46 protein-coding genes are annotated in these 53,204 nt (G+C 51.0%); 13 read left to right on the top strand and 33 right to left on the bottom strand.

Going from position 1 to position 53,204, the window contains the following annotated elements; genetic code table 11:
• The 7 genes from BM185_RS14000 to BM185_RS13970 form a co-directional block, all read right to left on the bottom strand.
• A partial coding sequence (locus BM185_RS14000) for an acetoacetate--CoA ligase (protein ID WP_091965039.1) occupies positions 1-1,415 on the bottom strand: 1,415 nt, incomplete at its 3' end.
• Positions 1,416-1,451: 36 nt separating this feature from the next.
• The gene (locus tag BM185_RS13995) at positions 1,452-3,302 is read right to left on the bottom strand and encodes a methyl-accepting chemotaxis protein (protein ID WP_091965037.1); all 1,851 of its coding nucleotides are present in this window, start codon (positions 3,300-3,302) and stop codon (positions 1,452-1,454) included.
• 108 nt (positions 3,303-3,410) lie between these two features.
• A complete protein-coding gene (locus BM185_RS13990) occupies positions 3,411-4,184 on the bottom strand; it encodes a 3-hydroxybutyrate dehydrogenase (RefSeq protein ID WP_091965035.1) in 774 nt (257 codons plus the stop codon).
• A gap of 27 nt (positions 4,185-4,211) precedes the next feature.
• A complete protein-coding gene (locus tag BM185_RS13985; RefSeq protein ID WP_091965033.1) occupies positions 4,212-5,552 on the bottom strand; it encodes a TRAP transporter large permease in 1,341 nt (446 codons plus the stop codon).
• On the bottom strand, positions 5,542-6,153 hold the full coding sequence (locus BM185_RS13980; protein WP_091965031.1) for a TRAP transporter small permease subunit: 612 nt from the start codon (positions 6,151-6,153) through the stop codon (positions 5,542-5,544). The genes BM185_RS13985 and BM185_RS13980 overlap by 11 nt, the downstream gene beginning before the upstream one ends.
• Positions 6,153-7,205: a TRAP transporter substrate-binding protein gene (locus tag BM185_RS13975; protein WP_091965029.1), complete on the bottom strand. Its 1,053-nt coding sequence runs from the start codon at positions 7,203-7,205 to the stop codon at positions 6,153-6,155. The genes BM185_RS13980 and BM185_RS13975 overlap by 1 nt, the downstream gene beginning before the upstream one ends.
• A gap of 263 nt (positions 7,206-7,468) precedes the next feature.
• Positions 7,469-8,857, bottom strand: a complete 1,389-nt coding sequence (locus tag BM185_RS13970; RefSeq protein WP_091965027.1) for a sigma-54 interaction domain-containing protein — start codon at positions 8,855-8,857, stop codon at positions 7,469-7,471.
• A gap of 149 nt (positions 8,858-9,006) precedes the next feature.
• On the opposite strand from BM185_RS13970, the gene BM185_RS13965 reads away from it, so the two are divergent.
• Together BM185_RS13965 and BM185_RS13960 are read left to right on the top strand one after the other, a co-directional pair.
• Positions 9,007-10,173, top strand: coding sequence for an efflux RND transporter periplasmic adaptor subunit (locus tag BM185_RS13965; RefSeq protein WP_091965025.1), 1,167 nt, complete (start codon positions 9,007-9,009; stop codon positions 10,171-10,173).
• 3 nt (positions 10,174-10,176) lie between these two features.
• Positions 10,177-13,317, top strand: coding sequence for an efflux RND transporter permease subunit (locus BM185_RS13960; protein WP_091965023.1), 3,141 nt, complete (start codon positions 10,177-10,179; stop codon positions 13,315-13,317).
• Between the two features lie 59 nt (positions 13,318-13,376).
• On the opposite strand, the gene lpxL is transcribed toward BM185_RS13960, so the two are convergent.
• The 3 genes from lpxL to BM185_RS13945 form a co-directional block, all read right to left on the bottom strand.
• Positions 13,377-14,294, bottom strand: coding sequence for an LpxL/LpxP family Kdo(2)-lipid IV(A) lauroyl/palmitoleoyl acyltransferase (gene lpxL / locus BM185_RS13955; RefSeq protein ID WP_091965021.1), 918 nt, complete (start codon positions 14,292-14,294; stop codon positions 13,377-13,379).
• A complete protein-coding gene (locus tag BM185_RS13950) occupies positions 14,294-15,556 on the bottom strand; it encodes a TolC family outer membrane protein (RefSeq protein ID WP_177203578.1) in 1,263 nt (420 codons plus the stop codon). The genes lpxL and BM185_RS13950 overlap by 1 nt, the downstream gene beginning before the upstream one ends.
• 121 nt (positions 15,557-15,677) lie before the next feature.
• Positions 15,678-16,466, bottom strand: coding sequence for a FadR/GntR family transcriptional regulator (locus BM185_RS13945; protein ID WP_091965016.1), 789 nt, complete (start codon positions 16,464-16,466; stop codon positions 15,678-15,680).
• Between the two features lie 141 nt (positions 16,467-16,607).
• On the opposite strand from BM185_RS13945, the gene BM185_RS13940 reads away from it, so the two are divergent.
• Complete coding sequence (locus BM185_RS13940) at positions 16,608-17,162, top strand: hypothetical protein (RefSeq protein WP_143089525.1); 555 nt, start codon at positions 16,608-16,610, stop codon at positions 17,160-17,162.
• A gap of 11 nt (positions 17,163-17,173) precedes the next feature.
• Here the strand turns inward: BM185_RS13940 and BM185_RS13935 are convergent, their stop codons facing one another.
• The 5 genes from BM185_RS13935 to BM185_RS13915 all read right to left on the bottom strand — a co-directional run bounded on the left by BM185_RS13935 (position 17,174) and on the right by BM185_RS13915 (position 24,020).
• Entirely contained in the window at positions 17,174-19,186 is a 2,013-nt protein-coding gene (locus BM185_RS13935) for a TRAP transporter permease (RefSeq protein ID WP_091965012.1), read from the bottom strand.
• Between the two features lies 1 nt (position 19,187).
• Positions 19,188-19,655, bottom strand: a complete 468-nt coding sequence (locus BM185_RS13930) for a DUF1850 domain-containing protein (RefSeq protein ID WP_091965010.1) — start codon at positions 19,653-19,655, stop codon at positions 19,188-19,190.
• Between the two features lie 3 nt (positions 19,656-19,658).
• A complete protein-coding gene (locus tag BM185_RS13925) occupies positions 19,659-20,615 on the bottom strand; it encodes a TAXI family TRAP transporter solute-binding subunit (RefSeq protein WP_091965008.1) in 957 nt (318 codons plus the stop codon).
• A 280-nt stretch (positions 20,616-20,895) separates the two neighbouring features.
• Positions 20,896-22,251 (bottom strand): sigma-54-dependent transcriptional regulator, encoded by a 1,356-nt coding sequence (locus BM185_RS13920; RefSeq protein ID WP_091965006.1) that lies wholly within the window; start codon positions 22,249-22,251, stop codon positions 20,896-20,898.
• A complete protein-coding gene (locus BM185_RS13915; RefSeq protein WP_091965004.1) occupies positions 22,248-24,020 on the bottom strand; it encodes a sensor histidine kinase in 1,773 nt (590 codons plus the stop codon). The genes BM185_RS13920 and BM185_RS13915 overlap by 4 nt, the downstream gene beginning before the upstream one ends.
• Before the next feature lie 232 nt (positions 24,021-24,252).
• Between BM185_RS13915 and BM185_RS13910 the strand changes: the two genes are divergently transcribed.
• Positions 24,253-25,431 (top strand): acyl-CoA dehydrogenase, encoded by a 1,179-nt coding sequence (locus tag BM185_RS13910; protein ID WP_091965002.1) that lies wholly within the window; start codon positions 24,253-24,255, stop codon positions 25,429-25,431.
• 11 nt (positions 25,432-25,442) lie between these two features.
• Complete coding sequence (locus BM185_RS13905; RefSeq protein WP_091965000.1) at positions 25,443-26,615, top strand: CaiB/BaiF CoA transferase family protein; 1,173 nt, start codon at positions 25,443-25,445, stop codon at positions 26,613-26,615.
• A 96-nt stretch (positions 26,616-26,711) separates the two neighbouring features.
• Here BM185_RS13905 and BM185_RS13900 read toward each other — a convergent pair whose 3' ends face one another.
• From BM185_RS13900 to gabT, 7 genes are all read right to left on the bottom strand, one after another.
• Entirely contained in the window at positions 26,712-26,945 is a 234-nt protein-coding gene (locus tag BM185_RS13900; RefSeq protein WP_091964998.1) for a type II toxin-antitoxin system Phd/YefM family antitoxin, read from the bottom strand.
• Between the two features lie 152 nt (positions 26,946-27,097).
• Complete coding sequence (locus BM185_RS13895; RefSeq protein ID WP_091964996.1) at positions 27,098-27,412, bottom strand: HigA family addiction module antitoxin; 315 nt, start codon at positions 27,410-27,412, stop codon at positions 27,098-27,100.
• Positions 27,413-27,422: 10 nt separating this feature from the next.
• Complete coding sequence (locus BM185_RS13890; RefSeq protein ID WP_091964994.1) at positions 27,423-27,701, bottom strand: type II toxin-antitoxin system RelE/ParE family toxin; 279 nt, start codon at positions 27,699-27,701, stop codon at positions 27,423-27,425.
• Positions 27,702-27,877: 176 nt separating this feature from the next.
• Positions 27,878-28,165, bottom strand: coding sequence for a HigA family addiction module antitoxin (locus tag BM185_RS13885; protein ID WP_036148342.1), 288 nt, complete (start codon positions 28,163-28,165; stop codon positions 27,878-27,880).
• Between the two features lie 10 nt (positions 28,166-28,175).
• The gene (locus BM185_RS13880) at positions 28,176-28,454 is read right to left on the bottom strand and encodes a type II toxin-antitoxin system RelE/ParE family toxin (protein ID WP_091964992.1); all 279 of its coding nucleotides are present in this window, start codon (positions 28,452-28,454) and stop codon (positions 28,176-28,178) included.
• A gap of 243 nt (positions 28,455-28,697) precedes the next feature.
• Entirely contained in the window at positions 28,698-29,450 is a 753-nt protein-coding gene (locus BM185_RS13875) for a trypsin-like peptidase domain-containing protein (RefSeq protein WP_091964990.1), read from the bottom strand.
• A gap of 271 nt (positions 29,451-29,721) precedes the next feature.
• A complete protein-coding gene (gabT, locus tag BM185_RS13870; RefSeq protein WP_091964988.1) occupies positions 29,722-30,996 on the bottom strand; it encodes a 4-aminobutyrate--2-oxoglutarate transaminase in 1,275 nt (424 codons plus the stop codon).
• A 133-nt stretch (positions 30,997-31,129) separates the two neighbouring features.
• Here gabT and BM185_RS13865 point away from each other — a divergent pair, with 133 nt between their 5' ends.
• Positions 31,130-32,146 (top strand): AbrB family transcriptional regulator, encoded by a 1,017-nt coding sequence (locus BM185_RS13865; protein WP_177203577.1) that lies wholly within the window; start codon positions 31,130-31,132, stop codon positions 32,144-32,146.
• Here BM185_RS13865 and BM185_RS13860 read toward each other — a convergent pair.
• Positions 32,084-32,677: a cyclic nucleotide-binding domain-containing protein gene (locus BM185_RS13860; protein ID WP_177203576.1), complete on the bottom strand. Its 594-nt coding sequence runs from the start codon at positions 32,675-32,677 to the stop codon at positions 32,084-32,086. The genes BM185_RS13865 and BM185_RS13860 overlap by 63 nt on opposite strands.
• A 164-nt stretch (positions 32,678-32,841) precedes the next feature.
• Here BM185_RS13860 and BM185_RS13855 point away from each other — a divergent pair, with 164 nt between their 5' ends.
• On the top strand, positions 32,842-33,306 hold the full coding sequence (locus BM185_RS13855; RefSeq protein WP_091964981.1) for a gamma-glutamylcyclotransferase family protein: 465 nt from the start codon (positions 32,842-32,844) through the stop codon (positions 33,304-33,306).
• Here the strand turns inward: BM185_RS13855 and BM185_RS13850 are convergent.
• A complete protein-coding gene (locus tag BM185_RS13850) occupies positions 33,300-34,571 on the bottom strand; it encodes a sensor domain-containing diguanylate cyclase (RefSeq protein ID WP_091964979.1) in 1,272 nt (423 codons plus the stop codon). The genes BM185_RS13855 and BM185_RS13850 overlap by 7 nt on opposite strands.
• On the bottom strand, positions 34,562-36,277 hold the full coding sequence (locus BM185_RS13845) for a putative bifunctional diguanylate cyclase/phosphodiesterase (protein WP_177203575.1): 1,716 nt from the start codon (positions 36,275-36,277) through the stop codon (positions 34,562-34,564). Before BM185_RS13845 ends, BM185_RS13850 begins: the two co-directional genes overlap by 10 nt.
• Positions 36,278-36,505: 228 nt before the next feature.
• On the opposite strand from BM185_RS13845, the gene BM185_RS13840 reads away from it, so the two are divergent.
• A complete protein-coding gene (locus BM185_RS13840; protein WP_091964975.1) occupies positions 36,506-36,769 on the top strand; it encodes a hypothetical protein in 264 nt (87 codons plus the stop codon).
• 52 nt (positions 36,770-36,821) lie between these two features.
• Here the strand turns inward: BM185_RS13840 and BM185_RS13835 are convergent, their stop codons facing one another.
• The gene (locus tag BM185_RS13835) at positions 36,822-37,862 is read right to left on the bottom strand and encodes an AI-2E family transporter (RefSeq protein WP_091964973.1); all 1,041 of its coding nucleotides are present in this window, start codon (positions 37,860-37,862) and stop codon (positions 36,822-36,824) included.
• Positions 37,863-37,959: 97 nt separating this feature from the next.
• Between BM185_RS13835 and BM185_RS13830 the strand changes: the two genes are divergently transcribed.
• The 4 genes from BM185_RS13830 (at position 37,960) to BM185_RS13815 (ending at position 42,239) form a co-directional block, all read left to right on the top strand.
• A complete protein-coding gene (locus BM185_RS13830) occupies positions 37,960-38,841 on the top strand; it encodes a ZIP family metal transporter (protein ID WP_245751774.1) in 882 nt (293 codons plus the stop codon).
• 32 nt (positions 38,842-38,873) lie between these two features.
• Complete coding sequence (locus BM185_RS13825; RefSeq protein WP_091964969.1) at positions 38,874-39,872, top strand: amidoligase family protein; 999 nt, start codon at positions 38,874-38,876, stop codon at positions 39,870-39,872.
• Positions 39,857-40,531, top strand: a complete 675-nt coding sequence (locus BM185_RS13820; protein WP_091964967.1) for a gamma-glutamyl-gamma-aminobutyrate hydrolase family protein — start codon at positions 39,857-39,859, stop codon at positions 40,529-40,531. Before BM185_RS13825 ends, BM185_RS13820 begins: the two co-directional genes overlap by 16 nt.
• 73 nt (positions 40,532-40,604) lie before the next feature.
• The gene (locus tag BM185_RS13815; protein WP_091964965.1) at positions 40,605-42,239 is read left to right on the top strand and encodes a sensor domain-containing protein; all 1,635 of its coding nucleotides are present in this window, start codon (positions 40,605-40,607) and stop codon (positions 42,237-42,239) included.
• A 10-nt stretch (positions 42,240-42,249) separates the two neighbouring features.
• On the opposite strand, the gene BM185_RS13810 is transcribed toward BM185_RS13815, so the two are convergent.
• The gene (locus BM185_RS13810; RefSeq protein ID WP_091964963.1) at positions 42,250-42,840 is read right to left on the bottom strand and encodes a heme oxygenase-like domain-containing protein; all 591 of its coding nucleotides are present in this window, start codon (positions 42,838-42,840) and stop codon (positions 42,250-42,252) included.
• Between the two features lie 174 nt (positions 42,841-43,014).
• Between BM185_RS13810 and BM185_RS13805 the strand changes: the two genes are divergently transcribed.
• On the top strand, positions 43,015-43,872 hold the full coding sequence (locus tag BM185_RS13805; RefSeq protein WP_143089524.1) for a hypothetical protein: 858 nt from the start codon (positions 43,015-43,017) through the stop codon (positions 43,870-43,872).
• Here the strand turns inward: BM185_RS13805 and BM185_RS13800 are convergent.
• The 6 genes from BM185_RS13800 to BM185_RS13775 all read right to left on the bottom strand — a co-directional run bounded on the left by BM185_RS13800 (position 43,864) and on the right by BM185_RS13775 (position 53,088).
• Positions 43,864-45,597, bottom strand: a complete 1,734-nt coding sequence (locus BM185_RS13800) for a PilZ domain-containing protein (protein WP_091964959.1) — start codon at positions 45,595-45,597, stop codon at positions 43,864-43,866. The genes BM185_RS13805 and BM185_RS13800 overlap by 9 nt on opposite strands.
• 76 nt (positions 45,598-45,673) lie before the next feature.
• Positions 45,674-47,560 (bottom strand): MFS transporter, encoded by a 1,887-nt coding sequence (locus BM185_RS13795; protein WP_091964957.1) that lies wholly within the window; start codon positions 47,558-47,560, stop codon positions 45,674-45,676.
• A 43-nt stretch (positions 47,561-47,603) separates the two neighbouring features.
• Positions 47,604-48,416 carry a DUF481 domain-containing protein gene (locus BM185_RS13790; RefSeq protein WP_091964954.1) on the bottom strand — a complete coding sequence of 271 codons (813 nt, stop codon included), beginning with the start codon at positions 48,414-48,416 and terminating at the stop codon, positions 47,604-47,606.
• 114 nt (positions 48,417-48,530) lie between these two features.
• Positions 48,531-49,928 carry an HDOD domain-containing protein gene (locus tag BM185_RS13785; RefSeq protein ID WP_091964952.1) on the bottom strand — a complete coding sequence of 466 codons (1,398 nt, stop codon included), beginning with the start codon at positions 49,926-49,928 and terminating at the stop codon, positions 48,531-48,533.
• A gap of 147 nt (positions 49,929-50,075) precedes the next feature.
• The gene (gene recG, locus BM185_RS13780; RefSeq protein WP_091965044.1) at positions 50,076-52,175 is read right to left on the bottom strand and encodes an ATP-dependent DNA helicase RecG; all 2,100 of its coding nucleotides are present in this window, start codon (positions 52,173-52,175) and stop codon (positions 50,076-50,078) included.
• Positions 52,176-52,182: 7 nt separating this feature from the next.
• On the bottom strand, positions 52,183-53,088 hold the full coding sequence (locus BM185_RS13775) for a hydrogen peroxide-inducible genes activator (RefSeq protein ID WP_091964950.1): 906 nt from the start codon (positions 53,086-53,088) through the stop codon (positions 52,183-52,185).
• Positions 53,089-53,204 lie beyond the last annotated feature (116 nt).

The raw sequence follows: 53,204 nt of genomic DNA, 5'->3' as shown, positions 1-53,204 counted from the left end.
GGGAAGGGTTGGACACAAACCAGCTCACCTTTTTCACCGACAACCGGTTGGCCCTGGTCGTTATAGACCTGTACATCCATCCCCAAGCCCCGGCACTGCAATTGGCCGCGATACACGGGGCGTATTGGGCAGCCCAAAGCAAAGCAGGAAATAATGTCGGTGCCCCCGGAAATCGATGCCAGCAAGAGGTCTTCCTTGATTTCGCGGTAGACATAATCAAAGGATTCATGGGATAGAGGAGAGCCGGTAGACAGCAGGGCTCTTAGTTTGGATAGGTCATGGGTTTTACCCGGCTGGAGTCCGGCTTTTTCACAGGCGGCAATATACTTGGCACTGGTGCCGAATACAGTAATGCCTTCACGCTCAGCGACATCCCATAGTGCCTTGGGTTCGGGTGCAAAGGGGGAGCCATCAAAGAGCACCAGGGAGGCGCCTACGGCTAAACCGGAGACCAGCCAATTCCACATCATCCAGCCGCAAGTCGTGTAGTAAAAGAGTACATCTTTCTGAGTCAGGTCGGTATGCAGTTGGTGTTCTTTCAGGTGTTGCAGCAGGGTGCCGCCGGCTGAGTGAACAATACACTTGGGCACCCCCGTGGTGCCGGAGGAGTACATGATGTAAAGCGGATGATCAAAGGGCAGTTCGGCAAAGTCGATTTCTTTGGCATCAGGAATGCGAAAATCATCCCAGAGGCTGGCTTTACTCACCGAGGTAATTTCAGGATGAGCATTCAGATAGGGGAAAACCACCACCTGTTCCAGCCCGTCCAGGGCTTCAGCAATTTCCGCTACCTGCGGCAGGCTGTTAATGCGCTTGCCGTTATAGAGGTAGCCATCCGTAGCAAAAAGGACTTTAGGCTCAATCTGTCCAAAGCGATCCAGCACGCCGTTAAAACCAAAGTCTGGTGAGCAGGAGGACCAGATGGCACCCAGGCTGGTCGCAGCCAGCATGGCAATCAGGGCATAGTGGCAGTTGGGTACAAAACCGGCGACTCTATCTCCAGGACCCACCCCCATTTTTTCTAGGGCCAGGGCAATCTGAGCGACCTGATCATAGAGTTCGGCATGGGTCAGGGAGGTGCGCTGACCATCTTCACGCAGGGAAACCACTGCCTGGCGGTCATCTCGAAAGCGCAGCAGGTTCTCCGCAAAATTCAGCCGCGCTTCTGGAAACCAGCGGGCGCCGGGCATCTTGTCCGGGTTGTCCAACACTCGGCTGCCTTGGTCAGAAGCAACGACTTCGGAAAATTCCCAAACCAGCTCCCAGAATTCCTGGTTGTTATCAACACTCCAGGCAAAGAGGTCATCATAGTTACTATGCTTTTGCTCATAACGCTGGTTCACCAAAGCCATGAAAACTTTTAGCTGACTGGCTTGTATGGATGAGGCTTCAGGAACCCACAAGGGCTGCTGCATGTTCTTCTCCTTCAAATAAACGCATTGAATAAATGGTTAGGAAATATGGAATCTGGCTAAGCCCTGATTGAGATGATCCGCTTTTTGATGCAGCTCACGAGTAAATTCCAGCAGCGTCTCAACTCTTGATTGCTGTTGAGTGACCAAACCGGCAACCTGCTCCATATCAGCAGCCATACCACCCGTGGTATCAGCCACTTCAGTCACTGAGTTTTTGACTTCATTCATACGCTGGGAGGAATCACTACTGGCTTTTTGAATACTGACCACAGCATCCAGAGCTTCACGACCCCGACTGCGACCTACAGAAACCTGCTCACGGGCCTGTTCAACGGAAGTAATTGTGCTTTGAGTATCACGCTGAATACCGCTAATACGGCCATCGATATCGCGGGTTGCATCAGCGGTTTGTTCCGCCAGAGTGCGTATCTCATCCGCCACTACCGCAAAGCCTCTTCCGGCTTCGCCAACTCGGGCTGCCTCTATAGCAGCGTTCAGCGCCAACAGGTTGGTTTGCTCGGCAATACCGTTAATCAATTCCAGTACGCCGCCTATTTCTTCAGAGTGACGACCCAGGTGGCCGACACGCTCATCAATTTCCTGCATATGCGCAGTAATGTTTTCCAGGATTTCTATGGCCTGTTGAATCACTTCGCCGCCCTGATTGGCTGCCTGATCGGTATGGCCTGCTGCAGCTTCAACATCTCTGGCGGCTTCAGCCATTTGATCGGTGGTGGCATTGATTTCTTCCATCGAAGCAGCCAGCAAATCGCTGCGTCCCTGAAGTTGTTTGCCCGCATCACCCAAACCAGCAATCTGCTCTTCCATAGCATTAGCCATGGTTAAAAGCTGTTGGTTACTGGTGTTCAAATCACTGACCAGTCCGGTCAAGGACTCCACGGTACGGTTCACACCAATGGCCAGTTGATCAAATTCATCACGCCCGTCACCCACCCCCAGACGCTCACGCAGATCACCGGCAGCGACCTGCTGTAAAAAGCCAAGTAGCTCGGCGCTGCGGCGGGTCAGGCGACGATTCAGGAAAATCACCACCGCCGCCAACACAAGGGTGATCGCCAGGCCAGTGACCAGCATCAGGCGTTGCTGATTGGTAGCCTGAGCTTCTGCGGTTTGTTCGGCACTTTGCAGTTGTGAACCTGCGGTTTCACGTGCCTGCTGATTAATCCCAGCAATCAAGTCTTCACGCAGCTGCATTAAATTTTCACTTTGCTGACGAAAATCCAAACGCAGCGTAATCAGTTGCTGGCTGGAAGCATCATAGGCTTGAATTTGCTCGGCAAAATCTTCGTAAAAACCGATGCGCTCCAAATGCGCAACAAAGCTTTCTATGCCTTCCCGCCAGGCCTGAATAGTGGCCTCACTGGGCGAAATGAAGAAATCCTTTTCCAGATTGCGTACATCAGCAAAGCGCGAAACCAGTGCCGATAAACCAAACAGCTCTTCATACAGCTCGGTAGCGGCCAGATTCAAATTACCCTGGGCACCGAGGCTGGAATCCAGACCAAAAGCCACCTGCGCAGCCAGGGTTTGCTGTAGCTGATCCTGAAAGTCACTACTCAACTCATAAAGCTGAGCTTCCTGCTCTCCCAACACCCGCTCCAATTGTGCAGGCAGTTCTTGTAAACGCTCTTGAAAAGCGGTTTGTTCCTCTTCAACCAGATTTTCCCGCCACAGCTCCAGCTGCAGAATTTCTGCTTCCAGAGCCAGCATATCCAGGCCTCGGTTGGCCGTGGCAGCCACTTCTGAGAAAGCCCGGTTTTGCTGGTGGAGGCCATACAAACCCGTGCTTATCAGAGTCACCAGACCAGCAACCAAAAGGATTAGCAGCCCCCAAAGAGCTTGCTTAAAAGAGAGATTCAACAGCATAAACTCACCTAATTTTTGTTGTTTTAGGGCGCAGGAATCCCTGGCTGGCTCAGAATTGCAAAATCCTGGCTGGCCAAACCTGAAAATATTTAGGGAAACTTCGGGTACTTATTGCGTGGTATAACCACCATCGATGACAACTGCCTGACCGGTAATCCCGCGGCCCCGGCCACTGGCCAGGAAGAGACAGTAGTCCGCTATTTCACGCGGCTCCAACAGGCGTCTTTGTGGAACCAAGGGGTAAATCACCTCTTCCAGTACCTTTTCCAGAGGCACCCCTCGGGTTCGGGCCAAGTCATTCAATTGACCCCGAACCATGGCGGTATCCACATACCCCGGACACAGGGCATTAACCGTGATGCCATGGGGGGCACCCTCCAAAGCGGCTACCTTGGTCAGGCCGATGACCCCATGCTTGGCCGAGTTGTAACCCGCTTTGCCAGAAAAGCCGACCAAACCGTTAATGGAAGCCAGGTTGATAATTCGACCTCCCTGCTGTTTTTTCATCACTGGAAAGACCTGCTTCATAGTGAGGAAGGGGGCAACCAGCATAATATCTAACAGCTTGCGGAACTTATCCGAAGGAAAGTCTTCCAGCGGGGCTACATGCTGTAGCCCGGCATTGTTGATGAGAACATCCAACCCACCAAACTGATTAACTACCTGGTCAACGGCCGACTGAAGAGCAGCTTCGTCAGTGACATCACAGGCCAAGCCCATGCGATCAGTGCCTTCACCGCCCAGTCGATCGAGGGCTTCTTTTAAAGCCTCCTGATCCAGATCCAAAATCGCCACGCGGGCGCCTTCTTCCAAGAAGGCGCGAGCCACCTCAAAGCCAATGCCCTTGGCTGCGCCAGTGATGAGTACACGTTTACCCGACATACTAGACCTCTCACTCATATTATTTTTTTAAATTAGCCCTGGCAGCCATAGCACTATGGCGGGAAAGGCAATGCACAGCAGCAGACCGGTTAGTTGCAGCAATACATAGGGAATAATGGATTTATAAATCGTGGTGATTTTCACCTGCCCATTGGTAATCCCCTTCAAATAAAAGAGCGCATAACCAAACGGGGGGGTCAAAAAGCTGGTTTGCAGGTTGATGGCCATCAAAATGGCGAACCAAACCAGAGTTGCCTGAGTGCTCATGCCAAAGTCCATCAGGCCAATGACCGGCAACAGAATAGGCAAGATGACGTAGCTGATTTCAATCCATTCCAAAAAGAAGCCCAGAATAAAGATCAGCACCATGATGGCCAGCAGCAGGCCGTAAGAACCCAGACCTGTCGCATCAAACAGATCCAAGATCATGTAATCACCACCCAGACGCTTGAAGATCAAGCTGAAAGCCGTTGCAGTGATGACAATAAAAATAATCATTGCGGTGGTTTTGGCAGTGTCATAACAGACATCGCGCAGGGTGGTATAGGTTAACTTGCGTGCCACCACGGCCAGGAAGATAGCACCCAACGCACCTATCGCAGCAGCTTCGGTTGGCGTGGCAATCCCCATCATGATCGAGCCTAGAACCGTGACCATCAGAAACACCGGCCCCACCAGGTCACGTGTTAGCGCCAAGGCCAGGGGTGTTTTGTCATGATCCACAGCATCCGTATCAGCCAGTGGCATCCAATCAGGCTTTAAACGTCCCATAATCAATAGATAAGCAATGTACAAGACACCCAGCATCAAGCCGGGAATCAGGGCTGCTTTAAAAAGGTTGCCGACGGATACCTGCATGATGGAGCCGATCAACACCAACATGATGGACGGTGGAATTAAGATACCCAGGGTGCCTGAAGCCGCAATGACGCCACAGGCCATTTCTGGTTTGTAGTTCTGCTTGAGCATGACCGGTAAGGCCAGCAAACCCAGCATCACCACCGAGGCACCGACAATACCGGTACTGGCCGCCATAACCACGCCCAGCAGGGCAACAGAAATGGCCAAACCACCGCGCACTCGCCCAAAGAGCCTTTGCAAAGTAAGCAGTAGGCGACTGGCTACTCCCGATTTTTCCAGCATCAGGCCCATAAACACGAACAGCGGAATAGCAATGTAGAGCCAGTTTTCCAGTACACCGCCATAAATCCGGGAACCCATCATTCCTAAGAAAGGCAGAGGGACATCACCGATGAGTGCAAAAATAATTGCCAGGCCGCCCAGAATAAAAGCCACGGGATAGCCTGTAAAAATCCCAATAAACAGGAAGACCACCATTAAAATCGGCAGCAGGTATTCAGCGAACATGGAAAGGCTCCTTTTCTGCCAATTTAGGATCCAGAATGGCTGCCAGACTGGCTAAAATTCGTCCAAAGGCATTCAATGCCAGAAAGAACAAACCCACAGCCAAAGCACCCTTGATCAAGTAGCGTTGGCCTAGGCCACCAAAATTGGATCTCTCTCCAGACATAAAACTCATCTCCACCTGAGGCCAGTAGAGGTAGGCCACAAACAGGCAAAAGGGAATTAACAAGAAGATATGCCCCAACAAGTCAACAGCATGCTTCACTCGCGCTGGAAAGCGACTATAAAAAAGGTCAACACGCACATGACCATTGGTATGCAGTGCATAGGTCGAGGCAAAGAGCACAAAAATACCGTAGAGATACCATTGCAACTCAGTTGCCGAGTTGATGGTGAAGGCACGCTGGAATAGAAAGACCCGATTCTCCCAACGGAAGAGTTCATTCATCCCCAGAGCATTCATTATGACAGTCAGCATGACAGCAGCTATGACCGCCAGAACGAGCCAGCTGGTCAAGCGCCCCACCCAGATCCCGGCCCCTATAAGGGGACGGGATGCCAAGTCCAGGGCCGCCGCCACACGTAGGTGAACGGCGGCTTTCATTATGGCAGCTCCTGAAGTTCGTACCACTCTTCGATCAGCTTGGCATGAGCCATAAGCGACTCATAGGCTTCACGAAACTCGGGGTTTTCGTTCATTTCGTCTTCAACAACTTCTTCCCAGGCTGCTTCGAGGTTTTTCAGGGTTTCGTCATCAAAGCGGCGCACATCAATACCACTGCGTTCCTGCATTTTCGCCAGAGTCAGCATCTGCTGATGAGGCGCTTCGGTCATTGACCAGGCCAGGGTTGAGCGACAAGCGGTTTCAAACTGCTTTTGTTGGGTTTCTGAATACTGATTCCAGACGTTCTGGTTAATGATCAGTGAGAACCAGCTTGCTGATTGGTGCCAGCCAGGGAAGTAGTAGTAGCTGGTGATCTCATCAAAGCCCATCACCTCATCAACCTGAGGAACCGAGAATTCAGCACCATCAATACGCCCGCGCTCCAAAGCCAAGAAGATTTCACCGCCCGGAATCAGCTGGGTGGAAGCACCAAATTTGTTGAGAACCCGCGCACCCAGACCGGAGATACGGAAACGCAGACCATCAAAGTCATCAACCGAGTTAATTTCTTTGTTATAGAAACCACCGGTTTCCTGAGGGGAGACAAAGCAAGGCAAAACCTTGATGTTGTAGTTGTCATACTGGGCTTGGATATATTCAGTGCCACCACCCGACCACATCCAGGAAGCAAAGGCTTCAGGCGTCGGACCAAAAGGTAAGGCGCCATAAAGATTCAACAGAGGAATGGTTCCCGCCCAGTAGCCCATCCAGTCCCAGCCTGCATCTACTGCGCCACTGGAAACGGCATTGAAAACTTCAAAAGGCGGCACCAGGTCGCCTGGTTCATAGACACGGAAACTAATTTTGCCATCAGAGGCAACATTGATTTCATCCGCCATAAATTGAGCGCCAGCACCCAAGAAATTGCTGGTATCGAATACACTGGCAACATCGATTCTGCGTGGCCCATCAGCCATAGCAACGGAGGAGACAGTCAAGCAGGTTGCAGTTAAGGCAGCACCCACTGCAGCCGCGAGAGGCTTCTTGATCATAAGTGTTACTCCACTTTTTTATGTTTGTTGTCTTTTAGAGTACAACCGCGTTAACGGTTATCGAATAGACTACAAGAAGCCTGCCAACATCAATATTTATATTAAAATTCAATTGGTTATTAAAATTATTGACGTTAACGTAAACTGATTTAGATCAAACTACGGGGTTTTATTCCGACTTTTCGGAAAAAATAACTAAATTAACGGGTTTAAAGGGGCTGCATCCTTCCGAAATTCCGGAAGCCTTCCGAAATTCCGGAAAACTACTCGTCCACAGCCGCCTTATAGCGTGACAGCTTGTCGTAAAGCGTTGTTTTGCCAATTCCAAGCACCTTAGCCGCCAAGAGTCGATTACCATCACAAGCGGCCAGGGCCTCTTCAAGAATTTCTTTTTCAGCTTGTGCCAGTTTTTCTTTTAAAGTACCCGAAAAAACCGGTACTGACGTAGCATTGGTTCTCAAAGAAAGAGTTTCCGGCAGGGCGTTTAAAGAAATTTTATGGCCCTGACTCAGATAAAAAGCACTTTCTAAAGCATTTTCCATTTCTCGCACATTACCGGGCCAGGCATACTCAAGCATCCGGGTTAATGCTTGAGCCGTTAGCTTGGGTGCACGTCGTCCCGTCCGGTTAGCCAGCCTTTGCAAAAAATGCTCTGCCAAAGCCGGGATATCCTCTCTTCTTTCTCTTAGTGGCGGCAGCTCCAAAGACACCACGTTGATACGGTAATAAAGATCTTCCCGAAACTCACCTTGCTCAACCAGTTTTTCCAAAGGCTGATGGGTTGCTGCAATTAAGCGCACATCAACCTTGATCAACCGATTGGAGCCTACAGCTTCTACTTCTCTATCCTGAAGAACCCTTAGCAGCTTAACCTGCATGCTCAAGGGCATATCTCCAATTTCATCCAGGAATAGGGTTCCACCGTCGGCCAGCTGAAATTTACCCTGCTTACCCCCTTTGCGTGCACCGGTAAAAGCACCCTCTTCATAACCAAAAAGTTCGGCTTCCAAAAGGTTTTCCGGAATAGCTGCACAGTTGATTTTCACAAAAGGAGATCTGGAGCGCTCAGAAAGCCGATGCAAAGCATGGGCATAGAGTTCCTTCCCTGTACCCGATTCGCCACGGATTAGCACTGAAGCATCACCAGCAGCCACTTTTTTGATTTTCTCATTGACCCGGCGTATTTGCGGGCTGCGCCCTATAAGGTCACCCAGGCTAAAGCGCGCTCCAGTTTGCTCTTTATCCAAAACCTGACGGTAAAAATCCAATTCAGAAACCAGGGATTTGATTTGTGCATTCATTTGACGCCATTCATGGGTATCATGAAAAAGCACCGAACCCACCGCACCTATAACTTTTCCCTGTTGACGAATCGGATAGCGGTTGGCAATCATGTGCCGCCCCTGAAGCTCTTGCAAGCGAGACAGCTCTGGCTGGCCACTTTCCACGACCCTATGCATCTGGGTGTTTTCAATCACATCTACGATGGGACGACCGTAAACTTCTTCACGCTTAACCCCCAAAAACTGGGCATAGGGGCGATTCAAAAAAACAATTCGCGCCTCAGCATCAACAATAACCATCCACTCATCCAAAGCATCCATGGCTTCAGTAATTAACTGAGGTGCCTGTTGATTTTTTGTATTTGTCATAAATCTCTCTGAATCAAACAACCCAATAAAAAATTCATTCTAACCCGAAGCAGCCTTGACCGCTTAGACCAGCAAGTCTAAAATCGCCAGACTCGCCAGTCCACTCTGGCCTTTTCTGTGCTCGTCATGAATGCCCTGGAGAAACCTGCATGTCTTTTGCCACTCTGTCTCGTAACAGCCTGAAGCTGTCGGCCCTCTTTCTGCCTCTGGCTTTTCTTATAGGTTGTAGTACCGACGAGAGCGCCAGTGAACAGGCCGCCGAGGCCCAGCAACAAAGACCCCCGGCTCCGGTCACTATTGCCCCTATTGAGGTGCGTGATGTCAACGTCACTGTTGATTATGCGGGCCGGGTCAGGGGTTCTCGCCAAATTGAAGTTCGCGCCCGTGTCGGCGGCATTCTGGAAGAGCGCCTCTACGTCGAGGGCCAGCAGGTTGAAGAGGGCGCGCCTCTATTTCAACTTGACCCAGAACCCTATCAGATCGCTCTGCAATTGGCCGAAGCCAATGAACGTAATGCCCGAGCCAACCTGGATCAAGCGCGCCGTGAACTACGCCGTGTCGCTGATCTTTATGAGCGTAACTCCATTAGTCAACGGGAAAGGGACCAGGCACTAACCGCCGTTGAACTTGCAGAATCCAGCCTCGCCCAAACCCAGGCAGCTGTTGCTGATGCCCGTCGTAACCTGCGCTATACGCGAGTGACTGCACCGATTAGCGGTATCACCGGCATGGAAACTCTTTCTGAAGGCAGCCTGCTCAACAGTGGCAGCCTGCTAACCAGCATCACTCAGAAAGACCCCGCTCATGTGCGCTTTTCTCTTCCGGAAAATGATGCTGCCGTTCAGCGCTTGGCCCGTCAGGCCCGTTCAGAAACCAATAACGGCCACCTCTATTCGGTTTTCCTGCAATTACCTGATGGCAGTGAGTTTGAGCACGAGGGCAAGGTCAACTTTACCGACAGCAGCATAGATGCCCGTACCGGCAGTGTTTCCGCCAGAGCTGTCTTTCCCAATCCGGAAGGAGTGCTTATTCCCGGCCAATTTGTTCGTGTCTCCCTGGTGCTGCAAACCTTTGAAGACGCTGTAGTTATTCCGCAAACAGCCGTGATTGAAGGCTCTCAGGGCACTCAGGTCTTTGTGCTGGCTGAAGACAATAAAGCCGAAGCCAGAGCTGTCGAGCTGGGACCCGTCACCAATGGCAAGCAGGTGATTCTCAGCGGCCTGCAGGCTGGCGAGCAACTGATTATCAATGGACAGGTTGCTCTTCACGACGGTGCTGCTGTTCAGGTCACCAATGCACCGGACGAGGAAGAATAAACCATGCTGCGTTTTTTCATTGACCGGCCGATTTTTTCTTCGGTCATCTCCATCATCATCATCCTTGCGGGTCTGGCTGCTCTGCGCATACTGCCCGTTGAGCAGTACCCCAATGTGGCTCCGCCGCAGATCCAGGTTACCGCCAGCTACCCAGGTGCCAGCGCTGAAGTTCTTTCCCAAGCTGTGGCTGCGCCTCTAGAGCAGGAAATTAATGGTGTTGATAACCTCCTGTATATGGAGTCGACCAGCACTGATGCTGGCAGCCTAAGCATTACCCTGACCTTTGAAATGGGTACAGATCCGGACCAGGCGACGATCAACGTCAATAACCGGGTGCAAAGTGCCCTGCCCCGAATGCCACAAAGGGTCAGAGAGCTGGGAGTCAGGGTTCAGGCACGTTCAACTGATATTCTCCTGGTTGCTGTCCTCAACTCCCCGGACAGCTCACGTGACCCTCTGTTCATCAGTAACTATGCGCTGCTCAATGTCATTGATGAACTGGTGCGCTTGCCAGGCGTTGGCGAAGCCAGCCTCTTTGGTGCCCAGGACTATGCCATGCGTGTCTGGTTGCGCCCCGATAAATTGGCTCAGTTTGATTTAACACCTGCCGATGTAGCCGCAGCCCTGCGCGAACAAAACGCCCAGTTTGCTGCCGGTCAGCTGGGGGCTGAACCCTCACCTGTCGATCAGGCCTTTACCTTTACTGTGGCTGCTCCAGGGCAGCTGGCCAGCCCAGAAGAGTTCGAACAGGTAATCCTGCGTGCCGACCAGGATGGTGGCACCCTACGCCTGGGTGACGTTGCTCGGGTTGAGTTGGGCTCCCAGCGCTATGATTTCTCTGCTACCTATAATGGCGAAGCTGCTGTGCCCTTGGCCGTTTATCTTCAGCCTGGTGCCAATGCACTGGATACTGCAGATCTGGTCCGAGAGGCCCTAGAAGATATCGGTGGACGTTTTCCGGAAGGCCTAAGCTACACCATTCCTTATGACACCACTGAATTCGTACAGATTTCGATTCGTGAAGTCATTATCACCCTGTTGATTGCTGTTGCTTTGGTCATCGCCATCACCTTCCTTTTCCTCCAGCATATTCGGGCCACCCTCATCCCTGTAGCGGCTATTCCGGTTTCTCTGATCGGCACCTTCGCAGGCATGCTGCTAATGGGTTTCAGTATCAACCTGCTGACCCTTTTCGGACTGGTGCTGGCCATAGGTATTGTGGTGGATAATGCCATTATTGTTATGGAAAACGTTGAACGCCTGATGCATGAACAGGCGATGAAGGCGCGAGAAGCATCTATAGAAACCATGAAACAGGTTGCCGGAGCCGTGGTTTCTTCCACCCTAGTCCTGGTCGCGGTTTTTGCTCCTGTTGCCTTCCTGGAAGGCCTAACCGGCGAGCTTTACCGCCAGTTTGCAGTCACCATTGCCGTATCGGTTGTGGTCTCGGGCATCGTCGCTCTGACGCTGACCCCTGCCATGTGTGCCCTGCTGCTCGACAAGGAGCCGAAAACGCTGGCCAAGCCCTTCCAGTGGTTCAACAAGGGGTTTGATTGGATTACCCGTGGCTTCGTCGGCATTGTCAGCTTCCTGCTAAGACAAAGAGTTTTAGGGGTCAGTCTTTTTGTTGGCTTTTTAGTGCTGACTGCCTTCTTTATTCAACGCTTACCCGATGGTTTGGTGCCTCAGGAAGATCAGGGTGTAGCTCTGGTGGTTGGCCAGCTTCCACCCGTTTCAGCCTTGCCCAGAACCGAAGCCGTGCGCGACCAGTTGGCAGCCCAATTGGTGCAGCTACCAGAGGTTCAGGAATTTACCGCCATGGCAGGCTTTGACATCATCGCCGGTTCTTTAAGAACCAATGCCCTCTTGGGTTTTGCCAACCTGACCGATTGGAGTGAACGCCCTCGTCCCGATCAGCATGCGGCTGCCGTTGCCGGTCAAATTATGGGCATGGGCTTTGGAATTCAGGATGCCAATATCTTTGCTTTTACCCCGCCACCGATTCAGGGTCTTTCTCTGACCGGGGGTGTTGAAGGCTATCTGCAGGTGCGTGAAGATGCCAGCATCCATGAAATTCAGGAATTAGCGGGCCGTGTTGCTCAAGCAGCGAACCAGCGTCCGGAATTGGTTAATGCACGCACCACGCTAGATACCAATATTCCACGCTATGAGGCCAAAATAGATCGGGAAAAAACCAAGGCCCTGGGCGTTTCCATGGACCAGGTTTTTGCCGCTATGCAAAGCACCTTTGGTTCCATGTATGTCAATGATTTCTCCTATCTGGGCAGACTTTGGCAGGTCAGCATGCAGTCCGAAGGCGATTTCCGCAGCCATCCAGATGACCTGCGCAAGGTTTTTGTTCGCTCTCAAACAGGCGAACTGATTCCGCTGAGTTCTCTGATCACGCTGGAGCGGACTCGGGGTGCAGATATCTTGAACCGTTTTAATATCTATCCGGCCGCCAAACTCATGGCTGATCCAGCACCTGGCTATACTTCTGCGCAAGCAAAAGAAGCCCTGGAAGCCGTTGCGGCCGAAATTAGTCAGGATAGAGATACCCTGCTCGGCTGGATCGGTGAAGCCTACCAGTTGGACGTTGCCGGGGGCACAGGTGTGGCTGCTTTTGCCATGGGTTTGCTAGCTGTCTTCCTGATTCTTGCAGCCCAGTATGAGCGTTGGACACTGCCACTGGCCGTTGCTTCAGCAGTCCCCTTTGGTGTTCTGGGTGCCGCCTTCTTCTCCTGGATGCGAGGCTTCCCCAACGACATCTACTTCCAGGTCGGGCTCTTGGTGTTGATCGGTCTGGCAGCCAAGAATGCTATCCTGATCGTTGAGTTCGCGGCTCAAAACCGCCGCAATGGAATGACTTCAACGGAAGCCGCCACGACTGCAGCCCGCCAGCGTTTCCGCGCCATCATCATGACCGCCCTGACCTTCATCATCGGCACCCTGCCGCTAGTCTTTGCAACAGGTGCAGGTGCAGCTAGCCGTCAGGAAATCGGCACCGTCGTGGTAGGCGGCATGATCTTCGCCAGCACCCTGGCCCTGATCTTTGTGCCGCTGATGTACAAGCTGTTTGATGATCTGGCCACCTGGCAACAAGAGCGCAAGGCTGCTCGCAAAGCCGCTCGCAGCGCCAGCTAACAGTAAGACACTAAAAAGCCCGGCTCACCTTTGAAGTGGCCGGGCTTTTTTTGATCTATCTAATAGTAGCTGGGATCTTCAGGATTCGGTCGGGTTTTAAAACGCCGATGCATCCATAAGTACTGCTCAGGATGAACCCGAATCATTTCTTCGATCACCTGATTTACTTGCGTGGCATCTGCCACCTCATCACCGGAAGGGAAGTTTGCCAGCGGCGGCAGGTATTCCAGCGTATAGCTGGCATTATCCGGATTACGGTGCATACGCAAAGGTAAAACCGGAGCACCCGTCATACGTGCAATCCTGGCCGTCATGGTAATACTGGCTGCTTCCACTCCGAAAAAAGGCGCAAAAACACTGACCTTGCGGCCAAAATCCTGATCCGGAGAATACCAAACCGCGTGGCCCTTTTTAATGCGTCTGACCAGACTTTTCAAATCCTTTTGGGGCACCAAGTAATCAAAGTGCTGTTCACGGCCCTTGCGAATAAAACGATCAAAAACCGGGTTCTTATGAGGCTTGTAGATAGCATCACCGGGATAAAAAAGTCCATGCAGGGCACCACCAAAATCCAGCACTGAGAAGTGAGCACCGACAACCAGCACACCCTTGCCTTCCGCCAGAGCAGCATCCATGTATTCACGACCCTTAAAGGTCACCTTGTCTTTCATGAAATCCACTTTCCTGACCAGGCTGGTTGCCACTTCCATAAAGCCCAGGCCATTGGCAATAAAGGTTTCCCTGACAAAGCGCTTTTGCTCTTGCTCTGAAAGCTCAGGGAAAGCCAGACGCACATTCACCTCGGTAAAGTGGCGTCTTTCTTTGGCAAAGGTTAAGGCTAGGTGGCCAACACCCTTACCAAGAGCAACTTTAGCTTTCCAGGGTAGCCAGGCACACACATGCAAAGCCCCGATACCCAACCAGGTTGGCCAGTAGCGGGGATGCAAAGTATTGGGGGGGTATTTTTTTTTGGCCATCAGCTCTCTGTCGATTGCAGCCAGGTATTCAGTTCACGCAGATCCGCAACGGTCAGCTTGCCAGCAACCCGTTTGAGACGCAGTTGGTTAACAACATAATCATAGCGTGCAGCATCATGATCACGTATTGCTGACCAGAGGGCACGCTCGGCGTTGAGCACATCCACGATGTTACGGGTGCCCACTTCGTAGCCAGAACGAGTCGCTTCCAATGCACTTTCCGCTGAACGTATTGCCTGCTGGCGAGCCTGAACGGTCAGAACATCCGTATTGACCTGGGTGAAGAGACTACGGGTTTGCTGGAGTATCTGGCGACGCGCCAGATCACCGCCTGAACGTGCCTCTTCAAGTGCAAAGCTGCCTTCACGGATCTGGGCACTGGTACGGCCACCACCATAGAGTTCTACCTCAGCGCGGATACCAAAGACAGTGACTGAGTCTGGGCGACCACCAACCGCGCTGGGCTCTGAATTATCCGTATAATAGGAACCATAGGCAGCAACCGTTGGCCAGTGCCCGGCACGGTTGCCCTTGAGGCTTTGCTCGGCAGCCTGAATCTGAGCTTCAGCCTGACGCAGAACCAGGTTATTGTACAGGGCTTCATCGACCCAAGTCTGGCGGTCACTTGGTACAGGTTCAGTGATTGGCATTTCTGGGTTCAAGGTGGCAACCCGGTCATAGCGCTGGCCGGTCAACTGCTCAAGATCTTCATAACTGATCATCAAGGCCCCTTCAGCACCAATACGCGCAGCCCTTACCGAGTCAAAAGCAGCCTGGGCTTCCAGCACATCGGTAATGGCTATAAGGCCCACTTCATGCTGCTCTCGAACCTGCTCAAGCTGACGCTGGATGGCTCTTTCTTCCGCCTCCAGAGTACGTAGGTTATCTTCAGCCCTGAGAACCGAAAAATAGGCTTCAGAAGCGCGCAGCAACAATTCCTGTTCAGCATCACGATACTGGGCTTCGGCAACGCTAAAGGCCTGAGCCGCAGCCGTCCGACCATACCAAGCCTGACCACTGAAAAGAACTTGTTGCGCTTCCAGAGTCAGTGCCAGGTTAGTATCTGCATCCTGACCATCAGGGTCCTGGCGTCGCCAATCACCACTGGCGGTAATACTGGGTAAGAGGGCAGAATCAGCCTGTCTCATCTGGGCACGTGCCTGCTCCAAACGGGCCTTTTCGATAGCCAGCTCGGCATCTTCCTGTAAAGCATCCTCGTAAACCTGCATTAATTTGGCGGCTTGCAATGTTGAAGCCAACATTAAAATCGCCAAACCGGCTAGTATTCTTCTCAGGTACATGAAATACACCCTCTGGTTCCTGAATAAAAAGGCTGATTAGACCGGCTAGTCTATATCAGCCTGAAAAAAGCGTCCAGCAGATTCAACTCTGACTGGTCAGGGAGTCCAACTGGGTTAAAAGCCCACTGGTTAACTGACCCTGCAGCTCTTGATTGAATTTTTCAGCTGATAACATGTGCTCGTACATCAACTGCCTGACCTGCTCGGTGGATTCCTCCCGAAAAGCCACCAGAAGTTTACGGTGATACTCCAGGTTATCCTTGGAAAACTCAACCTGTTCAGGCAGATGTACCTTTTGATAAATCACCAGATCCTTGATCAAATCATTCAAAAAACGACCAATAAAAGCTAATAGCGGATCAGGGCAGCGTTCGGCAAGCACCGAGTGAAAATCCAACTCGGCAATCCGCTGCTGCAGCCGTTCTTCCAGGCTTTGCGGTGGCTGGGCACACTGCTCGGTCAACTGCTCCAACAGCGACAGATCTTCTTCGGTCAAACGGCCCACGACCAAGGCAGCCAATTCAGGCTCCACCAATTTGCGCAACCGATAGATATCCGGGCCTGTTGGGTAATGAAAATGCAGGTAATTGCGTAACAATTGGGAAGCCAAGGGATAGGGCACACTGGCCAAAACCGCTCCGCCTTTAGGACCCGTTTTCAAACGAATCAGCCCCTGCACTTCCAGCGATTTAAGGGCTTCACGAACCGTCCCTTTTGAGCATTCAAAAAGCTCCATAAGCGCTTTTTCATTGGGCAGACGATCACCCGGCTGAATATCCTTGACTACTACCCAGCGCTTGACCGCTTCGACGATTTGGTCAGAGCGTTTCATTTTACGGGGTGACGACAAGCCTTCAAACTCTGTGTTCATGAATACCTACCCGCTGACCAAAGGGACAATTATAGCGATAAATAGAAGAGATTGCTGAAGATCACCTGGCGACTAAAGTTGTTCTTAGATTTCTTGATTCCCTGGCATACATGGATTAGTTTTGTTTTTTTAAGGAGACTAATGATGGCACGCCAATATATGACGCTTGGCTACTACTCTGGGTTTGATGATTTTTTCAAAGCCAAATTGGAAGTCATGGACTTTGAACAAAACCATGTTTGGGGCGATACCAAACAGATTCGCGCCCTGGTACAAGAACAAAAGCTTAAAGATGAAAACGATCTCGAAGGCTTAGCCGAGCTATTAAGAGATGAGGGCTTGCTTCACCTGACAGGCCATTTGATATCCGGCTTAACAATGGATCTGGCTCTGCGTCACCTAAAAAGTATTGAGTTGCCACTGCGGGAAGATGAAAAACGCTTTGCGACTGCCTGGACCACAATTCACAAGCTACCCGCAACCCGCAGCGGCAAACTCAAGCGCCAGGTCAAGTTGCCTATAGGCACCTACCAGGAAGGCGCTGAAGTGCATCAAATCTTGCTCGACCTTAAACCCTCTTTCCCACTTTTTGATATCGACCTGGCACTGGAAGAGGGCGTCAACAAAATGCTCCTAATTCGCAGAGAAGACAACCTGGCTGAAACCTCCGACTCCAACCCCAGGCAATCAGCCTGAAAGCCAAGCTTTCAGGCTGAAGCCGAGTTAGTTGAAGACAGCAAGCGACCCTGCAGCCAGTTAATGATCAGCAAGACCACTATGACTGCCAGCCCTATGGCTTCTAAGAGCATATCTGGGAAGAACACTAGAATGGTTGCCAGCATCAGTAGGACACGCATCCAGGCCTGCATCCAGGTAAACAGGTAACCTTCCAAACTCGAAGCAAAGGCAACCAGACCCAAGCTGATCAGCACCCCTTTCCAAATCAAGACTTCAAGTGAAGCCCCAACAATTAGCTCCGGGTTGAATACGAAAAACAAGGGAATCAGGTAGAGCCCCTTGGCAAACTTCCAGGACTGGACGCTGGTTTCCATAGTTTTACTGCCCGCTATCGCTGCTGCTGCAAAAGCGGCCAAAGCCACTGGCGGTGTCACATTGGAATCCTGGGAGTACCAGAACACCAGCAGGTGAGCAACGAGTACGGAAAGACCAAATTCAGCCGTCAAAGCAGGACCAACCAGAACAATCAGCACAATATAGCTGGCAGTCACCGGTAAGCCCAGCCCCAAAATAAGGCTAGCAATCGCCACCAAGAAGACGGCCATAAGCAGGTTGCCACCCGAAAAAGCAACCATCATTGATGAAAACTTCAGGCCCAGTCCAGTCAAGCCAACGACTGCAACTACAATACCCGCGACACCACAGGCAATACTGACGGCCACAGCATTACGAGCCCCTAATTCCAGGCCCATCAATAGCTTCTTACCGCCAACCAGTGAAGCCTGCCAGAGTTCTGACGTTAAGTTTTTGTTGTTCTGACCTCTTTGCCAGGCTTGCCAGAGACCATTCAGGCCTGCAATGCCAATAATGCTAACCACTGCATAAAAGCCAACCCGCATGGGCGAATAGCCACTAACCAGCAAGAACACCAGCAGCAAGAGCGGCAAGAGGAAATACCAACCTCGCGCCAGCACATCTTTGAGCTGAGGCAGCTCGCTGGAAGGCAAGCCATGCATACCCCTTTTGATCGCAATCAGGTGAACAAAAAGATAGACGGTTGCAAAGTAAAGAAGCGCTGGAAAAACACTAACCTTAATAATTTCCAAATAGGGAAGACGGGTGTATTCAGCAATCAAAAAAGCACCGGCACCCATCAAGGGTGGCATTATCTGCCCGCCGGTACTGGCAGCCGCTTCTACGCCACCGGCCTGAGCAGGCTTATAGCCCAGTTTTTTCATCAGCGGTATGGTAAAGGCGCCACTGGTCACCACATTGGCAATAGAACTTCCCGAGATGGAACCCATGCTGGCGGAAGCGATAACCGCAGCCTTGGCAGGTCCACCCCGCTGGCGGCCTGTCGCCGAAAAAGCCAGATCAATAAAGAAACGTCCCGCACCGGTGACTTCCAGCATGGCACCAAAAAGAACAAAAATGAAAACAAAGGTCGCTGCAACGCCCAGAGGAATACCGAAAATACCTTCCTGCCCCAAATACATCTGAGCAGCTACCCGATCAAGGCTATAACCCCGGTGACTTAAGAGGCCAGGCAGCCATTCACCAAGCCAGGGTAGCTCGCCTCTTGGTCCTGCAAAAGCATAGAGCAGAGCAATGGCTCCGATCAGGGTCAACCCTAACCCCACAGCTCTACGGCTTGCTTCCAGCAACACCAGTGTCGTCATCACACCCATCCAGACATCTTTATCTGACCAAAAGCCTGCACGTGCAAAGATATCGTCCAGATTGTAAACAAGATAAAAACCGGAATAGGCTGCTGCAAAAAAGAACAACAGGTCCAGGCTCCACAGAAGCCAACCTCGTTGAACATTTTTAAAAGGCGGAAAAATCAGAAACGCCAGCATCATAACCGCAGCAAGGTGGATGCTGCGTTGATAAAAAAGCCCCAGGGGATCAATACCGGCAGTATACAGCTGGAAGAGCGACAGACTGATCGCCAAAACGATGGTTACTAAGACAGCTAAACGAGGGCCTGAACGGTCGAGCTTAATGGCTACCGATTCATCCACGATCTGCTTTTCCGACATTTTAATTCTCTGTTCTAGGCTGCAAATATAGTTCAATTCCCTGATTGGCAAAGGGTTCACTCAGGGAGATTTTATTCAGATCATCAAAAACCAAGCGGTGATTAACTTCCTTCGAGCCAACTCTAAGGCGCATAGAGTTGTGAGGCAAAGGACTGTTGATATCGCGAATCCAGTAGCCTCCACGACCATCACTAACCTGTACACCTCGACCTTCAATATGGCCCAGTCCTGCTGCAAAGTCAGGCTGATGACTGGATTCAAGTAACAGGCGTCCTGCATCAATACGGAAGCAATCTTTAACGGTAAAACCAGCTACTGAGTGCTGCCAATGAAGGCACCAGCCATCACCTTCATGCAGGGCAATACGTTTTTGTAAAGCCGAAGCATCCGGATTTATAACCAGCCAATAATCATTTGCTGCTACTTGGGGTGCACTCAAGCAGACCAGTAGCAGCAAATTTCTTAGCATAAATCAGCGAACTAAACGTGAAGGAATGCTTTTACCTGTTTCCCGGTAGTAGCGTAATGCTCCTGGATGCAAAGGGATAGGCGTTGCTTCCAGACTAAAGTCAACCGTCGTGCTATTGGCTGCCGAATGAATGGCCCTTAACTCATCAACCTGTTCAAACAGAATGCGAGTAATTTGGTAAGCAAGGTCTTCTGACATGCGAGCATTGACGGCCAAAACATTGGGCGTACCTATAGTGCGCACATCCTCATCGACACCTTCATAGGTTCCTGCAGCTAGGGTGAAAGGAGCGAAAACAGGCTGAGCTTCTATAGCCTTAGCAATTTCAGTTTCCGTAAAGCTAAGAATATGGATGTCTCTTGCTGTTGCCAGGCTCATAATTGAGCTGGTAGGTGGGCCGACACTCCAGAAGCCTGCATCAATATCACCATCGCGCAAGGCATCAGCTGTTTCATTAAAGTTCAAGCGTTGAGTATTGCGCAGAGTGATTCCATTGGCTTGCAAGAGGGTGTTGGCACTCACTTCTGTACCACTGCCAGGTGCCCCAATTGAAACTCGTTTACCCTGCAGGTCACTCAAAGATGTAATACCAGAATTTTTTAAAGTAACCAGCTGAATGGCATTAGGGTAAACCGAACCGAGAGCTCTAATATCGGTTAAGGCGCGTCCTTCAAAGCGACCTTCACCATGATAGGCTTGATAGACAGTGTCAGCCAAAGCTAAAGCCAGGTCTGAATCTTCACGATGGATCAAACCCATGTTTTCTACGGATGCACCTGTTACTTCAGCAACGCCGGTATAGCCATCAATATGACGACCGATCATTTCACCGAGACCGCCGCCAATCGGGTAGTAAACACCGCCCGTACCACCGGTAGCAATAGATAGAGTCGTTTGAGCTTGGGCCGCAGGAATGGCGACCAAGAGCCCCAACCCAAGGGCTGCAATGAATTGACGCATTATTTGTCTCCTTAGTTATTTTTATAAAACTAACCCACGTCATCCCAGTGGTTTTTTGGATTCACTGGTCGTTTTGAGTGTAGGGTCGTTTCTGGAAATTGCCTAGTCTTATTGTGTTTGCTGAGATTGCAGTGAAAGAGACAAGCAGAAAGCATGCCAGCAAGCCCACCTCACCTGAAACTGGTGAGTTCACTCAAAGAATTAAGACAAGCAGCCAGTCAATGCGCCTTCTTTGAGCAAGATTTGGCCGATAGACAAGTTCCTTTAAGCCAAATCTTGCCTAGGGCGTTTCCTTTTCGCTAAGCAATTGATCACGCTGCAAGCCCAAGCGCAGCATCTTCTGATTGAGTGTTCGCCTGGGAAGTTGCAGCTCTTCCAGCACCTGCTGAATATTGCCTTGATGGCGGATCAAAGCCTGGCTGATTAATAAGCGCTCATAGGCTTCTAATTGTGTAGCCAGACTAGAGTTGCTTTCCGAGGAGTGGCTATCCTGATTCGGGGATTCAAGACCCAAAGCAAAGCGGGTCGCCTTGTTGCGCAGCTCCCGAACATTGCCCCGCCAGGGGTTCTGCAGTAGCGCCCGGCAGTAGTCAGCATCAGGCTGATTACTGGTCAGGTCGTGCACCTCAGTTGCCTGTTGAACAAAATGCTCAAATAACATCAGGATATCCTCCTGGCGCTCACGCAGAGGCGGGATACTCAGTTCAGCAACAGCCAGACGATAGTAGAGATCTTCTCGAAACTGGCCTTGTTCAGCCAATTCCAGCAGATCGATTTTGGTTGCAGAAATAATAATTAAATCCAGGTCAATCAATTGATTACTGCCGATGCGTTCTATCTGCTGCTCCTGAAGGGCACGCAACAATTTAATCTGCACCGGCAAGGGCATGGATTCAATTTCATCCAGGAAGAGAGTACCGCCACTAGCCAGCTCCAGCTTGCCTTGGCGTGATTCCACAGCACCGGTAAAAGCACCTTTACGATGCCCAAATAGTTCTGACTCAACCAGCTCATGAGTCAGCGCACCGCAGTTGATCGCCACAAAAGGTTTGTTTGCTCTGGGGCTGCATTCATGCAGAGAGCGCGCCACCGCTTCTTTACCCGCGCCTGTTTCGCCGTGAATCAGAATGTTCGCCTGCACTTTGGCCAAGCGTTGAACCTGTTGACGCAGGGTCACCATGGCCTGACTCTTACCCAGCAAGCGCTTCTTGACCGGGTCATGCATGGCCGCACGCAGACGATTGTTTTCCAACTGCAGGGAACGGGTGATCAGGGCTTTGCGGATAATTTCTTCAAGACGTTCTGGATCAAAGGGTTTTTCCAGAAAATCCCAAGCGCCATTACGTATAGCTTCCACAGCCATGGGGATATCACCATGACCGGTGATCAGGATGATCGGCAGGCCTGGCACTTTTTCCTGAACCTGAGCCATAAGCTGAATACCACTAATACCCGGCATTCGAATGTCGGACACCAGAATGCCAGGGAAATCTGCATCCAGGTGTTCTTCAGCTATCAGGGGATCATCGAAGGTCAACACCTGAATATCGGACAGCTCCAGCCATTGTCGTGTGGCTTCAAGAACCGCAGGGTCATCATCCACCAACAAAACCTGATTGCACTCTAGCTGTGTCATGCTGCCCTTGCCTTCTGTTCACTAAATGGGAGCCAAACTTCAAAGCGCGCGCCACCTTCCGGTGGCGATTCAGCCCGAATATGACCGTCAAGATCCTGCACCAGCCCGTAACAAATAAAGAGTCCCAGGCCCATACCCTGACCGACATTCTTGGTCGAGTAGAAGGGCTCAAAGAGGTGCTTGATCTGCTCAGAAGCAAATCCTGGGCCATTGTCTTCCACTTGCAACAGCCACCCCTGATTATTTTCTTGCAGACTTATTTTGACTTGTGGATCAGGTGTAGAGGAGACAGCATCCAGCGCATTACTGAGCAGATTCACCAATATCTGTTCGATACGTGCATCATCGGCGCGAACCAGCGCTTGAGGCGGGTAGTCGGCATGCAAGCTAACCTGTTGCTGCTGTATACGGTGTTCCAGCATTTCCAACACAAAATCGATCCGTGCAGACCAATCAACCGGCTGGGATAAGGCAGGTGCCTGACGCACAAAAACCTTCAGCTGTGAGGTGATGTCACTCATACGACTGGTCAGAGTCATGATTTTGTCCAAGGCGGTATCCACCTGTTGATACAGGGCCCGCGTCAGCAGCTTGCGACCAGAAGCTGCATAGGTACGTACCGCTGTCAGTGGCTGGTTGAGTTCATGTGACAAGCCGGCAGCCATAATTCCCAGGGCCGCCAGTTTCTCTGACTGCACCAGTTCACGCTGGATACGCTGCAATTCAGAAGTACGCTCCTTGACCTGGTCTTCCAGACTGTCGTTCAAAGCCCTTAGACGCTGCTCCGCTTTTAAAGCCGCCTGCGCTCGCCGACTGCGTTCACGCATCCACAAAACACCAGTTAAGCAGAGGATATATAAAATCAGTACCAGCCCGGCAACAAGCAAAGCAAACTGGTATAGAGGTAGCACCGGGACTAAGTAATGAATGGACCAACCTGATGGCGACAGATCTAGGGTCTGGTTCAAATAACCCGCGGTTTCACCATCGGTTTCCGGCATAACTTTAAAGTGATTATTGTGTTGCACACCCAGAGGTTTTAGTTCAACAGTGTCGAACTGGCGGTTGCGGCGGATAGCGTCCAGCTGTTCCTCAGAAAGAACATCAATATAGCGATATTTCCACTGCGGATGGCTCGACAATACGATGATACTGTTGTTGTCAGAAACAAAAACTTTTTCAGCAGCCAACTGCCAATCGGCCTGTAGCGGTTCCAGATCCACTTTTACCACGGCCACTCCAGCTTGCTCGCCACTTTCACTGGTCACCCGTTCAGACAGAAAATAACCCGGTAAGCCGGTCGTAGTTCCTATCGCAAAAAAGCTGCCCCGCCCCGAGCGAATGGCTTCTGTAAAGTAGGGACGAAAGCGGTAGTTATTGCCGACAAAACTATCCGGATGTTGAAAGTTACTAGATGCCAGGGTTAGCCCCTGCTCATCCATTAGGTAGACCTCATCGGCCAGTGAGGTGTTGCGCGTGTCGGCTAAGAAGCTATTGATATCATCAGTCAAAGACGAGTCGGGGTGATCCAAAAGACGCCTGACATCCGGTGTTTGGGCAATCATCCAGGGCAGATAGTCATACTTGTTGATGGCCCCTTCAAAGCTGCTAGCGTAGAGGTTAAGGCGCTCACCCGCTTGTTGCAGGGCTTGCTCTTTAGCGTGCTGAAAGCCGATCCAGGCCGCAAAAGCCAATAGAAATGGCAACAGCAGGAAGCCGACCAGCCAAATACGGCGCATTTCCCAAAGGGATCTGTCTGACTTATGCATAGCTGACCCTAAGCAATGGACAGCCTGGGACACCCCAGGCAAGGAACGCAAAAATAAGTAAATCTTATCACAGGCATCAATTGGCACCCACAGAGCGTGATTACTGGCTTACAGCTAGTGATTCAGGCTCAGCTGCCAGGAATTTAAGCAGTTTCGCTTGATTTCCGCTATTTATTATAATAAATATATTGATACCTGCTCTGTCCACTCACTCTATCGAGGTAACCTAACGATGACTTCTTTTCAGTGGCAAGACCCTTTTTTATTGGAACAGCAACTCACAGACGAAGAGCGTCAAGTTCGTGATGCCGCTCATTCTTATTGCCAGGAACAGTTACAGCCACGAGTACTCAGTGCTTTTCGCGAGGAACGTTTTGACCGCGAAATCATGAATGAAATGGGCGAAATGGGCCTGCTCGGCTGTACCGTTGCCGAAGAGTATGGCGGTGCCGGCATGGGTTCGGTCGCCTATGGCCTGATTGCCCGTGAAGTGGAAAGAGTGGATTCCGGCTACCGTTCTGCGATGAGTGTGCAATCTTCCCTAGTGATGTACCCCATTGAAGCTTACGGCACCGAAGAACAAAAGAAAAAATACCTCCCCAAGCTGGCCAGTGGTGAATGGATTGGCTGCTTTGGCTTAACTGAACCCAATGCCGGTTCTGACCCAGCCGGTATGGGCACCCGTGCCGAAAAAACCGAAGGTGGTTATCTGCTGACTGGGCAGAAAATGTGGATCACCAACAGCCCCATCGCTGATCTGGCGATTGTCTGGGCCAAATCTCAAGCCCACGACGGTAAAATCATGGGCTTTATCGTCGACAGGGGAACAGAAGGTTTCAACACCCCCAAGATTGAAGGCAAGGTATCCCTGCGAGCTTCCATCACCGGTGAAATTGTACTCGACAAGGCTTTTGTGCCTGAAGAAAACCTGCTGCCCAATGTCAGCGGTCTAAAAGGCCCCTTTGGTTGTCTGAACAAAGCCCGTTATGGGATTGCCTGGGGTTCGTTAGGTGCCGCTGAATTCTGCTGGCATGCAGCCCGTCAATACACCCTGGATCGCAAACAGTTTGGTCGCCCTCTGGCACAAACCCAGTTGGTTCAGTTGAAGCTGGCCAATATGCAAACCGAGATTGCTCTGGGTCTACAAGCGGCTCTTCAGGTCGGTCGCCTGATGGATGCGGGTAACTGGGCACCGGAAATGGTCTCGCTGATCAAACGCAACAACTGTGGCAAGTCTTTGGATATCGCCCGTTTAGCGCGCGACATGCACGGCGGTAACGGTATCTCCGATGAATATGGTGTGATCCGCCATATGGTCAACCTAGAAACAGTGAATACCTACGAAGGTACTCACGATGTTCATGCCTTGATTTTGGGTCGTGCCCAAACTGATTTGCAGGCCTTTTTCTAAGGAGCCACACCATGTTGCCCAAGCCGCTGCAAGGCATACGTGTCCTGGATTTATCGAGAATACTCGCTGGCCCCTGGTGTACCCAACAACTGGCCGACCTGGGCGCTGAAGTCATTAAGATAGAGCGCCCCGGCCAGGGTGATGACACCCGGCGCTGGGGGCCACCCTGGCTGAAAAACAGTCAAGAAGCGGCCTACTATCTGTCCTGCAATCGCGGCAAGAAATCGGTTGCGGTGGACATTGCCACGGAAGCCGGCCAGCAAACCCTGCTGGCTCTGGTCGATCATTGTGATGTCCTGGTGGAAAACTTCAAAGTTGGCGGCCTGAAAAAATATGGCCTGGACTATGCCAGCCTGAAGGAAAAGAAACCGGACCTCATCTACTGCTCGATCACAGGCTTTGGTCAAGATGGGCCCTACGCTCAACGGGCAGGCTATGACTTTATGATTCAGGGCATGGGCGGTCTAATGAGCCTGACCGGGCTGCCTGATGATGAGCCGGGTGGCGGCCCGGTTAAAGTCGGCGTGGCTTTTGCTGATGTTTTTACCGGACTCTATGCCAGCAATGCCATCCTGGCCGCTCTTTTTCAGCGCCAGCAAAGCGGCCTGGGCACCCATATTGATTTATCTTTACTGGATGTCCAGGTTGGCGTCTTGGCAAACCAGGCTCTGAACTACCTGACTTCGGGTCAAGTACCTGGGCGGCTGGGAAATGCTCACCCCAATATCGTACCCTACCAGGCTTTTGCCACAGCGGATGGGTATATGATTTTGGCGGTGGGTAATGATGCCCAGTTTCAACGCTTCTGCCAGGAAGCAGGCTGTCCAGAGCTGGCCCAAGATGAGCGTTTTGTCAGCAATCAAGAGCGGGTTGCCAACCGGGAGCAGCTGCTACCCCTGCTGGAACCTCTGGTCAAAAAACGTACAACCGATGACTGGTTGCAAGCCCTGGAAGCAATCGGCGTTCCCTGCGGGCCCATCAACAACCTGGAACAGGTTTTTGCCGACCCTCAAGTTCAGCACCGAGGCATGGAGTTGAAACTACCCCACCCCGAGGCAGGTGAAGTACGTCTAGTCAGCAACCCGATTCGTTTTGATGGTCAAGCATTGAATTCCAGTTCAGCGCCACCTCTACTCGGCGAGCATACTGAGGAAGTTTTAAAAGAGTTACTGAACCGTGAGTGATATCCAGGGATTACGCTTAAGCGTTTTCTTAGCTTGTGTTTGCCAGCACAGATAATTTGTGCCCAGCTTCTCTAGTCCATGAAAGAATTTCAACGATCAGTTAGACCGTGCTGCTCGGTACTGCTTAATGGATTTTGACAGATGAGCAGCATTAGCTGGGCTTTTGAGCAGATGGACAGTTTCCATAAGAGCATTAAACTGATCCAAGGACATCACCACCACATCTTCTGAGTCTCTGCGGGTAATAATGGTGTAGTCAGCATCGCCAACAACCTGATCCAAAACACTTTTCAGCTTGTTTCTAGCGTCAGAGAAACTTATGACTCTCATGGTTCTTACCGCCTCTTTTGTACAAGATATAGGACAAGCACAGCATGTACAATATAGTATGCAAGTAACTGATGCGGTAATTTAAACTGCCAGCTCACGCGTCGGTTTGGAGCCGCGAAGCGGCGGAAGGCCAGTCGCTGTGCAGCCGTTGGTTATGCTCTGTGCCCGATTTCTGAAACAACACTCCAAGGACGAATATTCTTCAACTGATCTTCAAGGACATCTTCCGTAATTTCAATGTCAAAGGCGGCCTGAGCACGCAACCAATACCCATTGGACAAACCAAAGAAGCGGCAAAGTCGCAGGTCGGTGTCTGCCGTAACCGCACGTTTTCCGGCAATAATCTGGCCTATTCTCTGGGCTGGCACACCAATTTCTTTAGCGAGACGATATTGAGAAATGCCCATCGGCTCTAGAAACTCTTCTTTGAGCAGCTCGCCTGGCGTTACGGGATCAATGTTGCGCATGAGTTGCCTCCTAATGGTAATCGACAATTTCGACGTCTTCCGCACCGGCCTTGGTCCAGCGGAAGCAAACCCGGAATTGCTTGTTGATTCGAATGCTGTGCTGACCTTGGCGGTCACCATGCAACGGCTCCAACATATTGCCGGGCGGCACTTGAAGATCATCAAGCTGATTTGCAGCCTGGAGTTGGCGAATTTTCCTCAAGGCAACGCGCTCAAAATTGACAAAACGTCTGACGCGACGCCCGCCTGCAAGCTTCTCTGTATCCTTACACTTGAATGATATGATCATGGATTAATAATAACGCCACGCAACAATAACGTAAAGCGTTACTATCTGGGGCTATTGGCTGGAAGAAGAAGCATAACGCCCGCATTTGCAGCTGGTATGGAGCTAGGTGTCCATTTTATGGGTGCAAGATCAAAGCGGAGGTTTTGGCATCCGGTGCATGACCTTGATGTGCGGCTTCAGGCTGCAACAAGCTTCTTCACGTTGAGCTCTTTGCGATGTTGTTCAGCATGCCAGAGCTCATATTGGGACTGCTGATTCAGCCAGCTTTCTGCAGAGGTGTCGAAAGCGATAGAGAGCCGGATAGCCATTTCGGGACTGATACCCGCCTTGCCGTTCAACACGGCACTCAAAGTCTTGCGGCTAACGCCCAATGCCTCTGCAGCAGCCGTAACGGAGAGGCCGAGTGGCTCAAGACAAAGTTCTCGCAATACTTCACCAGGGTGGGGAGGGTTGTGCATCAACATTGACGGTACCTCAGTGATAATCTTCATAGTTCACAATCTCGGCACCCCCATCTTCGAATCGGAAGGTCACTCGCCAGTTACCGCTAACGGTAACTGACCATATGCCGACGCGATTGCCGGAGAGTTCGTGCAGCCGAAGGCCTGGCAAGTCCATGTCTTTAGCATCCGATGCTGCGTTTAATCTACCGAGAATAAGACGAAGCCTTTTTGCGTGAGCGGCCTGAATCCCTGCAGTGCTGCCGGACTTGAAAAATTTGGCCAAACCCTTGTGTTTGAAGCTTCGTATCATTCTTAGAGCGTACCCTGCAACGTATCAGGTGTCAATTCACATAACGAACTTGTAGAAAAACCTCTTTCCAGCCAGTTTTTTCTACCAACAGCTCGCACTCTGTTGTTCATTTTTCAAGTGCCCAGGGATGCTTCATTTCAGCATAGCCAGGGAGGTTTTTCTACAGCCAGAACGCCTCACATAAACCGTGCGAGCTTGCGAGTGTCGGGCAAGTACATTATCGCATTTAGTGTGATTGTTAGATCACTCTATAGACTCAACAAGCTCTTGAATAGCGGATGCCCGCCAAACGATACCTAAATCTGACTCTTTGTTTATTCGTCCGCTATAAATGCCGAGGAATTTATAAACAGTGTTCGTAAAGCTTCCGAGCTTGCCATCAATCATCATTGCCGTCCCTTCAGCACGGTGTGCTATGACTGCCGATCCCGATTGCCCTTGGCGGCTTCGGCAATCAATAAGAAATACAGGCCAATTATTGAAATCAACATCAGGTTCCGAAGCCATGAATCCAGTAGCCCAAACCGCCAAAGATCCACCTGCTTGCAGACCAAAAGGAAAGCCTACGACGCTAAGAATATCAGCTGGACCAACATTGAACTTCGGGCCGGTGTTAAATACATCATATGGAACTATTTCCACATCATCCAGAGCCGTCAGAGGTAAAGCAACAAAGTCTGCATCCCCGCCTAATGTAGGATGCTCGATCCACAAAGGATTTTCCTCAGGGTCTAAGATCAGCTCAGTTCGTGTGACCCACTCACCTAATCTCCCTTTTCGGTTATGTACTATCACCATTTGGTTTGGTACACCCGCCGTACTAGATAGCGGTTCACCGGTATATGGGTTTCGCCCTGTCACGTTATGCCTGTTTGTGATTAATAGAGGACCATTCTTTCCATTTACCAAAAATGCAGTGCCCGTAGCCAATGGCTGATCATTGAATCGCATTTCGATAAACAATGATTTGACTGATGGTTCAGATATTCCAATCATATTTCACCAATATCTAACGACCATAGGTCAGCGTCGCGTTAGCGTCCGCTGGTCCGTATTGTTTTGTGAAGCTGCAGGGTAGTTTTAAATTGAATCGATAACTCCATATCTCTGTAACTCCTTGCCTGACTAGGGTGACCACACCGCTGCGGGTTGACTAATTTGCGCTTTTTTCCGACGCGCATCCTGCGGTGGCGGTTAACTCGAGGCGGTTTAGCCGGCTATTATAAAGTGACTAAACGCCCCGAGCTGTTGAAAAAACCAGGGATTATTAGGCTAGTTCGCTAACACACTCACGAATAATCTTCAGGCCCTTCTGCAGCTGCTCGTCGGGCACGGTGAGAGGTACCAGAATACGCACTACATTTCCGTAAAGGCCGCAGGAAAGCAGAATCAAGCCCTTCTCGCGAGCTTTGGTCAGAATCTTGCCGGGCATTTCACTGTCCGGCTTGCCCTCTTTGGTAAAGAACTCCATAGCAATCATCGCTCCCAGGCCGCGCACGTCGGCGATAACTGGGTAGTCTTTGGCCAAGGCTTTAAGCTCGGAAGTAATGGTTTCACCTACCTTGCGACTGCGTTCCAGCAGCTTTTCTTCTTCAAACGCCTGGAAAACACCCAGGGCAGCGGCACAGGCTATGGGGCTACCACCATAGGTGCCACCCAAGCCACCGGGTGCAATGGAGTCCATCACTTCTGCTTTACCCACAATGCCTGACAAGGGGAAACCACCGGCAATGGATTTGGCAAAGGTGGTGATATCCGGCTCTACACCCATCTGCTCCATGGCAAAGAAGGTGCCGGTACGCCCAGCGCCGGTTTGTACTTCGTCGGCAATCAGGACGATGCCATACTGGTCACAGAGTTTGCGCAGGCCAGCCATAAATTCTTTCGGAGCTACATAGAAGCCACCCTCACCCTGAACAGGTTCCAGAATAATCGCGGCGATATCTTTTGGCTCGGCATCAAATTTGAAGATGCGCTCTACGGAAGCCAAAGCATCCTCGGTGGTTACACCGTGCAGCTCGCAAGGATAGAGCGCACGGAAGACATCACCCGGCATCAGGCCCATACCTGAAGCATAGGGAGCCACCTTGCCGTTAAGGGCCAGAGTCGCCAGGGTACGACCATGATAGGCAGCACCAAAGGCAATCACCCCGGTACGGCCAGTGTGGGCGCGGGCAACTTTAACCGCATTTTCTACTGCTTCCGCACCAGAGGTGAAAAGAGCTGTTTTTTTGGGGCCAGAACCCACCGCCAGATCATTAATCTTTTCGCAAACTTCAACATAGGGCTCATAACCCATCACCATAAAACAGGTATGTGAAAGTTTTTCCAGCTGTTCAGCAACAGCGGCCTTCACCTTGGGATGCAGGTGACCGGTATTAAGAACGGCTATGCCACCGGCAAAGTCGATGTATTCTCGGCCTTCCACGTCTTTAACCGTTGCATTCTCGGCAGAATCCAAAAAAACAGGATGGACCAGACCAACACCGGCGGCAACGGCCTGGTTCTTGCGTTCGATCAGGGCTGCATTGGTTTTGCTCATAATCTTTCTACTCCAAAGGTCAAGGACGGGATGCTTCTCTTGCAAAGGTAGCACCTGAAGGCCACTTATGACCACCCCGGCTATTTCTGTTATTCTCACGCCTTTCAAACCTTCCCCGTTCTGGAAAAGCCCTGTGCATTTTTCGGTTGCCATCAGACTTTTCAACACCCTTTGGGTCGGCCTTCTGGGTGGCCTGGTTTTCCATTGGCTGCAAATCCCTCTGGCCTGGATGTTGGGCCCCCTGCTAGCCAATCTACTGGTCTCCCTCTATGGATTACCGGTAGGCATCAAACCGCGTATCCGCGCTGTCTTTTTAGGTAGCCTGGGCATGGTTTTGGGTGGGCAAACCAGTCAGGAGACACTGCAACAAGCGAGTAGCTGGCCTGCGAGTCTGGCACTTTTAAGCTTAGGTGTTCTACTGATTATTTTTGGCGTAGCTTATTATTTTCGCAAGGTGGCCGGTTTTGATAAGGCTTCAGCTTGGTTTTCAGCTGTGCCTGGAGCCATGACTTCAATGATTCTGATCGGCGGGCAGGCAGGCGGTGATGAACGTAAAATTGCTTTAGCTCATGCTCTGCGCCTAACCTTCGTGGTGCTTTTAGTACCCTCCCTGTTCTGGCTGTTTTATACCGCACCTGATGTCGATGAAAACCCGCTCTTTCAGTCCACCGAAAATCTATGGCTGCTGCTGGGCATCTTTCCAGCCTGGTGGCTGGGTAAACAGCTACGCCTTCCCACACCTGAATTTACCGCACCGCTTTTTATGAGCGTGGCCGCAGCTCTGGCAGGCTACCCCTTTTCTGGTGGTCCCTATCTGGTTGCAGCTACCTTTATGGTTTTGGGAGGGTCTATAGGCGCACGCTTCTACGGTATGCCTATTAAAGAAATACTTTGGCTGGGAAAGCATGCCCTGGGAGCCACCCTGGTTGCTCTCGTAATGGCGAGCTTTGCTGCCTTTTTAATGGTTTGGCTACTAGGCCTGCCTTTTCCAACTGCCTTACTGACCATGACACCCGGAGGCATAGGCGAAATGGCCATGGTCGCTCTGGCCTTGGGTATAGACCCGGTATTTATTGCTGCTCACCACCTATTTCGTATCCTCGCTTTGATGCTCCTTATCCCCTTTTTCTTCCCCTTCTTGCGCAACTGATTCCTCAGACGCTTTCTTTTGCTTGGCTGTTTCAGTGTCCGCCGCTGGAGCAGCAGGCTTGGCAACGCCGCCTTTGTTACTCAATTCACGGTTTTGATGCTCCAAACGCTCTACCAGCTTGAGGATAATCTGGTCCTTAATCCTTTCCCTGGCTGTTGGTGCCAGGTTACGCAAGGCAACGCGGTTACAGCGAAATAAAACGGTCTGACGAACAGCTACCACGCTGGCCGTGCGTGGACTATCTGTTAAGAAAGCGACCTCCCCTACGGTTTCACCGGGCGGAATGCTGGCAATACGAACTTCCTTGCCGGACTGATTGGTCATGCGCACTTCCAACTCACCACTGAGTGGAATGTAAAGTGTTGGGTCGACACTCCCTTGCTTGATGACATATTCACCCTCTTCAGCCAAGACAATCATGCCCTTGCCTTCAACCAGGAGCTGTTTATCAGTATCCGGAAAACTCTTAAAGAATTCCAAGCGGCTCAACAACTGGATAATTTTGTGTCTCAGGGTATTGATCTGTTTCATCAGCCTGCCTTTCCATGTTGTAAACGTGTAAACCCCAAGCATAGCAGAGCCTTAACTGGAAAAAACCTGACCTGGTTAAAGTTTTTGATCTTTAACAGCAAACACAGGCAACCTTTGTTAAGCTGAAATGCAAATCCTAACGCCTTAGAGTGCAAGGAGGTTACTTGAGAAAAGGAAAATATCGCCTTTCACGTACACAAACCCTCATTTCATTATTTGCTATTTTGCCGCTGCTACTGGCCAGCTACTGGTGGCTAATCTGGCAAAGCCCCTGGCTTTTTCAACCTCCAGCTGACTTCTATCTGGAGGAAGTCACCGAAACCCAAAAAGTCTTTGCTTATGGCACCTTAAAAAGCCCCTGGGTCAGAATGGTGGTCACACGGCGGATTTCTGCCGGTGAACCTGCTCGCTTGGCTGGCTTTGAACGGGAAGCCCTCAATTTGGTCGAGGCCGACCTGGACACTTATGTCGAAGGTATTGTCTTTGAAGCCACCCCAGCAGAGCTGAACAGACTGGACCGCTATGAAAGAATTGGCATCCGCTATGAGCGCAGGTTGCACCAACTGGACAATGGCCAAGAAGCCTGGGTGTACCACCTACTGGGGCTGGGAGGAGATACTAATCAGTAACCCACCATGACTTGATTGCGCCCTGCTTCCTTGGCCTCATAGAGAGCCGTATCCGCCCTCAGTGTCAATTGATCCAGGCTTTCATCCGGACAGTATTCAACCACCCCCAAGCTGGCTGTGACCCGACCCACCTCTGGAAAACAGGCCGCCTCCAGTTTTTTACGAAAGGCTTCGGCCAGCTTGGCTGCCCGGCTCAAGCTGGTTTCCGGCAACAGAACCATAAACTCTTCACCACCCCAACGACACACGGCATCATTAATGCGCATCCGCTCGGTTGCCAGCTCAGCCACCTTGATCAGCACCTGGTCACCCAAATGATGGCCATAGTTATCATTGATTTTCTTGAAGTAATCCAGGTCAAACATGACCAGAGAAAAACGTGTTTGATAGCGTTGGGCTCTTGCCGCTTCCTGCTCCAGCAGCTCATAGAAGGCATGGCGATTATAAAGTTGGGTCAGTTGGTCATGGTAGGCCAATTGCTGCAGCTCACCTTCCAAGCGTTTGCGCTCAGAGATATCCCGGAAAGTGACCACACCACCAAACACCTGACCCAGTTCCTGCCATAAGGGGGTCGCGTAGATTTCAACTGGAAAACCGCTGGCGTCCTGACGCCAAAACCAGTCTTCATGCCACTGATCAGCACTCAATCCGCTATTGATGGCTTGATGAATGGGGCAGGCTTCTGTCGGATAGGAACGACCGTCCGGATAAGAGTGGTGAATCAGTTGATGGCTGTTCTGACCCAGGAGCTCCTCTTCATGGCTGTAGCCCAAAAGCTTTAAACCAGCCGGGTTAATAAAGGTAAAACGCCCCTCAGCATCTACCCCAAACACGCCTTCGCCAATATTTTTCAGCAGGGTACGACTGAAATGCTCTTCCTCGCGTCTTTGACTGATGTCCCTTTGTATAGAGATAAAATGGGTAATTTGACCGATCTCATCCTTAACCGGGCTAATATTCCATTCCACCAAATAGGGGCTGCCATCCTTACGATAATTGACATTTGAGCCTTTAAATTCCCTGCCCTGCTTCAAGGTCTCACTCAAACGCGCCAACTCCTGACGGTCAGTACGGCGACCTTGAAGAATACGTGGCGTCTTCCCTTCCAGATCCTGCCACTGGTAACCCGTCATCCGGGTGAAGGCCTGATTGATGTAAAGAATTCTGGGTCCTGGCTCTTCCAGGCGCGCATCAGTAACCAGAACCGGATTACTGGCCTGATCAAGTGCAATGGGCAAAAAAGGAGCGGCTTTCTTTAGTGGCATAGGGGAAGTTCCTCCTTGGCCTTCGCGCCAGGCAATAGTTTTTTGAAGGCCTCTTCAGGCAGAGGACGGTAAAAATAATAGCCCTGCACTTTAATATGGCCAAACTGGTTCAACAGGGCCACCTGGTGATCATCTTCGACACCTTCAACTACCACTTCCAGACCCAGGCCCTGCGCCAGTTGGGCAATGGAACGCAGCAGCTTGATAGAACGCTGGTCCTGACGCAAACGGGGTAAGAAACTTCTATCTATCTTTAACTCATTCAAAGGCAGGCTATCCAGATAGGAAAGGCTGGAATAACCTGTACCAAAGTCATCCAAGGAGATGGAATACCCCCGTTGCTGCAAGTCCTTAAGCAGGGCGACTGCGGCATCGCCATTACGTATCATCGCGCCTTCGGTAATTTCCAGCTGCAGGTTGGAAGCCTTGAGTCCTGCTGATTGAACCCGGGTATCCAGCCATTCAGCAAAGTCTTCCTGATCCAACTGGTGAGCCGAAAGGTTAACCGCTAGCTGATAGAGACCCAGCCCCCTGGCCTTCCAGCTAGCCAAGTGCTCAACAACTCTACTCAGCACCCATCGGTCCAGGCGCACACAAAGATGGCTTTGTTCTGCTATGGGTATGAACTCACCTGGTGAAACCCAGCCCAAAGTTGGATGCTGCCAGCGTAATAAAGCTTCTGCTCCACAGATGCGGCCACTGGCCAAACAAACCTTGGGTTGAAAGTAAAGTTGTAACCCGGGTTCCTGCTGCACACCCAACACTTGGCTCAGGTCCTGTTCGATCAGCTGCTTTCTCTGCTGCTGATAATGTTGACGATGATCAAAAAAGCAGTAGGTCTGACGACCGGCATTTTTTGCCTGCAAATGCGCATGCTCTGCCGCCTGCATCAAACCTTCTTTATGCAGAGCATCCTGGGGAAAGAAGGCCATACCCACACTGGGGCGCATCAATAGTGATTTATCATCCAGCGTCAGCCCTTCACTGAGTCTATCCAAGATAGTCGTTGCCAAACGTGACATGGCCGCGGCATCAGCCTGACGATGCCGTAAAAGTGCAAAGGTATCAGCCTGCAAACGCACCAGCGTATCAGAAGCTTCAACCACCTGATTCAAGCGCTCAGCCTGCAGTCTGATCACCTCATCTCCTGAAGTCAGACCAAAGTGATCGTTAATTGGTCTCAAGCGACCAACATCAATAATCATCAACCCCAAAACCTCACCCTGGTCACGGCAGCTTGCCAAGGCTTGATCCAGGCGACTCATTAAGAGTTTACGATTGCCCAACCGAGTCAGGGGATCATTAAAGGCCAGAAATTCAACTTCGGCTTCTCTGGCTCGAAGCTCGCTTAGATCGTGTGAAATCGCCACATAGTGAGTTGTTTCGCCAGTCGTATTTTCCAAGGCATTAATGGACAGCCACTGCAGATAGATCTCTCCTGTCTTACGACGATTCCAAACCTCACCCGACCAACTACCCTCTCGCTCGATTTCTGTCCAGATGGATTCATAAAAGCTAACCGGGTGGCGCTCAGACCTAAGCAGGGCAGGTGTTTTTCCAAGCGCTTCCGTTTCCTGGTAGCCGGTGATCTCAGTAAAGGCGGCATTCACTTTCAGAATGCGCCCTTTTTGATCAGTAATCATGATGGATTCCAGGGTGTTAGCCAGGATTTTCTCTACCAGTTGAGGCGCATTGATTGTATGCATGAAGTAACCGCTCGGGTAAAAGGGCTGAGAAAGCAGCAATTTTGTATAGCTTGTGTACAAGATTAGCATTAGGCCCGTCTATAAGCAAACCCGATCTTATGGTTACATTGATTTACAGAACAACACTGATCAAATAAGTTTTTCTTGTCCTTCTTTAACTAGCTTGCAAGTTAAGGAATCATTAGATTCTATTATTCACTTCTGAAACCAAGCGTCAGGAGGTCAATCATGAAAATTGAATATCAAGACAGACCTGCCGGACAAGCGCCTGATTCCCAAGCGTCGCAATGTGATGATCAGGTCAAGGTTGTCACTTCTCCTATGGCTGCGGAATCTCAGCCTGACAGTTGTTCAGTTGAGCTGGATCCGCACTATGCAGAAGATCAGGTTCATGAAGAGTTTAATCTGGCCTTTACCGGCCTGCTCTTTTTAGGTGGGTTGGTGATGGGTATAGCGCCAGCACTTATTCAACTGGGCTTTTTAATAAGCTAAGTAAAGACTGACTAGTGAACAGCCCGCCCAGGTCTTAAGACCTGGGCTTTTTTTAGCGTGAAATAATCCGATGCACCGGCTTTAGCTGGGGAATCTGAGACAGCACCACCTGAATCACCGTCATCAAGGGTACCGCCAGAAAAAAGCCCACCGGCCCCCAAAGCCAACCCCAAAAGAAGATGGATAGAAAAATGACAATCGGATTAACGGCCATCCGAAAGCCATGAATATAGGGTTCAATAACCGCACCAACAAATCCGGTCAGCGCTATATAGGTAAGGGGAGCAATCAACATCCAGCCCAGGGCGCCGAAGTGAGTCGCAGAAACAACGGCCAACAAAGCTGCTGCTGACATCACTCCCAAGTAGGGAATAAAGCGCGCCAAGCCAGCAACCACACCCCAAAGTGCAGGTGTTGGTAGACCCAATGCCCAACAAACCAAGCCCATCGTCAGACCAATACTAAAATTGGTTAGGGTGATCACCCCCAGGTAGCGGGCCATTTGTTGCTGACTGGCCCGGACAATATTCAATAGGGTACGCCTGCTTTTGCGGGGTGTTTGCCGAACCCAGTTAAAAATCAAACGGTCACCACTGACCAGGAAAAAATAGGTCAAAGCCAGGGCGAGAGCCAGGCCCACTAGGGTTTTTTGGGCATTTCTAGCCAGCTGATTACGCCAGGACTCAGTTTGCAGAATAACTGTTTGGGCCTGTTCATCAGAGAACTCTTCCATGGATTCTTCCAACTGCCGGGCAGACTCCGTCAACTTGTCCAGTTGGCTGCGCAACTCATTTTCACCCACCAACACTCTGGAAATACTCTGCGGGGCTTTTTCTGCCCACTCAAGCGCTGGAGCAGCAATACTGGTTACCAAGCCACCCATGGCCAGCACCAGAATAAACAATAGGGTGAGTGCACTGACCGGCTTGGGAAGTCGCCAGCGTTTCCAAGCTTTGATAACCAAAGGCGACAGCAAGAGGCTGACCATAAAGGCAAGAACAATCGGCAGAATAATGGCATGCGCCAAATAGAGGGTATAGAGAATGCCAAGACCCAAGAGGACCTGCAAACTAGTGGAGTGCTTTTCTTGCATTTTGAACAGCCTTGGTAAACTTGAGCAATTTCTTTTATGCTGATTTCTTCAATTAATAAATTATCTCTACCTCACACTATACATGAAGATATCTGCTTTGCTTTACCGGCACCGCTACCTGTTAACAGCCTGCCCACTGCTACTGCTTTTTTTGCTGGCCAGCTATCTGATCTGGCCAACCCTGGAAGCTTCTTTAAGTGGGCTCTCCACCATTCAGCTAGGCGTCTTGGCTAGCCTGGTTGCTGGCTTGTTCACAGCCGTCGGTGCCCTACCTATATTTTTTATTCGCAAACTCAGTAAAACTCTGGAAGACAGTTTGATGGGCTTTGGTGCGGGTGTCATGCTGGCAGCCACCGCTTTTGAGCTCATTTTGCCTGCCATGGACCAGGCCGAAAGTCTCTATAACCATGCCGGCATTACCCTTTTAATGCTGGCTACAGGTATCGGCTTGGGAGGAGGGCTCCTCTATTTGCTGCATAACAAAATTCCCCATGAGCACTTTATCAGTGGTCAGGACAGTCCGGCCCGAGCCCATAAAATCAAACGTGTCTGGCTGTTTATTTTTGCCATTGCCCTGCATAACCTGCCTGAAGGCCTGGCTGTAGGGGCTGGCTTTGGCGGCGATAACCTGGCGGCGGGTGTTGCCCTGGCGATAGGCATAGGGCTACAAAATATGCCCGAAGGTTTGGTCGTTGCCATAGCACTGCTTTCTTTGGGTTATAGCAAGGCCACTGCCTTCGGTGTCACCCTGTTGACCGGACTGGTACAGCCTTTGGGAGGCCTAATAGGCGCGATCCTGGTTAGCATGGTTGACCTGATGCTGCCGCTGGTTCTAGCCTTTGCAGCCGGTGCCATGCTGTTTGTTATCAGCCATGAAATTATTCCCGAATCCCACCGTGAGGATAATAAAAGTAAGGCGACTGCTGGCGTCCTGCTAGGCTTCACAGTAATGCTGGGGATTGACATCCTGCTGGATTAAAACCAATACACCAACCGAGTGAGTTCATCTTCATGGAAAAACTATCCGCATCCTTGTTGGCACCACCCTGGCTTTACAACGAGCAGGGCGACACCCGGCGCGTAGGGGTGGAAATTGAAATGACAGGACTCACCTTGGAGCAGATCACTCAAGAGACGGCCGAACAACTGGAAGGTCAGGTTGTTTCCAAAGGCCGTTATGAGCGCCAGATTACCGACCTTCAAGGCAAAAACTGGATTGTCGAGCTGGACTTTCACCTGCTCAAGCAAATGGGGCGGGAAAAACGGCCTACGCATACTTTTAGTGGTGATCTCGGCAATTCCGCCGAAGAGGCTCTGGCCTGGTTTGCAGAAAACCTGGTGCCTTTTGAACTGGTCAGCCCGCCTCTCGAGCTGCACCGCCTGCCCGAAGTGGAAGCCATTATTGACCGACTTCGCGCAGCGGGGGCCAAAGGCTCTTCAGACAGCCTGGTCAATGCTTTTGGTATGCAACTGAACCCAGAAATCCCTGATGCCGAAACAGCGACCTTAACGGCCACCTTAAAAGCCTTTTTATGCCTTTATGATTGGCTGCACAAACGGGCAGAAATTGATATTTCTCGTCAGATCACCAGTTACATCAACCCCTTCCCGACCAGCTATGTCAAAAAAGTAGTCGATCCTAGTTACTGGCCTGATCAACAGCAGCTAATCGATGACTATCTGCTTGAAAACCCGACCCGCAACCGGGCTCTTGATTGTCTGCCCCTGTTCAAGCACCTCAATGAAAAGCAGGTCGCTCGAGTCACGCAGGACCCGCTGATTAAAGCCAGACCAACCTTCCACTACCGCCTGCCCAGCAGTGAAATTCATGATCCGCATTGGGGCCTACATACCTCCTGGAACGACTGGGTGGAAGTGGAGCGACTGGCAGCGGACAAGGAGCGTTTAAATGCCTGTTGCCAAGCCTATAGCAGCTATTTACGAAAGCCTCTAGATCGTTTGATGAACACCTGGTTCCAAGAAGTAGAGAGTCAATGGCTAAACCGATAATTGCCATCACCGGCCCGGAAAAGGGTGCTTTCGGCCCCCGTTTTCTGGTCGCTTTGGCGGTTCGCCTTTATGGCGGCCAACCCCTGCAACTACGCCCCAGCCAAAAACCAGCAGACAATCGCTTTGATGGTGTAGTGGTAACCGGCGGGCACGATATAGACCCAGTGCTTTACGCGGCCCAGCCTGAAGTGGAGCCCCGCTATGACGCGGCCAGAGACAAGCTGGAAATGGCTGTTATTGACCTGGCATTAACCAAGGGCCTTCCTATTTTGGGCATTTGCAGAGGCGCTCAACTGATGAATGTCTATCGAGGTGGTACGCTTTATCAGGAGCTACATGGTCAGCGCGAAAAAACCTCACATCGCTGGACGATCCTCCCTTTGAAAACCCTATGTGTTCACCCGAAAACCTGGCTGGCTGAGTTTATGGGTAGCCAGACAGCTCGAATCAATAGTCTTCATAACCAAGCTATTAACGAAACTGGAGCAGGCTTTAAAGTCAGCGGTACTGACCTAGATGGCATCGTGCAGGCCATTGAAGACCCTGAATATGGCTTTCTAATTGGTGTTCAGTGGCACCCGGAATTTCTGCTTTTCCTGAAAAAACAACGCCAACTCTTCAAGGCTCTGATTGCAGCCACCGCAAACAAGCTTAACTAGCTAGTAAATTGGTGGGCAGCTTCTATACTTAACTACTGGTTGCTTCTTTAGCCCGTGCAGGAGATATGGAAGCATGCAAGAAGCCGATTTCTTTCAAGACCTTGTCGATAAAGGCAATATGCTGATCTGGGTTGCCGGCCTGGACAAGGGATGCTTTTATTTTAATCAAGCTTGGTTGAAATTTACCGGCCGCCGCCAAGAGCAGGAGTATGGTGATGGCTGGACGGAAGGCGTTCACCCTGACGACCTGGCAGCCTGCCTGGAAACCTTCAATAGCTGCTTCGATGCCCGGCAGAAATTCAGCATTCTTTATCGCCTACGTCGCAATGATGGTGCCTACCGCTGGGTTCAGGATGATGCCTGCCCCTGGTATGACCCCGACGGCAGCTTCAAAGGATTTATTGGCTATTGTCTGGATATAACGCAGCAAAAAAGAACCGAGCTTCATGAACAGAACCGCCGGCAACTCCTGCAGGCCTTTATGGCAAATGAGCCCCTAGACAAACTCCTCCAACAGCTCACCCACAACCTCGAAAAGCTCCACGAACATATCAAATGCACGGTGACACTACTGGGTAACGAAGAAGCAAGTCACTCAGAAGCCAGCGCTTCCCTTAGAGGCTTCTATCAGCAATATCACCAGCAGGGAGGGCATTGCTGGTCTGAACCTATCCTGTCTTCACAGAATCAGCCCCTTGGTGTCCTCAGTGTTTATTGCAAGGCTTCCAAACAGCCCAGTGAAAAAGATCTTGAACTTATTAAGGATGAAGCCCGCTTTGCAGGATTGATGATCGAAAAACAAAGGGCCGAAAGAACGCTATTGCTTGGCTCGCGGGTTTTCCAACAAGCACGGGAAGCCATTATGATTACGGATGTCGCCGGACGTATAGTTGAAGTTAATCAGGGCTTTACGGAAATAACCGGTTTTACTCGTGATGAAGTCCTTGGCAAGAATCCCAGTTTGCTAAAATCCGGTGTCCACAAACGCGCCTTCTACCGCGACCTTTGGGAAGCCTTGCGTAATAATGAGTGCTGGCAGGGAGAAATTTGGAATCGTAGGAAATCAGGCGAGGTTTACCCCTGTATCTGTAATATCAGTCTGGTTAAAGATGACCAGGGGGAACCCCGAAACTATGTTTCTCTCTTCTCAGACATTACCGTCATCAAAGAGCACCAAAAGCAACTGGAAATTATGGCTCATTATGATGCCCTAACCCAGTTACCTAACCGGGTTCTGCTCGCAGATCGACTTCAGCAAGCCAGGGTTCAGTGTTTACGCCGCCAACAAACTCTGGCCGTGGCCTTTTTGGACTTGGATGGCTTTAAAAACATCAATGACACCTACAGTCACGCTATAGGTGACCAGCTTTTGATCACCCTAACACAGCGAATGAGTAAAGCGTTAAGAGAAAGCGATACCCTGGCTCGCCTGGGTGGTGATGAGTTTATTCTGATTCTTAATGATCTCAACCAACCTGGTGACTACATAGCTGTAATTGAACGGCTTCTCAAAGCTGCAGCTGAACCTATCATTATTGAAGACAAGTTACTGCAGATCAGTGCCAGCATTGGGGTTACTCTTTTTCCTGAAGACCAGTCAGATGTGGACGGGCTCATTCGCCATGCGGATCATGCCATGTATCAGGCCAAAAAAGCCGGTCGCAACTGCTACCAGCTTTTCAGCCCCCTGGAAATCCAAAAAACTTAACCTGAAACTCTCAGGCTGAAGCTCTTGAATTAAGGAGCTGATTTGCTGCGGGCTGAACCCAGGGTGCGAGCTTTTCAAACATCAACTGCAAAGACTGCTTGGCAGCCTGCTGCGCTGCTTGAACATCTGCAGGCGAGGTGCAATAAATCTGTGCCAGATTCTCAAATTGTTGCAACAATTCAGTGTTCAAACCCAGATTACCACTTTTCCCTTCGGGTAAGAGCTGCAAGGTAATCTGACTGATATTCAACAGCGCCCAAGCACACCCCAGAGCTTCTGGCAGGCTATCCAATTTAAGCAGACCAGGCTCAGGCTCTGGTTTTCTGGGCAGAGGGTAGTTATCAGCAACCAGGGCTTCAGCCAGGCTCGGGGAAACCAGCCAAGACATCCAGTTGAATTCTTCAGGTGTTAATTTGGTAAAATAGGGCAACAGCTGCTTTTCCAAGTCATGCAGGAGGTGGAACATGGCGGCCAAAAGCTCTTGGCGATACTGCCGGGTTTCTTCATCCTGCTGGTCAGCAAAAAGAACCGGTAGCTGCTCAAAATTCTGTCTTTCTACCCGCGTTGCCTGACGTAGTTTAGGCAAATAAACCAGCTGCATACCTCTGCTCCTTGTAGTCTTGTTATGTTTTCTAAGTAATCACTATACAGGAATTGTACAAAGCTTGCATTCAATCCATCGTAAGCTTGCCAAAAACTGATGACAAATGAGTGAACCCTTCCCTAACCACCACAAAAGCCTTACTCTAGGCAGGTGAAAGCAAGGATGAAAATTATGCAACCTATTATTTTTTCAGTGGTTTTGGCAACAGGCTTGGCTTTAAGTTCCCCCGCAACCGCCAGCGAGCCACCACCCACCGCACTGGATATGGCCGCAATACTGATGCAAAGCCAGGGCCAGCTGGATGATGATCTCATCATGGAGCTGCTGACGGGTGGCATTACTGCCAATATGCGGATCCCACCTGAACATCTAGGTGTTGCCTTCTGGGACAAGCGCACAGGAGGAAGACTGGATCGCCAGGAAATCCGCGAAGAAATAGGGCCGGTGCGTCAGGAAGGCGCTTTTCAGCTGTTGGAAATAGCCGTCAGTCTGGGAGGTGAGCGCTTAGCCCTGGATCAAGAGCAATTGGAACTCTTATTTGAAGCGGCTTTTATAGCCAGCATGCGCCGCCCACCAGAACATATCGACATTGAATACTATGACCGTCGTCAAGGCCCATCCGGCCAGGGCGGAGGTGTATCCGGTCGAGTGCCGGAAACCAAAGCCAAAGTTCAACAGCCTCAAATAACACGTCCTGAAGGCTTGCCGTCATCAGAGCAGGAACTGTTTAATAAGCTAGCCAGTCTGGACTTGACCCTCGAACAAAAAGACGATCACTTTCTCTTACCGCTATTGATTTGGGCGCGTGATGCCGAAGAGTTGGAAACCCTGTTTCAGGAAGAAATCACAGGTCTTCACGAGCTAGGCCTGGCCTTTAACCAATTCACGGATTCTCCTGTCTTGGAAACACAGGGCGATTGGCAAATCCTTTATGCTTTGGCTCACTTCCGCAAACTGCCCGCCCTAACTGCTAGAGATCAAGAGGATGTCGAATCCTTTCAGCAGCGCCTACTTAAACAGCTAAGATGATTTCAGGGGGTTAAACTCCAGCCTGGCTTTTTCATTGACCGGGCTGCCCAAGGCTTGCAGCTCACCACCGCTCAAGAGTCTGCCATCTAGTATGCGACCCTCGGCATCCTGCTTATTGATCAACACCACTTCTTCCAACTGGCCTCGGTCGGACACCCGACTAACCAGCGCCGTTTTACCGGTTTTATAATGCAGGTAACTGCCCACTGGCCTAAGGCCATGATGGGTTACAAAGGTATTCAGCGAATTTTTATCAAACCAGTGGTCATGCTTGTAAACCCATTGATAAGCTTCCTGCCAACTTCTAACCGGGTCATTATAGCCATGGACCAGGCAATCCAGCACTTTCACCACGCCCATCAGTCGCGACAAGGCATCCAGCCGGGTTGCCGTCAGGCCACGCGGGTAGCCACTACCATCCAGGCGTTCATTGGCATTAACCATTAGCGATTCGCCCAGATCTTTGGGAATCCAACGCAATTCTGAAGCTGAACGCAGCAGTTGAATTTGATTGATTTTCAGCTGACGCAAAACTGGCTGAGGCTCCTTCAAAGGGTTGAAGCAGGGCTGATGACCCAAAAAGAGCTTCCCCAGATCATGTAAAAGCAGGGATACCATGGCTGGAAGCTCATAACGCCGGGTAATCCCAACTTTAAAAATTAGCGGAAAGCAGCGGGCGGCAACCCGAAAAGTATGCAAGAAAACCCGGTGAATATTACGGTGAGGCTGTTCCAGGGCCAATAAACAGGCACTGGTGTCTTCTTCAAGCAAGTGAATAAACTGCCTAGCCAGTTTACCCATATGAGCGGAATCCAGCGGCTTTCGCGCGGCAAGGAGGAGCACCTGACCGGCCAATTGATCGGCAATTTCTTGCAGTTGACTGGCATAGCTTTTTGGAACCAGTGCAAAGGCTGGATGCAGGCGCTTGCCTGCTGGTTTAACTTCTTTTTTGGGCGCTGGGCGAAAAAGCCGGGAAGCATGCAAATTACTTCTCCCCGGATGCTTTAACCGGGCCAGCTCTCTTTCCGCTTCCAGGGTGTAATGGAAGAGCTTTCTTTCCTGTTCACTGTCGGCTGGCATAAAATGCCAGCCCACCAGTGCCTGGGTAAAGGTCTCATCAGGTTTGAGATAACTCAGCTCAGCTTCCAGACGAAGTATTTCTTCATTGGGAAATTCCAGCGTAATCTGCATCCACTCGGGCAATGGCCGCACCAGGTTCAAAGCCAGCTGGAAAGGCATGGCCACCTGACAGCCTCCAGCCGAAAGGTCCAACAAACGACCGCTCAAGGTCATACCCGCACCCTGCCAGCGAAACAAAATGGTCAAGCGTGCATCCAGGTAAACCCTGAAAAACTCACGGTAAAAAACCTTGCTAAAATACTTGGGTAGCTGGAGATGAAGCGTCATCGCCTCTTTTTCAGGCAACAGCTTGATGACTTCCAAGGGGTTACTTTCATGATGCTGATTACGGTATTTAATGAAGAGAACAAACAGCTTCCAGCGTGCCAGAAAAGTCATTTGCTCTTCACTGCCCTGCACTCTTACCTCAAGCCTCGCCTCTTCACGATTAACCCTCAGATGACTGATTAAGGTAGGTTCTGCCGCTGGCTCGCCTTCTTTTTCCTGGGGCTGGATTTTCAAACCACCTGCCAAGCGGGCTTCGTCCAAAGCCCGACGTGCCTGAATACCGGTGAGCTGATCAGAAATTTTTCGACTTCCAGGCATGGTTTTACCCCTTGTTTTTATCGTTCAGTGCCTGACTTAAATATACCACCTGGAAGGCCAGCTAGCCTGTTCTGTCTCAGCGCCAATCACCTCGCAAAGCAGCCACCTGTTCTTGCAGGCGCTCAGCCGTTGCCTCTTCAGGTTGCAAGGCGGGACCTGCAACCACTTCCACCCGCGACCAAAAACGGCGAGGCACTTTTTTGAACGCAGAGCCTTTTTCCCGTGAAAACCAAGAACCCCAAAGCCCCCTTAATGCCATAGGAATAACCGGCACAGGATGTTGTGCCAAAATTCGTTCAACACCCTTTTTGAAGGTCTGAAGTTCACCATCACGGGTCAGGCGCCCTTCAGGAAAAATGAAAACCAATTCGCCTTTTTGCAGGGTTTCACCGATCCGTGCGAAGGCTTCCTGAAGATTCTGGCGATCAATTTTTTCTGAAGTCAAAGGCACAGTGCCAGCCAACTGAAGAAAACGTTTTAAGACTGGCAGATCATGAATATCCTTATCAATCACGAAGCGCAAAGGGCGATGACAGGCTCCAGCCAGCAGTAGAGCATCGACATAGCTGACGTGGTTTGCCACCACCAACGCCGGGCCGGTTTCAGGAATATTTTCCAACCCTCTATGCTTAACTCGATAGAGAGTATGGGAAAGCAGATAAATCAAAAAGCGTAGCAGCGGATCACGGGCCAGCTTCACTGCCAGAAAGGCCACAACCAGAGCGGTCAAACCATATAAGAAAAAGAACACCGGCAGGCTGATACCCAGTACACCCAGTACCAAAATACCTGCCAGCGCACTCAAGACCATGGCTAAAGAGTTGAGCACATTCAAGGCAGCAATGACTTGGGCCCGCACTTCAACTGGGCTGCGTCTTTGCACCAGGCTGTATAGAGGCACGATAAAAAGCCCACCACTAACCCCAGCCAAGGTCAGGTCGATCGCTAAACGGACTCCTCCCAAAGCCAGAAACTGGCTCAAGGAACGCAGATTTTCTCCTTCCATCAGAGCAGGAAAAGCAGCAGCCTGGCTGTAAAGATCAAAGGAAAAAACAGCCATTCCCAAGGCGCCCAGCGGCACCATGCCCAGCTCTATCTTACCGCGCGACCAGTAGCCACAGAGCAGAGCACCCGCACCGACGCCCAAGGAAAAGAGGGTCAGCAACAGGGTTCCTACGCCCTCATCGCTTCCCAAAACACTGCGTGTAAAATTAGGGAATTGCGTTAAATAGCCGGATCCCATAAACCAGAACCAACTGATAGCAAGTATTGCCAGAAAGACACTGCGCTTACTCACCGCTTCGCCCAACACTTTGCGTGTTTGGGAGTAAATATTCCAGTTGATTTTTAGTTCCGGGTCACCTGCCGCGGCTAGAGGTACTTTCAAGCTCGCAATGACACCCAGAATGGCAAAACTAACCACGGCTAGACCAATGATCCAGGGTTGCTCACTGGCCCAGCCCGCCAGCAAACCACCCAGCAGGGTGCCACAAAGGATGGCAACAAAAGTACCCATGCCAACAAAAGCATTACCGGTAACCAGCTCGTCCTGCTTAAGGTGTTGGGGCAGAAGTGCATACTTCACTGGGCCAAAGAGAGCCGACTGCACGCCCATGGCAAAGACCAGAGCCAACAAGATGCCCCACAATTGGAAGGCAAAGGCAGCCAGAGCTACCAGCATGATCAAGAGCTCTAACAATTTGATACGGCGAACGACCAGGGACTTTTCATACTTGTCCGCCAACTGGCCAGCAATACCTGAAAACAGGAAAAAGGGCAGGATAAAAAGGCCAGCCGCCAGGTTCATCAGAATATTGATATCCAGCGCCAGCTGATCGGCAGCGGTAAAAGTCAGGGTGAACATCAACGCAAAGCGGAACACATTGTCGTTGAAGGCACCCAGCGCTTGAGTCCAAAAAAAGGGCCCAAAGCGCTTTTTAAATAACAGTCTAGGCCCTAGCATTATCCGTCGCAGCTCCTTGTCGTTAATCCCTTAGCTTCTGGAATCAGGGATGCCAGCGGTAAATCAGGTTAAGGGTGGTAATGTGATCATAAACAGCCTCTGATGCATCCAGGTCTTCTGTCCTTCGCCATTCATAGCTAAGACTCACCGCCAGATGCTCATTAGCTTTAACTGCAAAGCTGTTCATGATATTCAGATTCTCGACTTCCTGCGAGCGGTTGAAGGAAATTTCCTGCTGGAACTCCAAGTCATCACTGAGTTCCTGGCGAAATTTACTGGCCAAGCGGCCTAAGGGACTCCAATCTTTTTCCTGAGGTTCAGGGTTACGCTCGGTATACTTGATACCCGCACCTACCTCCAAATCCCACTCACGATCAGCATCACGGAAAATACGATAACCGAGGCCCCCAACCACATCATATTCATGCCGAAAGGTTTTAAAGCGGTCAAAACTGTAACCTGCAAAAGCCAAAGAATAGAATTGGTGAGTCCACTGATAATCCGTCTGATGACTCAGTGCCAAGGACTCCTGGGTCGTGGCATCATCAGTTTGCGTATGCAGGAAGTTAGCTCGCGTATCATTACGCCAATCGATTGTTTCTGCCTGAACACGCAAGCGTCCATTGAGGGTACGCGATTCAGTTTTGCCACGGCTATCTAGAAAGCCCACCTGGGCTTCACTGCGCCAGCGGATAATGTTTTCTTCAGAATCCAAGTTCAGACCTGTACTGCCTGCCTCCATCACTGCTTCCAAACTTGGAGGAGCTTCAACGGCGAGCACCTGAGCTGGCAATCCATTAATAGCCAGCAGACAGACCAAGGTGTAACCAACTTGCTTGCCCGTTAACTTTGCCATTTTCAGCTTCCCTTTATTGGATCTTTATCCTGTCATTATCGTTCAGCCATGGATCACGCCCCAACGTTGCCAAACGACGACAAGAAGAGGGCGTGAAGCTGACGTTTTGAGTGCTTAGCGCTTGGGGTTGGATTCCAGCATGCGTACAAAATCTTCCAGAGTCTCACTAGGCAGTTCATCCAACTCCTGGCGAGCTTCAAAAGCAGCCTCCGGAGTCAGCTGTAAGCGGTCATAGACAGCTGGCAGGATTCTGGGCAGGTTTTGTTCCCACTGGGGATGGGTATATTGATGCGCCAAATAAAGCAGGTTGGCGTATTTAAAGTGAGGGCCATTGTAATGAGGATTGTGCTGCTGACGAATAGCAATGCACATTTCATTGGGCAGCCCCCAGGTGGTGAACAGATAGCTGGCAATCTGTTCCCGGGTGATACCAAACAGGAAGCGCTCCAGATACATGGGGGGTACGTGGGGATTGGCTTCCTGGTAACGGCAGTAAAGCGAAAAGTAAGGCGGGAAAACTTCAGCCAGAACCAGATAGCCAAAGTTATGCAACAGCCCAGCCAGATAGGCCATACCCGCATAAGGCCGGGCCAAAGGCTGGATTTTTTTGACCAGCTTTTCAACCATCAGCGCACGCTTGAGGGCATCACGCCAGAAGTGGGTATGCCCGTGGACGCCATCCTTAGGCAGACGTATCTGACGGGATACAGCCAAACCGGTCGCCAGGTTCATGGTCAGGTCAAAACCTAACACACGAATTACTGCATCCTGAATGGAGCGAATACTGCCCGGAGCACCATAGTAGGGTGAATTGGCCCAACTAATAACCTGAGAGGCAAGGCTGGGGTCCATTTCGATCACCTGGGCCAACTCAGTTCCACTCACATCTTCTTTGGTTTGCAGCTTTAACAAGCGCTGAGAACTTAACGGCAAGGGTGCTATTTCAATGGACTCTGTCAGGCGGGCACGCACGCGCTGCTGAGTGATAGCCTCGACAGCAACACGAATTTCACGCTCATCCCTTTGTGGAAAGTCCAGGTTGGGGCGAGCATCAACCAGAGGCACAGAAAAGCTCTCTTCTCCGGCCTCGGCCTGATGAATTAAAGCGACATACTCATCCCGGGTAAAGCGCAGCAAAAACTCTGGATCACCCGATTCCACAAACACCCAGTCGGTTTCCAAATGACTCAAATCAACACACAGGGGAATCGATAAGATACCGGGTAAAGCAGGCAGAGATTCGAGTTTTAAATCACGCAGCAGGCTTTGCCGATAATCTGGGGAGCGGGCCCGCCAATCCGTTCCGCCTGCATTTAATTTTTGCAGGTCTAGCAAGCAGTTGGCTGGGTAGGCGGCTTGCAGATTAAATCCATCAACGGCTTGCAAGAGTGTACTTCGCAGCAACTGGTTGGGGCCTGCATGGCTGCGTGCGACCTTACGTTGTTCAAGGTCACCGGTATTTAAATCAGTGACCGAATAATGTGGCTTTATACTCATAGCCCCCTGACTCATGAATGGCTCCTCGTCGGGATCAGTAACGAAAGTAAAGATCCGAAATAAAAGATGGGTCTCCTATTCACTAGGTTAAGCCTTGCAAAGAGGAAAGTCGAGGCAAGTCAAAGCAATTCACGACAAAAGCAGTAACCCGCCCGACTCAAATCAAACCTGGGCAAAATGCAGACTGTTTCCTCGCCAGCGTTTTAATAGCAACTTAGCCTGCTCTGGGCTTTCCCGCTGCAGTTGAATGGCAAGAGGTTTCAGGCCTTCCAGCAAGTGGGCATCCCGTTTAAGGCTGGCCAAACGCAGTTGAACCTCACCGGTTTGGCGAGTTCCTAACAGCTCACCCGGCCCGCGAATTTCCAGGTCTTTCTGCGCTATCGCAAAGCCATCATTGGTTGAGCGCATCGCCTGCAAACGCTCACGCCCCTGCTGAGAAAGTGGCGGATGATAAATCAGGGTACAGTAGCTGGCGGTAGAGCCCCGCCCGACCCGACCACGCAATTGATGTAGCTGGGCCAGACCCAAGCGTTCCGCATTATCAATAATCATCAGACTGGCATTGGGAACATCCACGCCGACCTCGATCACCGTGGTCGCCACCAGTAACTGATAGCTTCCGGCTTTAAAAGCGGCCATGACGTCCGCTTTTTCGGCAGGCTTCATGCGCCCATGCACCAAGGCGATATTCAAGTCTGGCAGGGCGACCTGCAACTCCTGCCAAGTCACTTCTGCAGCCTGACATTCCAGCACTTCAGATTCTTCAATCAGGGTGCAAACCCAGTAGGCTTGGCGCCCCTCCTCGCAGGCCGAACGCACCCGCGCAATCACCTCGGGTCTGCGTGAATCAGGCAACACCAGGGTTTTCACCGGTTGACGGCCAGGTGGCAACTCATCAATGACAGAAACATCCAGGTCAGCGTAAGCACTCATAGCCAGGGTGCGAGGGATAGGGGTTGCCGTCATGACCAACTGATGCGGCAGGTAATCTCCTGACTTACCTTTATCCCTCAAAGCCAGACGCTGATGAACACCAAAGCGGTGTTGTTCATCAATCACTACCAAGGCCAGCTTGGCAAAGGCCACTTCTTCCTGAAAAAGCGCATGAGTACCCACTAAAAGCTGGATGGCACCACTAGCCAGGTCTTTGAGCAGGGCTTCACGCAGTTTGCCCTTCAGCTTTCCAGTTAACCATTCCACCCGAATACCCAGAGGTTCCAGCCAGGTTTTCAGGTTCTGATAGTGCTGTTCAGCCAGCAGCTCTGTAGGTGCCATAATCGCTGCCTGACAGTGGCTGGCCAGGGCCTTCAGGCAAGCCAGGGCAGCCACCAGGGTTTTGCCGGAGCCGACATCACCCTGGACCAGGCGCAACATAGGGTGAGCAAGCCCCAAATCCTGACTGACTTCACTAACCACCCGGCGCTGTGCTCCAGTTAACTGAAAAGGCAACTGCTCCAGCAAGCGTATTTCCAGCGTTGAGCTTTCCACTCTGAGTGGGTGAGCGGCCTCCTCACGAACCTTTTGACGTAAAGCCAGCATGCCCAGTTGCTGAGCCAAGAGCTCTTCCAGAGCCAAACGTCTTTGCGCCGGATGCAAGCCTTCAGACAGAGTCATCAAATCAGCATCTGCAGGCGGGTGATGCAGGTAGTGGATGGCAGCAGCCAGTGACCAGTCGGCCAGGAATGCAAACTGGCTGGCCTGAAGTAGATGCTGGGGTAAGAGTTCATCCAGGGGCTGTTCTTGCATCTGCTGCAAGGCGGCAGTGATCAATTGGCGCAACCGTTTTTGCTGCAGGCCCTCTGTTACCGGATAGACGGGGGTCAGCAGCTGTTCTAAAGCGGGTGGCGGCTGGTCATCACGCAAAACACGAAATTCAGGGTGGTAGATTTCCAGACCCGTCGCTCCAGGCCGGGCTTCGCCATAGCAACGCACCCGCTTGCCTGGCTGCAATTGACTTTTCATGGACGCAGAAAAATGAAAAAAACGCAGGCTTAGCAAGCCACTGCCATCCCGGATACGAGCTAAAAGGCTGCGCCTGCGTCCCTGGCTTACTTCACAGCTAATCACTTCACCTTCGACAACTGCGGTGCTGCCGACCCGCAGTTGTCCCAGTGCACTAATCTGGGTTCGATCTTCATAGCGCAGTGGCAGGTGGAAGAGTAAATCCTGGAGGCTGAACAGCCCCAAACGGTTTAGTTTTTCTGCAAGGGCAGGCCCCACGCCTTGAAGCTCAGTCACCGGCACTTCCTGTAGCGGTTTCACAAGCACCTCAGATCTTCTTGAACTGGCCTACAGCCTGAACCAAGGCCTCTATGGCTTTGGGTCTTGGAAAACTGGTGCGCCAGGCTAAAGCCACGGTACGTGAAGGTACTGGCTTTTCAAAAGGACGCGTCACCAGCACATCAGGCGCATACTGATGAGTACCCACCGCTGAGCGTGGCAAAACGGTAATTCCCAGACCTGAAGCCACCATATGACGAATAGTTTCCAGGGAGCCGCCTTCAGCAATGAGCGTTTGTTCTGGACTCTTAAAGTTGGCTTCCAAAGCCGGACAGGCTTCAATTACCTGATCTCGAAAGCAATGGCCTTCACCCAGCATCAAGAGCTTTTCTTTTGGCAAATCATTGATGGGAATGGCGGCCTTTTCTGCCCAGGGATGATTGTGGGGCATTAGAACTTCAAAGGGTTCTTCGTAGAGCGTACGGGTTACCACATCCGTCTCGGTAAAGGGCAAGGCAATAATAATGGCATCCAGCTCGCCGGCCCGCAACTTACGCCTGAGTACCGCAGTGAAGTTCTCTTCAATATATAAAGGCATGTCTGGCGCCTGCTCGTGCAGTGCAGGTACCAGATGAGGAAACAAGTAAGGGCCTATGGTGTAAATGGCCCCCACTCGCAAGGGAGAGGTCAACTGGTTCTTGCCCAGCTGTGCCATTTCTTTGATTGCTGAAGCCTGCTCCAGCACCTTGCGCGCTTGAGCGACTATTTTTTCGCCGGTTGGAGTGAGCTGCACAGCGCTTTTACTCCGCTCAAACAGAGCCACGCCCAACTCGTCTTCAAGTTTCTTAACCGCTACACTGAGCGTAGGCTGGCTGACAAAACAACGTTCGGCAGCATGTCCGAAATGCTTTTCCTGTGCCAGAGTCACTATGTATTTTAGTTCTGTCAGGGTCATGATTCTTCAACTTCCTCTATGGACTGCGCAAGCTTCCAGTATGGGTTCATTAGGTTAGGTAAAAGTATGCATCATAAACTTGAATTATCAAGCGAATAGATTTTGATCTTTTATAG

The organism is Marinospirillum celere (assembly GCF_900112235.1).
GTDB lineage: Bacteria > Pseudomonadota > Gammaproteobacteria > Pseudomonadales > Halomonadaceae > Marinospirillum > Marinospirillum celere.
The sequence above is the reverse complement of the archived record's forward strand: the minus strand, read 5'-3'. Positions and strand labels throughout refer to the sequence as shown.

Coding starts and splice junctions, on each gene's coding strand:
- BM185_RS13880 (WP_091964992.1), bottom strand. CDS start 28,454: ATGATACGAAGCTTCAAACACAAGGGTTTGGCCAAATTTTTCAAGTCC.
- BM185_RS13975 (WP_091965029.1), bottom strand. CDS start 7,205: ATGATCAAGAAGCCTCTCGCGGCTGCAGTGGGTGCTGCCTTAACTGCA.
- BM185_RS13990 (WP_091965035.1), bottom strand. CDS start 4,184: ATGTCGGGTAAACGTGTACTCATCACTGGCGCAGCCAAGGGCATTGGC.
- BM185_RS13805 (WP_143089524.1), top strand. CDS start 43,015: ATGCAACCTATTATTTTTTCAGTGGTTTTGGCAACAGGCTTGGCTTTA.
- BM185_RS13785 (WP_091964952.1), bottom strand. CDS start 49,928: ATGAGTCAGGGGGCTATGAGTATAAAGCCACATTATTCGGTCACTGAT.
- BM185_RS13850 (WP_091964979.1), bottom strand. CDS start 34,571: ATGCCACTAAAGAAAGCCGCTCCTTTTTTGCCCATTGCACTTGATCAG.
- BM185_RS13900 (WP_091964998.1), bottom strand. CDS start 26,945: ATGAGAGTCATAAGTTTCTCTGACGCTAGAAACAAGCTGAAAAGTGTT.
- BM185_RS13930 (WP_091965010.1), bottom strand. CDS start 19,655: ATGCTAAGAAATTTGCTGCTACTGGTCTGCTTGAGTGCACCCCAAGTA.
- BM185_RS13820 (WP_091964967.1), top strand. CDS start 39,857: ATGGCTAAACCGATAATTGCCATCACCGGCCCGGAAAAGGGTGCTTTC.
- BM185_RS13835 (WP_091964973.1), bottom strand. CDS start 37,862: ATGCAAGAAAAGCACTCCACTAGTTTGCAGGTCCTCTTGGGTCTTGGC.
- BM185_RS13845 (WP_177203575.1), bottom strand. CDS start 36,277: ATGCATACAATCAATGCGCCTCAACTGGTAGAGAAAATCCTGGCTAAC.
- BM185_RS13925 (WP_091965008.1), bottom strand. CDS start 20,615: ATGCGTCAATTCATTGCAGCCCTTGGGTTGGGGCTCTTGGTCGCCATT.
- BM185_RS13775 (WP_091964950.1), bottom strand. CDS start 53,088: ATGACCCTGACAGAACTAAAATACATAGTGACTCTGGCACAGGAAAAG.
- BM185_RS13980 (WP_091965031.1), bottom strand. CDS start 6,153: ATGAAAGCCGCCGTTCACCTACGTGTGGCGGCGGCCCTGGACTTGGCA.
- lpxL (WP_091965021.1), bottom strand. CDS start 14,294: ATGGCCAAAAAAAAATACCCCCCCAATACTTTGCATCCCCGCTACTGG.
- BM185_RS13875 (WP_091964990.1), bottom strand. CDS start 29,450: ATGATTGGAATATCTGAACCATCAGTCAAATCATTGTTTATCGAAATG.
- BM185_RS13965 (WP_091965025.1), top strand. CDS start 9,007: ATGTCTTTTGCCACTCTGTCTCGTAACAGCCTGAAGCTGTCGGCCCTC.
- BM185_RS13995 (WP_091965037.1), bottom strand. CDS start 3,302: ATGCTGTTGAATCTCTCTTTTAAGCAAGCTCTTTGGGGGCTGCTAATC.
- BM185_RS13840 (WP_091964975.1), top strand. CDS start 36,506: ATGAAAATTGAATATCAAGACAGACCTGCCGGACAAGCGCCTGATTCC.
- BM185_RS13895 (WP_091964996.1), bottom strand. CDS start 27,412: ATGCGCAACATTGATCCCGTAACGCCAGGCGAGCTGCTCAAAGAAGAG.
- BM185_RS13950 (WP_177203578.1), bottom strand. CDS start 15,556: ATGTTGGCTTCAACATTGCAAGCCGCCAAATTAATGCAGGTTTACGAG.
- BM185_RS13800 (WP_091964959.1), bottom strand. CDS start 45,597: ATGCCTGGAAGTCGAAAAATTTCTGATCAGCTCACCGGTATTCAGGCA.
- BM185_RS13795 (WP_091964957.1), bottom strand. CDS start 47,560: ATGCTAGGGCCTAGACTGTTATTTAAAAAGCGCTTTGGGCCCTTTTTT.
- BM185_RS13825 (WP_091964969.1), top strand. CDS start 38,874: ATGGAAAAACTATCCGCATCCTTGTTGGCACCACCCTGGCTTTACAAC.
- BM185_RS13890 (WP_091964994.1), bottom strand. CDS start 27,701: ATGATCATATCATTCAAGTGTAAGGATACAGAGAAGCTTGCAGGCGGG.
- BM185_RS13885 (WP_036148342.1), bottom strand. CDS start 28,165: ATGTTGATGCACAACCCTCCCCACCCTGGTGAAGTATTGCGAGAACTT.
- BM185_RS13915 (WP_091965004.1), bottom strand. CDS start 24,020: ATGCATAAGTCAGACAGATCCCTTTGGGAAATGCGCCGTATTTGGCTG.
- BM185_RS13935 (WP_091965012.1), bottom strand. CDS start 19,186: ATGTCGGAAAAGCAGATCGTGGATGAATCGGTAGCCATTAAGCTCGAC.
- gabT (WP_091964988.1), bottom strand. CDS start 30,996: ATGAGCAAAACCAATGCAGCCCTGATCGAACGCAAGAACCAGGCCGTT.
- BM185_RS13960 (WP_091965023.1), top strand. CDS start 10,177: ATGCTGCGTTTTTTCATTGACCGGCCGATTTTTTCTTCGGTCATCTCC.
- BM185_RS13910 (WP_091965002.1), top strand. CDS start 24,253: ATGACTTCTTTTCAGTGGCAAGACCCTTTTTTATTGGAACAGCAACTC.
- BM185_RS13970 (WP_091965027.1), bottom strand. CDS start 8,857: ATGACAAATACAAAAAATCAACAGGCACCTCAGTTAATTACTGAAGCC.
- BM185_RS13940 (WP_143089525.1), top strand. CDS start 16,608: ATGATGGCACGCCAATATATGACGCTTGGCTACTACTCTGGGTTTGAT.
- BM185_RS13815 (WP_091964965.1), top strand. CDS start 40,605: ATGCAAGAAGCCGATTTCTTTCAAGACCTTGTCGATAAAGGCAATATG.
- BM185_RS13985 (WP_091965033.1), bottom strand. CDS start 5,552: ATGTTCGCTGAATACCTGCTGCCGATTTTAATGGTGGTCTTCCTGTTT.
- BM185_RS13945 (WP_091965016.1), bottom strand. CDS start 16,466: ATGAACACAGAGTTTGAAGGCTTGTCGTCACCCCGTAAAATGAAACGC.
- BM185_RS13790 (WP_091964954.1), bottom strand. CDS start 48,416: ATGGCAAAGTTAACGGGCAAGCAAGTTGGTTACACCTTGGTCTGTCTG.
- BM185_RS13905 (WP_091965000.1), top strand. CDS start 25,443: ATGTTGCCCAAGCCGCTGCAAGGCATACGTGTCCTGGATTTATCGAGA.
- BM185_RS13920 (WP_091965006.1), bottom strand. CDS start 22,251: ATGACACAGCTAGAGTGCAATCAGGTTTTGTTGGTGGATGATGACCCT.
- BM185_RS13860 (WP_177203576.1), bottom strand. CDS start 32,677: ATGAAACAGATCAATACCCTGAGACACAAAATTATCCAGTTGTTGAGC.
- BM185_RS13810 (WP_091964963.1), bottom strand. CDS start 42,840: ATGCAGCTGGTTTATTTGCCTAAACTACGTCAGGCAACGCGGGTAGAA.